The 55,222-nt window shown below is 65.6% G+C and carries 56 protein-coding genes and 1 other RNA gene (2 of these 57 only partly in view); 36 read left to right on the plus strand and 21 right to left on the minus strand.

Annotation, left to right across the window (positions count from 1 at the left end; all coding sequences use genetic code 11):
- The 5 genes from CFB43_RS05190 to ompA form a co-directional block, all read right to left on the minus strand.
- Nucleotides 1-770: the 5' portion of a tyrosine-type recombinase/integrase gene (locus CFB43_RS05190; protein ID WP_089494328.1), read on the minus strand. 472 nt of this gene lie to the left of the window's left edge; only the first 770 of its 1,242 coding nucleotides appear in the window; it begins with the start codon at nt 768-770; the stop codon falls past the left edge of the window.
- Between the two features lie 179 nt (nt 771-949).
- Nucleotides 950-1,319, minus strand: a transfer-messenger RNA (tmRNA) gene (gene ssrA, locus CFB43_RS05195).
- Nucleotides 1,320-1,336: 17 nt separating this feature from the next.
- On the minus strand, nt 1,337-2,053 hold the full coding sequence (gene gph, locus CFB43_RS05200) for a phosphoglycolate phosphatase (protein WP_089494329.1): 717 nt from the start codon (nt 2,051-2,053) through the stop codon (nt 1,337-1,339).
- A gap of 13 nt (nt 2,054-2,066) precedes the next feature.
- Entirely contained in the window at nt 2,067-2,765 is a 699-nt protein-coding gene (gene ubiG / locus CFB43_RS05205) for a bifunctional 2-polyprenyl-6-hydroxyphenol methylase/3-demethylubiquinol 3-O-methyltransferase UbiG (protein ID WP_089424797.1), read from the minus strand.
- Nucleotides 2,766-2,920: 155 nt separating this feature from the next.
- The gene (ompA, locus tag CFB43_RS05210) at nt 2,921-3,592 is read right to left on the minus strand and encodes an outer membrane protein OmpA (protein WP_039343284.1); all 672 of its coding nucleotides are present in this window, start codon (nt 3,590-3,592) and stop codon (nt 2,921-2,923) included.
- Nucleotides 3,593-4,131: 539 nt separating this feature from the next.
- Between ompA and gyrA the strand changes: the two genes are divergently transcribed.
- The 16 genes from gyrA to cysM all read left to right on the plus strand — a co-directional run bounded on the left by gyrA (nt 4,132) and on the right by cysM (nt 21,868).
- Nucleotides 4,132-6,735 carry a DNA gyrase subunit A gene (gene gyrA / locus CFB43_RS05215; RefSeq protein ID WP_089439493.1) on the plus strand — a complete coding sequence of 868 codons (2,604 nt, stop codon included), beginning with the start codon at nt 4,132-4,134 and terminating at the stop codon, nt 6,733-6,735.
- Nucleotides 6,736-6,818: 83 nt separating this feature from the next.
- Nucleotides 6,819-7,418 (plus strand): DUF2059 domain-containing protein, encoded by a 600-nt coding sequence (locus CFB43_RS05220; RefSeq protein WP_011351329.1) that lies wholly within the window; start codon nt 6,819-6,821, stop codon nt 7,416-7,418.
- Between the two features lie 155 nt (nt 7,419-7,573).
- Nucleotides 7,574-8,656, plus strand: a complete 1,083-nt coding sequence (gene serC, locus CFB43_RS05225) for a 3-phosphoserine/phosphohydroxythreonine transaminase (protein WP_089494330.1) — start codon at nt 7,574-7,576, stop codon at nt 8,654-8,656.
- Nucleotides 8,657-8,689: 33 nt separating this feature from the next.
- Nucleotides 8,690-9,772, plus strand: a complete 1,083-nt coding sequence (gene pheA / locus CFB43_RS05230) for a prephenate dehydratase (RefSeq protein WP_069247429.1) — start codon at nt 8,690-8,692, stop codon at nt 9,770-9,772.
- A gap of 186 nt (nt 9,773-9,958) precedes the next feature.
- Nucleotides 9,959-10,885: a prephenate dehydrogenase/arogenate dehydrogenase family protein gene (locus tag CFB43_RS05235; protein ID WP_089494331.1), complete on the plus strand. Its 927-nt coding sequence runs from the start codon at nt 9,959-9,961 to the stop codon at nt 10,883-10,885.
- Between the two features lie 13 nt (nt 10,886-10,898).
- Nucleotides 10,899-12,203, plus strand: a complete 1,305-nt coding sequence (gene aroA, locus CFB43_RS05240) for a 3-phosphoshikimate 1-carboxyvinyltransferase (RefSeq protein WP_089494332.1) — start codon at nt 10,899-10,901, stop codon at nt 12,201-12,203.
- A gap of 13 nt (nt 12,204-12,216) precedes the next feature.
- Entirely contained in the window at nt 12,217-12,903 is a 687-nt protein-coding gene (cmk, locus tag CFB43_RS05245) for a (d)CMP kinase (protein ID WP_039343267.1), read from the plus strand.
- 141 nt (nt 12,904-13,044) lie between these two features.
- A complete protein-coding gene (gene rpsA, locus CFB43_RS05250; RefSeq protein WP_011544885.1) occupies nt 13,045-14,757 on the plus strand; it encodes a 30S ribosomal protein S1 in 1,713 nt (570 codons plus the stop codon).
- A gap of 22 nt (nt 14,758-14,779) precedes the next feature.
- Nucleotides 14,780-15,103: an integration host factor subunit beta gene (locus CFB43_RS05255; protein WP_006486894.1), complete on the plus strand. Its 324-nt coding sequence runs from the start codon at nt 14,780-14,782 to the stop codon at nt 15,101-15,103.
- A 210-nt stretch (nt 15,104-15,313) separates the two neighbouring features.
- Complete coding sequence (locus tag CFB43_RS05260) at nt 15,314-15,607, plus strand: lipopolysaccharide assembly protein LapA domain-containing protein (protein WP_021157458.1); 294 nt, start codon at nt 15,314-15,316, stop codon at nt 15,605-15,607.
- Between the two features lie 53 nt (nt 15,608-15,660).
- Nucleotides 15,661-16,833, plus strand: coding sequence for a lipopolysaccharide assembly protein LapB (gene lapB / locus CFB43_RS05265; RefSeq protein ID WP_089494333.1), 1,173 nt, complete (start codon nt 15,661-15,663; stop codon nt 16,831-16,833).
- A gap of 90 nt (nt 16,834-16,923) precedes the next feature.
- Entirely contained in the window at nt 16,924-18,324 is a 1,401-nt protein-coding gene (locus tag CFB43_RS05270) for a UDP-glucose dehydrogenase family protein (RefSeq protein WP_089494334.1), read from the plus strand.
- A 7-nt stretch (nt 18,325-18,331) separates the two neighbouring features.
- A complete protein-coding gene (gene rfaE1 / locus CFB43_RS05275; RefSeq protein WP_011351339.1) occupies nt 18,332-19,282 on the plus strand; it encodes a D-glycero-beta-D-manno-heptose-7-phosphate kinase in 951 nt (316 codons plus the stop codon).
- A gap of 63 nt (nt 19,283-19,345) precedes the next feature.
- Nucleotides 19,346-20,338, plus strand: a complete 993-nt coding sequence (gene rfaD / locus CFB43_RS05280) for an ADP-glyceromanno-heptose 6-epimerase (protein WP_089472377.1) — start codon at nt 19,346-19,348, stop codon at nt 20,336-20,338.
- Nucleotides 20,339-20,412: 74 nt separating this feature from the next.
- Nucleotides 20,413-20,754, plus strand: coding sequence for a ComEA family DNA-binding protein (locus tag CFB43_RS05285; RefSeq protein ID WP_089494335.1), 342 nt, complete (start codon nt 20,413-20,415; stop codon nt 20,752-20,754).
- 211 nt (nt 20,755-20,965) lie between these two features.
- Nucleotides 20,966-21,868, plus strand: a complete 903-nt coding sequence (gene cysM / locus CFB43_RS05290; RefSeq protein ID WP_089494336.1) for a cysteine synthase CysM — start codon at nt 20,966-20,968, stop codon at nt 21,866-21,868.
- Nucleotides 21,869-21,947: 79 nt separating this feature from the next.
- On the opposite strand, the gene mltB is transcribed toward cysM, so the two are convergent.
- On the minus strand, nt 21,948-23,291 hold the full coding sequence (gene mltB / locus CFB43_RS05295) for a lytic murein transglycosylase B (protein WP_089494337.1): 1,344 nt from the start codon (nt 23,289-23,291) through the stop codon (nt 21,948-21,950).
- Between the two features lie 43 nt (nt 23,292-23,334).
- On the opposite strand from mltB, the gene CFB43_RS05300 reads away from it, so the two are divergent.
- A complete protein-coding gene (locus tag CFB43_RS05300; protein WP_011351344.1) occupies nt 23,335-24,258 on the plus strand; it encodes a histone deacetylase family protein in 924 nt (307 codons plus the stop codon).
- 28 nt (nt 24,259-24,286) lie between these two features.
- Here the strand turns inward: CFB43_RS05300 and CFB43_RS05305 are convergent, their stop codons facing one another.
- Nucleotides 24,287-25,207, minus strand: a complete 921-nt coding sequence (locus tag CFB43_RS05305) for an alpha/beta hydrolase (RefSeq protein ID WP_089494338.1) — start codon at nt 25,205-25,207, stop codon at nt 24,287-24,289.
- Nucleotides 25,208-25,426: 219 nt separating this feature from the next.
- On the opposite strand from CFB43_RS05305, the gene CFB43_RS05310 reads away from it, so the two are divergent.
- From CFB43_RS05310 to CFB43_RS05330, 5 genes are all read left to right on the plus strand, one after another.
- Nucleotides 25,427-26,461 carry a methionine ABC transporter ATP-binding protein gene (locus tag CFB43_RS05310; protein WP_089430771.1) on the plus strand — a complete coding sequence of 345 codons (1,035 nt, stop codon included), beginning with the start codon at nt 25,427-25,429 and terminating at the stop codon, nt 26,459-26,461.
- Nucleotides 26,451-27,104 (plus strand): methionine ABC transporter permease, encoded by a 654-nt coding sequence (locus CFB43_RS05315; protein WP_011351347.1) that lies wholly within the window; start codon nt 26,451-26,453, stop codon nt 27,102-27,104. The genes CFB43_RS05310 and CFB43_RS05315 overlap by 11 nt, the downstream gene beginning before the upstream one ends.
- Before the next feature lie 29 nt (nt 27,105-27,133).
- The gene (locus CFB43_RS05320; RefSeq protein WP_089494339.1) at nt 27,134-27,928 is read left to right on the plus strand and encodes a MetQ/NlpA family ABC transporter substrate-binding protein; all 795 of its coding nucleotides are present in this window, start codon (nt 27,134-27,136) and stop codon (nt 27,926-27,928) included.
- Between the two features lie 228 nt (nt 27,929-28,156).
- Nucleotides 28,157-28,906: an electron transfer flavoprotein subunit beta/FixA family protein gene (locus tag CFB43_RS05325; protein WP_089439507.1), complete on the plus strand. Its 750-nt coding sequence runs from the start codon at nt 28,157-28,159 to the stop codon at nt 28,904-28,906.
- 16 nt (nt 28,907-28,922) lie between these two features.
- On the plus strand, nt 28,923-29,858 hold the full coding sequence (locus CFB43_RS05330; protein ID WP_089494340.1) for an electron transfer flavoprotein subunit alpha/FixB family protein: 936 nt from the start codon (nt 28,923-28,925) through the stop codon (nt 29,856-29,858).
- A gap of 207 nt (nt 29,859-30,065) precedes the next feature.
- Here the strand turns inward: CFB43_RS05330 and CFB43_RS05335 are convergent, their stop codons facing one another.
- Complete coding sequence (locus CFB43_RS05335; protein ID WP_011351352.1) at nt 30,066-31,352, minus strand: D-amino acid dehydrogenase; 1,287 nt, start codon at nt 31,350-31,352, stop codon at nt 30,066-30,068.
- Between the two features lie 145 nt (nt 31,353-31,497).
- Between CFB43_RS05335 and CFB43_RS05340 the strand changes: the two genes are divergently transcribed.
- Nucleotides 31,498-31,986 (plus strand): Lrp/AsnC ligand binding domain-containing protein, encoded by a 489-nt coding sequence (locus CFB43_RS05340; RefSeq protein WP_011351353.1) that lies wholly within the window; start codon nt 31,498-31,500, stop codon nt 31,984-31,986.
- Between the two features lie 90 nt (nt 31,987-32,076).
- Complete coding sequence (locus CFB43_RS05345; protein ID WP_089494341.1) at nt 32,077-33,258, plus strand: PA0069 family radical SAM protein; 1,182 nt, start codon at nt 32,077-32,079, stop codon at nt 33,256-33,258.
- A 49-nt stretch (nt 33,259-33,307) separates the two neighbouring features.
- On the opposite strand, the gene CFB43_RS05350 is transcribed toward CFB43_RS05345, so the two are convergent.
- Both CFB43_RS05350 and CFB43_RS05355 read right to left on the minus strand, forming a co-directional pair.
- A complete protein-coding gene (locus tag CFB43_RS05350) occupies nt 33,308-33,775 on the minus strand; it encodes an NINE protein (RefSeq protein WP_039370986.1) in 468 nt (155 codons plus the stop codon).
- A gap of 109 nt (nt 33,776-33,884) precedes the next feature.
- Nucleotides 33,885-35,024: a PQQ-dependent sugar dehydrogenase gene (locus CFB43_RS05355; protein ID WP_089494342.1), complete on the minus strand. Its 1,140-nt coding sequence runs from the start codon at nt 35,022-35,024 to the stop codon at nt 33,885-33,887.
- Nucleotides 35,025-35,177: 153 nt separating this feature from the next.
- Here CFB43_RS05355 and rpsP point away from each other — a divergent pair, with 153 nt between their 5' ends.
- The 6 genes from rpsP (at nt 35,178) to CFB43_RS05385 (ending at nt 39,310) form a co-directional block, all read left to right on the plus strand.
- A complete protein-coding gene (gene rpsP / locus CFB43_RS05360) occupies nt 35,178-35,432 on the plus strand; it encodes a 30S ribosomal protein S16 (RefSeq protein WP_006476550.1) in 255 nt (84 codons plus the stop codon).
- Nucleotides 35,433-35,474: 42 nt separating this feature from the next.
- The gene (gene rimM / locus CFB43_RS05365; protein ID WP_089424816.1) at nt 35,475-36,155 is read left to right on the plus strand and encodes a ribosome maturation factor RimM; all 681 of its coding nucleotides are present in this window, start codon (nt 35,475-35,477) and stop codon (nt 36,153-36,155) included.
- Nucleotide 36,156: 1 nt separating this feature from the next.
- Entirely contained in the window at nt 36,157-36,951 is a 795-nt protein-coding gene (trmD, locus tag CFB43_RS05370) for a tRNA (guanosine(37)-N1)-methyltransferase TrmD (protein ID WP_089472387.1), read from the plus strand.
- A gap of 133 nt (nt 36,952-37,084) precedes the next feature.
- Nucleotides 37,085-37,477 carry a 50S ribosomal protein L19 gene (gene rplS / locus CFB43_RS05375; protein WP_006753174.1) on the plus strand — a complete coding sequence of 131 codons (393 nt, stop codon included), beginning with the start codon at nt 37,085-37,087 and terminating at the stop codon, nt 37,475-37,477.
- 87 nt (nt 37,478-37,564) lie between these two features.
- Nucleotides 37,565-38,251, plus strand: coding sequence for a CoA pyrophosphatase (locus CFB43_RS05380; RefSeq protein ID WP_069247448.1), 687 nt, complete (start codon nt 37,565-37,567; stop codon nt 38,249-38,251).
- A 120-nt stretch (nt 38,252-38,371) separates the two neighbouring features.
- Nucleotides 38,372-39,310 carry a CobD/CbiB family protein gene (locus tag CFB43_RS05385; protein ID WP_011351361.1) on the plus strand — a complete coding sequence of 313 codons (939 nt, stop codon included), beginning with the start codon at nt 38,372-38,374 and terminating at the stop codon, nt 39,308-39,310.
- Between the two features lie 64 nt (nt 39,311-39,374).
- Here CFB43_RS05385 and CFB43_RS05390 read toward each other — a convergent pair whose 3' ends face one another.
- The 3 genes from CFB43_RS05390 to CFB43_RS05400 form a co-directional block, all read right to left on the minus strand.
- Complete coding sequence (locus CFB43_RS05390; protein ID WP_089424817.1) at nt 39,375-39,695, minus strand: putative signal transducing protein; 321 nt, start codon at nt 39,693-39,695, stop codon at nt 39,375-39,377.
- Between the two features lie 66 nt (nt 39,696-39,761).
- On the minus strand, nt 39,762-40,703 hold the full coding sequence (gene rsgA, locus CFB43_RS05395; RefSeq protein WP_089430775.1) for a ribosome small subunit-dependent GTPase A: 942 nt from the start codon (nt 40,701-40,703) through the stop codon (nt 39,762-39,764).
- The gene (locus CFB43_RS05400; protein ID WP_011351364.1) at nt 40,700-41,959 is read right to left on the minus strand and encodes a M48 family metallopeptidase; all 1,260 of its coding nucleotides are present in this window, start codon (nt 41,957-41,959) and stop codon (nt 40,700-40,702) included. The genes rsgA and CFB43_RS05400 overlap by 4 nt, the downstream gene beginning before the upstream one ends.
- Before the next feature lie 117 nt (nt 41,960-42,076).
- Here CFB43_RS05400 and orn point away from each other — a divergent pair, with 117 nt between their 5' ends.
- Nucleotides 42,077-42,697: an oligoribonuclease gene (orn, locus tag CFB43_RS05405; RefSeq protein ID WP_089494343.1), complete on the plus strand. Its 621-nt coding sequence runs from the start codon at nt 42,077-42,079 to the stop codon at nt 42,695-42,697.
- A 16-nt stretch (nt 42,698-42,713) separates the two neighbouring features.
- Here the strand turns inward: orn and mog are convergent, their stop codons facing one another.
- Both mog and yjgA read right to left on the minus strand, forming a co-directional pair.
- Nucleotides 42,714-43,334, minus strand: a complete 621-nt coding sequence (mog, locus tag CFB43_RS05410) for a molybdopterin adenylyltransferase (protein ID WP_011351366.1) — start codon at nt 43,332-43,334, stop codon at nt 42,714-42,716.
- Nucleotides 43,315-43,908: a ribosome biogenesis factor YjgA gene (yjgA, locus tag CFB43_RS05415; protein WP_306427101.1), complete on the minus strand. Its 594-nt coding sequence runs from the start codon at nt 43,906-43,908 to the stop codon at nt 43,315-43,317. Before yjgA ends, mog begins: the two co-directional genes overlap by 20 nt.
- Nucleotides 43,909-44,035: 127 nt before the next feature.
- Here yjgA and pmbA point away from each other — a divergent pair, with 127 nt between their 5' ends.
- Complete coding sequence (pmbA, locus tag CFB43_RS05420) at nt 44,036-45,406, plus strand: metalloprotease PmbA (protein WP_039370934.1); 1,371 nt, start codon at nt 44,036-44,038, stop codon at nt 45,404-45,406.
- Nucleotides 45,407-45,489: 83 nt separating this feature from the next.
- Here pmbA and CFB43_RS05425 read toward each other — a convergent pair whose 3' ends face one another.
- The 3 genes from CFB43_RS05425 to CFB43_RS05435 all read right to left on the minus strand — a co-directional run bounded on the left by CFB43_RS05425 (nt 45,490) and on the right by CFB43_RS05435 (nt 47,093).
- Nucleotides 45,490-45,990, minus strand: coding sequence for a dihydrofolate reductase (locus CFB43_RS05425; RefSeq protein ID WP_089494345.1), 501 nt, complete (start codon nt 45,988-45,990; stop codon nt 45,490-45,492).
- Nucleotides 45,991-46,263: 273 nt separating this feature from the next.
- Nucleotides 46,264-46,482, minus strand: a complete 219-nt coding sequence (locus tag CFB43_RS05430) for a hypothetical protein (RefSeq protein WP_373452530.1) — start codon at nt 46,480-46,482, stop codon at nt 46,264-46,266.
- A 392-nt stretch (nt 46,483-46,874) separates the two neighbouring features.
- The gene (locus CFB43_RS05435) at nt 46,875-47,093 is read right to left on the minus strand and encodes a hypothetical protein (RefSeq protein WP_089495254.1); all 219 of its coding nucleotides are present in this window, start codon (nt 47,091-47,093) and stop codon (nt 46,875-46,877) included.
- Here CFB43_RS05435 and CFB43_RS05440 point away from each other — a divergent pair, their 5' ends adjacent.
- A complete protein-coding gene (locus CFB43_RS05440; protein WP_089494347.1) occupies nt 47,094-48,491 on the plus strand; it encodes a sigma-54 dependent transcriptional regulator in 1,398 nt (465 codons plus the stop codon).
- Nucleotides 48,492-48,532: 41 nt separating this feature from the next.
- Complete coding sequence (locus CFB43_RS05445; protein ID WP_089494348.1) at nt 48,533-49,504, plus strand: thymidylate synthase; 972 nt, start codon at nt 48,533-48,535, stop codon at nt 49,502-49,504.
- Nucleotides 49,505-49,608: 104 nt separating this feature from the next.
- Here CFB43_RS05445 and CFB43_RS05450 read toward each other — a convergent pair whose 3' ends face one another.
- Together CFB43_RS05450 and CFB43_RS05455 are read right to left on the minus strand one after the other, a co-directional pair.
- The gene (locus tag CFB43_RS05450; protein ID WP_089495255.1) at nt 49,609-52,179 is read right to left on the minus strand and encodes a DUF6600 domain-containing protein; all 2,571 of its coding nucleotides are present in this window, start codon (nt 52,177-52,179) and stop codon (nt 49,609-49,611) included.
- A gap of 162 nt (nt 52,180-52,341) precedes the next feature.
- A complete protein-coding gene (locus tag CFB43_RS05455; protein ID WP_089494349.1) occupies nt 52,342-53,049 on the minus strand; it encodes an ArsR/SmtB family transcription factor in 708 nt (235 codons plus the stop codon).
- 193 nt (nt 53,050-53,242) lie between these two features.
- On the opposite strand from CFB43_RS05455, the gene CFB43_RS38325 reads away from it, so the two are divergent.
- Complete coding sequence (locus tag CFB43_RS38325) at nt 53,243-53,386, plus strand: hypothetical protein (RefSeq protein ID WP_179254789.1); 144 nt, start codon at nt 53,243-53,245, stop codon at nt 53,384-53,386.
- A 129-nt stretch (nt 53,387-53,515) separates the two neighbouring features.
- Nucleotides 53,516-54,028, plus strand: a complete 513-nt coding sequence (locus CFB43_RS05465; RefSeq protein ID WP_039370920.1) for an acyl-CoA thioesterase — start codon at nt 53,516-53,518, stop codon at nt 54,026-54,028.
- Between the two features lie 63 nt (nt 54,029-54,091).
- Here CFB43_RS05465 and fumC read toward each other — a convergent pair whose 3' ends face one another.
- On the minus strand, nt 54,092-55,222 hold the 3' portion of the coding sequence (fumC, locus tag CFB43_RS05470) for a class II fumarate hydratase (RefSeq protein ID WP_089494350.1). 264 nt of this gene lie beyond the right edge of the window; 1,131 of the gene's 1,395 nt are visible here — the last part of the coding sequence; its start codon lies off the right edge, out of view; its stop codon occupies nt 54,092-54,094.

Raw genomic sequence — 55,222 nt, forward strand, 5'->3', positions numbered from 1 at the left:
TCGAGGTTGAACTCGATCCATTCGGCCGCGCGCAGCTCGCCCGGGCGCTGGAACAGCAGCGGGGCGAGGCGGAGGGCGCACTGCACGGGAAAGGTGCCGTGATACCCGTCGATCGCGCGCAGGAGCTCGGCGACCTGCTTCGGGTCGGTGATCGCCGCCATGTGCTCGGTTTGCACCGGCGGCAGGGCGCCACGGAGGTCGGCGGTTACGTCCCGCTTCGCGCGGCCGGTCGCCACGGCGTAGCGGCACACCTGGCTGATGTTGGCCTGCAGTCGATGCGCCGTCTCGAGCGCGCCGCGCTTCTCGACGCGCCGGAGCGCGTCCAGCACGTCAGGCGGCTCGAGGTTGGCGATGGCAGTGCCGCCGATCCACGGGAAGGCGTCCATCTCCAGCCGGCGCAGGATCCGCGCCCCGTGGCTTTCAGACCAGGTCGGCGCGTATTTGGCGTGCCATTCGCGCGCGACGGCCTCGAAAGAGTTCTCGGCGCTGAGGCGTTGCGTGCGCTTCTCGGCCTTCTTTGCTGCGCCCGGATCGATCCCGGCCGCCAGCTTGTCGCGGGCCTCATCGCGGCGTCTCCGCGCCTCGGCCAGCGGGACGGCGGGGTAGGTGCCGAGCGCCAGGCTCTTTTCCTTTCCGCCGAATCGGTACTTGAGCACCCACCGCTTGCCGCCGGTCGGTTTGATGAGCAGGAACAGGCCGCCGCCGTCGAACAGCTTCTGCTGCTTATCGGACGGCTTGGCATTGCGGATTGCTACATCGGTCAGGGGCATGGGGGCTCCGGCGTGTGGGGGTTCTCGATCATGGAGTGCAGCGAAGAACCCCCGATAGAACCCCCATCGCTGTGTGGCTGTGGTTGCGATTCCTTGAGATAGTTTGCAACAAAAAACCCCGCGGAGCCAAGCCCGGCGGGGTTCAATTGCAACGCGTTGATCTGCGTTGAGAGAGTGTTTGGTGGAGGCGGCGGGAATCGAACCCGCGTCCAGAAGCGCTCCACGACTAGTTCTACATGTTTAGTTCAGTCATTTGATTTAACCGCAGCGACGCGGACGAACACGCTGCACTACGGCGATTCGCTAGGTTTTCGACCCTGGCGTCGCGACGCCGACAGGGCTTAACTGACGTAAATGACCTCTGGCGGTATTGCTACCGGTCTTGCGACACTAGCCCGTCAGTGAACTAGGCAGAGGACGGCGGCCCTTAGGCTGCCAGTGCGAACGTATCGTCGTTTGCAGTTACGATTTTCCCATTGATTAACGAGGTGACGGGTCCTCGACATGCCCTAGCCGCTTCACAACCCCTGTCGAAACCAGGTCGCCCCCGCGGATAAGATCGACCATTATAGCCCAACATCGCGCAGCAGTTCGCGCAGTTGCAGCGTCGTGTCGACGAGATGCTGCGCTTGCCAGTCGGCCGGCGCGGCGCCCTCCCCGCAATAGCCGTACGCCGCCGCGACCGTCGCCATGCCGGCGGCGCTGCCGGCTTGAATGTCGCGCAGGTCGTCGCCGACGTAGACGATGCGCGCAGGCGCGAGCGTCAACTGGTCGGCCGCATGCAGTAGCGGGGCCGGGTGCGGCTTCGGGTGCGGCGTTGTGTCGCCCCCGACGACGCAGGCGGCGCGCCGCGCGAGGCCGAGCAGGTCGACGAGCGGCGCCGTGAGCCGCATGGCCTTGTTCGTGACGATGCCCCAGCGCACGCCGCGCGCGTCGAGTTCGTCGAGCACGTCGTCGATGCCGGGGAACAGCGTCGTATGCACGCATAGATCCGTCGCGTAGTTGGCCAGGAACTCGTCGCGCATCGCTTCATAACCGGGCGTGTGCGGATCGATGCCGAACGCGCCGCCGAGCAGGCCGCGCGCGCCGGCCGAGGCTAGCGGCCGCAACACGTCGAGCGGTGTCTCGGGCAGGTCGCGCACGCGTTGCATCTTGTTGACGGCGGCCGCGAGATCGGGAGCCGTGTCGGCGAGCGTGCCGTCCAGGTCGAACAGCACGGCATCGCAGTGCAGCAGGCGCGGTTCGTCGAGTGCCGCCCGCGCGGTCGAGAGGGGAGTCGTCATGCCGGTTGGAAGGTCACGCGCCGCGACGGCACGCGACGAGGTAGTTGATGTCGGCGTCGTTCGACAGCGCGAAGCGCTTGCCGATCGGGTGATACGTGATGCCCTTGATCTCCACGATGTGCAGGTCCGTTGCCCGCACGAAGCTGGCCAGTTCCGACGGACGGATGAAGCGCGCGTAGTCGTGCGTGCCCTTCGGCAGCATTTGTGCGATGTACTCCGCGCCGATCACGGCGAACAGGTATGCCTTCAGGTTGCGGTTCAGCGTCGAGAAGAACACCCAGCCACCCGGCTTCACGAGCGTCGCGCAGGCGGCGACGATATCGCCGGGCGACGGCACGTGCTCGAGCATTTCCATGCACGTGACGACATCGTAGGTGCCCGGTTCGCGCGCGGCAATTGCTTCGGCCGCGATGGCCTCGTAATCGACCGAGATGCCGCTTTCGAGACTGTGCAGGTCGGCGACGCCGAGTGCTTCGGTCGACAGGTCGATGCCTTTCACCTGCGCGCCGAGTCCGGCCATCGATTCGGACAGGATGCCGCCGCCGCAGCCAATGTCGAGTGCGCGCTTGCCGGCGAGGTGCGCATGCGCATCGATCCAGCCGAGCCGGACCGGGTTCAGGTCGTGCAGCGGCTTGAATTCGGCATTCGGATCCCACCACCGATGGGCGAGGTCGCTGAATTTCTGGAGTTCGTGCGGATCGGCGTTGGTCATGTCGGCAAACGGGCTACGGAAGGAGGGCGGTGCTGCGATTCGTCAGCCCCGAGTATATAAGAAGCGGACGAGCGGCGAAGCGGCGAGCGCCTTGGACGGGCGTCAAAGAAAAAGCCCCGCCGGAGCGGGGCTTTGAAGCAGTCGAAAACCGCGGCTTAGTTTGCCGGAACGGTCGTCTTCTGGACTTCTTGCGTACCAACCACTTCGACTTCCACGCGGCGATCCGGTGCGAGGCAGGCGATGAGTTGCTTGCGGTTCTTCTGGTTGCAGCCAGTCGTAACCGGGTTGCGCTTGCCCTTGCCTTCCGTGTAGATCTTGTTGGCCGGCACACCCTTGCTGACCAGGTACGACTTCACGGCTTGCGCACGGCGCAGCGACAGACGGTCGTTGTACTTGTCCGAACCGATGCGGTCCGTGTAGCCCGTTGCGACGACCACTTCCGTGTTCATGCCCTGGATCTTCGACGACAGTTCGTCCAGCTTTTGCTTGCCCAGCGGCTTGAGCGTTGCCTTGTCGAAGTCGAACAGTGCGTCAGCTTGATACGTGATCTTCTGGCTCGTGATGGCCGGAGCGACCGGAGCGACCGGAGCCGGTGCCGGTGCCTGGGCGACCAGTGCGCCATCGCACTTCGCGTTGGCGGTGGCCGGCGTCCAGAACGCATCGCGCCAGCAGAGCTCGTTCGTACCGTTCATCCACACCCATTCGCCCGTGCCGTTGACCCAGTTGTCATTGACGGCTTGGCGCGACGCCGGCACCGACTGTGCCGAAGCGGATGCAGCCATAACTGCGGTAGCTGCAATGAACGCGAGCTTTGAAAGTTTATTCATATTTCTCCTCTCGAAATTGAGATTACCGCAGGTTTACTGCGAGCCTGTTGACGGTGACAAGTCATACATTGCTCGAAGTATAACATTGGTGCGGCACAAAAAACGCGGCGCCGCCTCTGTGTAGACTTCGAGCAGCGTCTAACTTTCAGTGCGTTGGCATTTTGCCATATCGTTCCCTTCCTACGAAAAAAAATCCTCCCCACCCCAAGATCGCTTCAACTTTGTGGTGCATGCGCAACACTGGCCTGCCGTAACTTTTAGAAATTGTCAAGAGTGTGGCGGCGAAATTGCGCCGATGAATGCAGTTGTTTACTCGTGCGCGAAGAACGCGTGACGTGGCAATCGTCTGTGATGCCGAGTCGGGGAGGATTGCGATGTGCAATTGCGGCCGATTCGCCGACGCCGCGATTTTTGCTATTCATATATAGAGGGGGCGAATTGGCGGCTGATGGGCGCATGTTAGAATCTCGCGTTGCGTTGCGCATGCAGCGCCCACGCGAAAGGCGTTCGCCGTCTTCGCTCCGAAACGATACGGATACATGGATCAATTCGCCAAAGAGACCCTGCCCACCTCCCTAGAAGAGGAAATGCGCCGTTCGTATCTCGATTACGCGATGAGCGTGATCGTCGGACGTGCCCTCCCGGATGTCCGCGATGGCCTGAAACCCGTGCACCGGCGCGTGTTGTTCGCGATGCACGAACTGAACAACGACTGGAACCGCGCGTACAAGAAGTCGGCGCGTATCGTCGGTGACGTGATCGGTAAGTACCACCCTCACGGCGATACCGCGGTCTACGACACGATCGTGCGGATGGCGCAGGACTTTTCGCTGCGCTACATGCTGATCGACGGGCAGGGCAACTTCGGCTCGATCGACGGCGACAATGCCGCGGCGATGCGTTACACCGAAATTCGCATGGCGAAGATCGGTCACGAGCTGCTCGCCGACATCGACAAGGAAACGGTCGATTTCGAGCCGAACTACGACGGCAACGAAATGCAGCCGTCGGTCCTGCCGTCGCGCATCCCGAACCTGCTGATCAACGGCTCGTCGGGTATTGCGGTCGGCATGGCGACCAACATCCCCCCGCACAACCTGAACGAGGTCGTCGACGCGTGCCAGCACCTGCTGGGCAACCCGGAAGCGACGATCGACGAGCTGATCGAGATCATCCCGGCGCCGGATTTCCCGACGGCCGGCATCATCTATGGCGTCGCCGGCGTGCGCGACGGCTATCGCACCGGGCGCGGCCGCGTCGTGATGCGAGCGGCCACGCACTTCGAGGAGATCGACCGCGGCCAGCGGATGGCGATCATCGTCGACGAACTGCCGTACCAGGTGAACAAGCGTTCGCTGCTCGAGCGGATCGCCGAGCTCGTCAACGAGAAGAAGCTCGAGGGCATCTCCGACATCCGCGACGAGTCCGACAAGAGCGGCATGCGCGTCGTGATCGAGCTCAAGCGCGGTGAAGTGCCGGAAGTGGTGCTGAACAACCTGTACAAGGCGACGCAGCTCCAGGATACGTTCGGCATGAACATGGTCGCGCTCGTCGACGGCCAGCCGAAGCTGCTGAACCTGAAGGAAATCCTGCAGTGCTTCCTGTCGCATCGACGCGAAGTGCTGACGCGCCGCACGATCTACGAACTGCGCAAGGCCCGCGAACGCGGCCACGTGCTCGAAGGTCTCGCGGTCGCGCTCGCGAATATCGACGAGTTCATCGCGATCATCAAGGCCGCGCCGACGCCGCCGATCGCGAAGGCGGAGTTGATGGCGAAGCCGTGGGATTCGTCGCTCGTGCGCGAGATGCTCACGCGTGCCGAGAGCGAGAACGCGGCGGCCGGCGGCCGCTCCGCGTACCGCCCGGAAGGCCTGAACCCGGCGTTCGGCATGCAGGCCGACGGGCTGTACCGCCTGTCCGACACGCAGGCCCAGGAAATCCTGCAGATGCGTCTGCAGCGCCTGACCGGCCTCGAGCAGGACAAGATCATCGGCGAGTACCGCGAAGTGATGGCCCAGATTGCCGACCTGCTGGACATCCTCGCGCGCCCCGAGCGGATCACGACGATGATCGGCGAGGAGCTGACCTCGGTGAAGGCCGAGTTCGGCGACGCGCGCCGCTCGAAGATCGAGCTGAACGCGACCGAGCTGAACACCGAAGACCTGATCACGCCGCAGGACATGGTCGTCACGATGTCGCATGCGGGCTACGTGAAGTCGCAGCCGCTGTCCGAGTACCGTGCGCAGAAGCGCGGCGGTCGCGGCAAGCAGGCGACGCAGATGAAGGAAGACGACTGGATCGAGACGCTGTTCATCGCGAACACGCACGATTACATCCTGTGCTTCTCGAACCGCGGCCGCGTGTACTGGGTCAAGGTCTACGAAGTGCCGCAGGGCTCGCGCAACTCGCGCGGCCGCCCGATCGTCAATATGTTCCCGCTGCAGGAAGGCGAGAAGATCAACGTCGTGCTGCCGGTCAAGGAATTCTCGGCCGACAAGTTCATCTTCATGGCAACGTCGCTCGGCACCGTGAAGAAGACGCCGCTCGAGGCGTTCAGCCGTCCGATGAAGAAGGGCATCATCGCGGTCGGCCTCGACGAAGGCGATTTCCTGATCGGTGCGTCGATCACCGACGGCGCGCACGACGTGATGCTGTTCTCCGACTCCGGCAAGGCCGTGCGCTTCGACGAGAACGACGTGCGTCCGATGGGGCGCGAGGCGCGCGGCGTGCGCGGCATGCAGCTCGAGGATGGCCAGCAGGTCATCGCGATGCTGGTTGCCGGCAGCGAGGAGCAGACGGTGCTCACCGCGACCGAGAACGGCTACGGCAAGCGCACGCCGATCACCGAGTACACGCGTCACGGCCGCGGCACGAAGGGTATGATCGCGATCCAGACGTCCGAGCGTAACGGCAAGGTCGTGGCTGCAACGCTCGTCGATGCCGAAGATCAGATCATGCTGATCACGACGGCCGGCGTGTTGATTCGCACCCGTGTCTCGGAGATTCGCGAGATGGGGCGCGCCACGCAAGGTGTTACACTCATCAGTCTCGATGAGGGTACCAAGCTCTCTGGCCTGCAGCAGATCGCGGAGGCCGAAGAGGGAGAGGGCGAAGCCGACGAGGCGTCGGACGGCGAAGCCTGAAGAACGGATGAGACTCTAGCCGCCGCAGGCGCGAAGCGCCGCGGCCGGCGAGCAACCATTCATATTTCCAAAAGGGAGTGATGATGCAAAAGCAATTCAAGCAACTGGTTCTGCTGGCTGCACTGGTGCCGACGTTCGCGATGGCGCAAGCGCTGTCGAATTCCGCACCGGCAGCTCCGGCAGCAGCTGCGCCGATCGACGCCGACAAGAAGGCAGCGATCAAGGATCTGCTCGACGCGATCGACGCGCCGAAGCTCGTGTCGGCAATCGGCAACAGCGCCGAAATGCAGGCCAAGCAACTCGTTCCGGCGATCCTGTCGGACGCGCTGTCGGAAAACAAGACGCTGAACGACAAGCAGAAGCAGGCTGCCGTTCCGACGCTGCAGAAGAACGCGGTGCCGAAGCTGGTCGACGGCGCAGGCAAGGTGTTCGGTACGCAGCAGTTCCAGAACGACGCGATGTCGGCTCAGTACGACGCATACGCGAAGTACTACAGCACGTCGGAGATCAAGGATCTGACGACGTTCTACAAGAGCCCGACGGGCCGCAAGTTCATCCAGGTTCAGGATCAGGTCGGTCGCGACGTGGTCAACGGCCTGATGCAGAAGTACATGCCGCAAGCTATCCAGGCAACGCGCACGCAGGCTGACAAGGAAGTCGCAGCAGTCAAGCCGGGCAAGTAAAGCCGTCCGGGCACGCCCCCGGCCGGTCGGCCGGGTTTGGCGGGAGCCTGACGACAGTGCGATAATGGCCGTTTGCGCGCGAGCGCAAGCGGCCATTTCTTTTCTGGCGCGTTCTGCCGGCGGCGAGCCGGTCGCGTCCCTCCGAGGTTTTCACGATGCGCGTCTTTAATTTCTCCGCCGGCCCTGCGGCGATGCCCGAGGAAGTGCTGCGGCAAGCTGCCGACGAAATGCTCGACTGGCATGGTAGCGGCATGAGCGTGATGGAGATGAGCCATCGCGGCAAGGAATTCATGTCGATCCACGAGGCCGCGCTGGCCGACCTGCGCGACCTGCTCGGCGTGCCGGCCAGCCACCGGATCCTGTTCCTGCAGGGCGGCGGTATCGCGGAAAACGCGATCGTGCCGATGAACCTGCTCGGGTCGCGCAAGACGGCCGACTTCGTCGTCACGGGCTCGTGGTCGCAGAAATCGTTCACCGAAGCGAAGAAATACGGCACGCCGCATCTCGCCGCGACCGGCAAGACGGAAGACGGCTTCACGCGCGCACCCGCGCGCGCCGAATGGCAGCTGTCGGATGATCCGGCCTACGTGCATCTGTGTACCAACGAGACGATCGACGGCGTCGAGACGTTCGAGATTCCCGATCTCGGCGACGTGCCGCTGGTCGCGGATGTCTCGTCGCACATCCTGTCGCGTCCGATGGACGTCGCGAAGTACGGCGTGCTGTTCGGCGGCGCGCAGAAGAACATCGGGATGGCCGGCGTGACGCTCGTGATCGTACGCGAGGATCTGCTCGACCGTGCGCTGTCGATCTGCCCGTCCGCGTTCGAATGGAAGACCATCGCCGCGAACAACTCGCTGTACAACACGCCGCCCACCTACGCGATCTACATCGCGGGCCTGGTGTTCCAGTGGCTGAAGCGGCAGGGTGGCCTCGAAGCGATCGAGGCCCGCAATATCGAAAAGGCGAAGCTACTCTACGACACGATCGATGCGAGCAGTTTCTATCTGAACAAGGTCGAGCCGGCAGCACGTTCGCGGATGAACGTGCCGTTTTTCCTGGCCGACGAAACGCGCAACGAAGACTTCCTTGCCGGCGCAAAGGCGCGCGGGCTGCTGCAGCTGAAGGGCCACAAGTCCGTCGGCGGCATGCGGGCGTCGATCTACAACGCGGTGCCGCTCGAGGGCGTGAAAGCGCTCGTCGAGTACATGAAGGACTTCGAGCAGCGCGGCGCCTGACGGCGGCGCTGTTCAAACAGCACGGCAAAACGCATGGACGACGAACTGAATTCCCGCCTGAAACCGCTGCGCGATCGCATCGATGCGATCGACGCGCAGCTGATCGCGCTCCTGAACCAGCGCGCCGCGGTGGCGCTGGAGGTGGGCGAGGTCAAGAAGCATTTCAACGCGCCGGTGTTCCGGCCGGAGCGCGAGCTGCAAGTGATCGCCCGGCTGCAGGACATGAGCGCGGGGCCGCTCGCGAGCGAGCATATCAGCGCCATCTGGCGCGAGATCATGGCCGCGAGCCGCGCGCTCGAGCAGACGATCCACGTCGCGTTCCTCGGGCCGGTCGGCACGTATAGCGAGCAGGCGATGCTCGAGTATTTCGGCCAGTCGATCGAAGGGCTGCCGTGCCCGTCGATCGACGAGGTGTTCCGCTCGGTCGAGGCCGGTGCGTCCGCGTTCGGTATCGCGCCGGTCGAAAATTCGACCGAAGGCGCCGTGTCGCGCACGCTCGACCTGCTGCTGCAGACGCAACTGCTGATCAGCGGCGAACTCGCGCTGCCGATCCATCACAACCTGCTGACGCAGAGCGGCACGCTCGACGGCGTGAAGCGCGTCTGTGCACACGCGCAGGCGCTTGCGCAATGCCAGCAGTGGCTCGCGGCGAATGCGCCGCAGCTCGAGCGGCAGGCGGTGGCGAGCAACGCGGAGGCTGCGCGTCTCGCGGCGGCCGATCCGACCGTCGCGGCGATCGCGGGCGACCGCGCGGCCGCACACTACGGCTTGCAGATCGCGTTCTCGCTGATCCAGGACGATCCGCACAACCGCACGCGCTTCGTGATCATCGGCAAGCAGCCGGCCGGGCAGAGCGGTCACGACCAGACGTCGCTGATCGTGTCGGTGAAGAACGAGCCGGGCGCCGTGTTCAAGCTGCTCGAGCCGCTCGCGCGGCACGGCGTGTCGATGACGCGCTTCGAGTCGCGTCCGGCGCGCGTCGGCACGTGGGAGTACTACTTCTACATCGACATCGAAGGGCACCGGGACGATGCGTCGGTTGCGGCCGCGCTCGCGGAACTCGGCCAGAAGGCCGCGTTCCTGAAGATACTCGGTTCGTATCCGCGCGCACGCTGATGCGTGGCGGCCCGTCGCCTGTTCGCGCAGGCGTTGGGTCCACGCGGGCAGGGCAGGCCGATCGGCGCTGCCGAAGGCGGGTTCGGGCGGCATCCGGCGCAGGTTGCGCCGGATGCGGGCCCGTGGCCCGGAATCTGGAATTCCGCGTGCGGGGTGTCGTCCTGTGCGCGTAACTTGGCTCTTGTCGTGTCAGGCTTTGCATTCAACAAACTGGTCATCTTCGGCGTCGGCCTGATCGGCGGATCGCTGGCCCGCGCGCTGCGCGAGCGCGCGCCGGGCGGCGCGGGCGAGGTTGTCGGCGTGGGCCGTTCGCGTGCTTCGGTCGAGCGTGCGCTCGCACTCGGCGTGATCGACCGTGCGGCAGCGCTCGACGACGACGCGCAATTGCGCGACGCGCTGACTGGCGCCGATCTGGTGCTGCTGGCGGCGCCTGTCGCGCAGACGGGCCCGTTGCTCGCGCGCATTGCGCCGTGGCTTGGAGCGGCGACGATCGTCACCGACGCGGGCAGCACCAAGTCCGATGTCGTCGCTGCCGCGCGCGAAGCGCTCGGCGCGCGGATCGCGCAGTTCGTGCCGGGGCATCCGATCGCCGGTCGAGAGTCGAGCGGCGTCGAGGCCGCATTGCCGGATCTGTACGTCGGCCGCAACGTCGTGCTGTGCCCGCTGCCGGAGAACGCCCCCGAATCGGTCGCGCGGATCGACGCGATGTGGCGTGCGACCGGCGCCGACGTGCGCACGATGAGCACGGAGCAGCACGATCGCGTGTTCGCGTCGATCAGCCATCTGCCGCACGTGCTGTCGTTCGCGCTCGTCGAGCAGATCCTCGGCGAGGCCGATGCGGAACTGAAATTTTCATACGCGGCGGGCGGCTTCCGCGATTTCACGCGCATCGCGGCGTCGAGCCCGGAGATGTGGCGCGACGTGTGCGTCGCGAACCGCGCGGCGCTGCTCGATGAGCTCGATGGCTACACGCGTGTGCTCACGCGGCTGCGCGCGGCGATCGACGCCGGCGACGGCGCCGCGCTCGAAGCGGTGTTCACGCGCTCGCGCGCTGCGCGCAAGGCATGGCAGGAGCGTGGCGGTACGCCCGCTGCCGAACCGGTCAAGAAATAACAGGACGATTCCCATGGACTATCTCGATCTCGGCCCGTACTCCAGCGCATCGGGCACCGTGCGCCTGCCCGGCTCGAAAAGCATTTCGAACCGCGTGCTGCTGCTCGCGGCGCTTGCCGAAGGCGAAACCACGATCACCAACCTGCTCGACTCCGACGACACGCGCGTGATGCTCGACGCACTCGGCAAGCTCGGCGTGAAGCTAGCGCGCGATGGCGACACCTGCGTCGTGATGGGCACGCGGGGCGCATTCACCGCGAAGACGGCCGACCTGTTCCTCGGCAACGCGGGCACGGCCGTGCGGCCGCTGACCGCCGCGCTCGCGGTGAACGGCGGCGACTATCGCGTGCACGGCGTGCCGCGCATGCACGAGCGGCCGATCGGCGATCTCGTCGACGGCCTGAGGCAAATTGGCGCGCAGATCGACTACGAGCTGAACGAAGGCTACCCGCCGCTGCGGATCAAGCCGGCGAACATTTCCGTCGACGCGCCGATCCGCGTGCGCGGTGACGTGTCGAGCCAGTTCCTCACGGCGTTGCTGATGACGCTGCCGCTCGTGAAGGCGAAGGACGGCAAGATCGTCGTCGAGGTCGATGGCGAGCTGATCTCGAAGCCGTACATCGACATCACGATCCGGCTGATGGAGCGCTTCGGCGTGACCGTCGAGCGCGACGGCTGGCAGCGCTTCGTCGTGCCGGCCGGCGTCCGCTACCGCTCGCCGGGGCGGATCATGGTCGAGGGCGATGCGTCGTCCGCGTCGTACTTCCTCGCGGCCGGCGCGCTCGGCGGCGGCCCGCTGCGCGTCGAAGGCGTGGGGCGGGCGAGCATCCAGGGCGATGTCGGCTTCGCGAACGCGCTGATGCAGATGGGCGCGAACGTGACGATGGGCGACGACTGGATCGACGTGCGCGGCATCGGCCACGACCACGGCAAGCTCGAGCCAATCGACATGGACTTCAACCTGATCCCCGATGCGGCGATGACCATCGCGGTCGCGGCGCTGTTCGCGAACGGCACGAGCACGCTGCGCAACATCGCGAGCTGGCGCGTGAAGGAAACCGACCGCATCGCCGCGATGGCGACCGAGCTGCGCAAGGTCGGCGCGATCGTCGAGGAAGGCCCGGACTACCTCGTCGTCACGCCGCCGGAAAAGCTCACGCCGAACGCGGCGATCGACACGTACGACGATCACCGGATGGCGATGTGCTTCTCGCTCGTCAGCCTGGGCGGCGTGCCCGTGCGGATCAACGATCCGAAGTGCGTCGGCAAGACATTCCCCGACTATTTCGACCGCTTCGCCGCGCTCGCCAAAGCCTGACCCCACTGTTCTGATGAAATCGACCCGACCCTTTCACCCGACTCCCGTCATCACGATCGACGGCCCGACTGCTTCCGGCAAGGGCACCGTCGCCGCGCTCGTCGCCGCGCATCTTGGCTTCCACTTGCTCGACAGCGGCGCGCTGTACCGGCTCGCCGCGCTCGCGAGCGTGCGCTACGGCATCGAGGCTGAGGACATCGACGCGCTGGTGAAGCTGATCGACGATCTCCACATCACGTTCCGCGAAGGCTGCGCGCAGCTCGACGGCGTCGATGTGTCGAACGACATCCGCGCCGAAGCGGTCGGCAACCGCGCATCGGCGATCGCCGTGCACGGGCCGGTGCGCACCGCGCTCGTCGCGCGCCAGCGCGCGTTCCGCAAGACGCCGGGCCTCGTTGCGGACGGGCGCGACATGGGTACCGTGATCTTCCCGGACGCCGTGCTGAAGGTGTTCCTGACGGCCAGCGCCGAGGCGCGCGCGACCAGACGGCATAAGCAATTGATGCAAAAAGGTTTTTCTGCTAATATAGATGACTTGCTCCGGGATCTTCGTGAACGTGATGCGCGCGACAGCAATCGCGCGGCCGCGCCGCTCAAGCCCGCAGCAGATGCCAAGCTGCTCGATACGTCGGCGCTGTCGGTCGATGAAGCGGTCGACCAGGTGCTGCAGTGGTACCGGGCGCTCGGCCAGCCGGCCTGAGAAGGCGGGCAGCGGTAGGTGCTCCGTGCGTAAGTGCGGAGCGTGTTTCGAACCCTTAACCCCGTGTGGACCTCGATCTGGCCCTTTCAGTCTGCCATTCCGGCCGGCGTGGCACAGCGATCCATGCACAATCAGATTTTTATGTCCGACCTGCAAACCTCTACCCCGAATACTGAATCTTTCGCGGCTCTGTTCGAAGAGTCGCTGACCCGCCAAGACATGCGCGCCGGCGAAGTGATTTCCGCCGAAGTCGTGCGCGTCGACCACAACTTCGTGGTCGTCAATGCAGGCCTGAAGTCCGAGGCTTACATTCCGATCGAGGAATTCCTGAACGATCAGGGCGAGGTTGAGGTGCAGTCGGGCGATTTCGTGTCCGTCGCGATCGACGCACTCGAAAACGGCTACGGCGACACGATCCTGTCGCGCGACAAGGCGAAGCGCCTTGCATCGTGGCTGTCGCTGGAAAAGGCGCTCGACAACAACGAACTCGTCACCGGCACGATCACCGGCAAGGTGAAGGGCGGCATGACCGTGATGGTCAACGGCATCCGCGCGTTCCTGCCGGGTTCGCTGGTCGACACGCGTCCGGTCAAGGACACGACCCCGTACGAAGGCAAGACGCTCGAATTCCGCGTGATCAAGCTCGATCGCAAGCGTAACAACGTCGTGCTGTCGCGTCGTGCAGTGATCGAAGCAACCCAAGGCGAAGAGCGCGCGAAGCTGCTCGAGACGCTGAAGGAAGGCGCGATCGTCAACGGCGTGGTCAAGAACATCACCGACTACGGCGCGTTCGTCGACCTCGGCGGCATCGACGGCCTGCTGCACATCACCGACATCGCATGGCGTCGTGTGCGTCACCCGAGCGAAGTCCTGTCGGTTGGCCAGGAAGTCACCGCGAAGATCCTCAAGTTCGACCAAGAGAAGAACCGCGTCTCGCTGGGCATCAAGCAACTGGGCGACGATCCGTGGGAAGGCATCTCGCGCCGTTACCCGTCGGGCACGCGCCTGTTCGGCAAGGTCACGAACATCACCGACTACGGCGCATTCGTCGAAGTGGAATCGGGCATCGAAGGCCTCGTCCACGTGTCGGAAATGGACTGGACCAACAAGAACGTTGCTCCGTCGAAGGTTGTCCAGCTGGGCGACGAAGTCGAAGTCATGGTCCTCGAGATCGACGAAGACCGTCGTCGTATCAGCCTCGGCATGAAGCAGTGCAAGCCGAATCCGTGGGATGACTTCAGCCGCAACTTCAAGAAGGGCGACAAGATCACGGGCGCAATCAAGTCGATCACCGACTTCGGCGTGTTCATCGGTCTGCCGGGCGGCATCGACGGCCTGGTCCACCTGTCGGACCTGTCGTGGAGCGAAGCTGGCGAAGAAGCGGTTCGCAAGTACAAGAAGGGCGACGAAGTCGAAGCAATCGTCCTCGGTATCGACGTCGAGAAGGAACGTATTTCGCTCGGCATCAAGCAGCTCGAAGGCGACCCGTTCAGCAACTACGTTGCAATGAACGACAAGGGCTCGATCGTCGACGGCGTCGTGAAGACGGTCGATGCGAAGGGTGCGGTCGTTACGCTGACGGGTGACATCGAAGGCTACCTGCGCGCGTCGGAAATCTCGCAGGATCGCGTCGAAGACGCACGCAACGTGCTGAAGGAAGGCGACAAGGTCAACGCGATGGTGATCAACATCGATCGCAAGTCGCGCGGCATCAACCTGTCGATCAAGGCGAAGGATTCGGCTGAACAACAGGAAGCGATCCGCGGCCTGCAGTCGGACTCCAGCGCTGCTGCGACCGGTACGACCAACCTCGGCGCGCTGCTGAAGGCGAAGCTCGACGGCCAGAACCAGTAAGCCTCACGAGGTCTGCTGAAGTATGACCAAATCCGAGTTGGTCGCGCAGCTGGCATCGCGATTTCCGCAACTTGTCCTCAAGGATGCGGATTTCGCGGTGAAAACGATGCTCGATGCGATGTCTGATGCCCTGGCGAAAGGGCATCGCATTGAAATTCGGGGTTTCGGCAGCTTTGGCCTCAACCGTCGCCCGGCGCGCGTCGGACGCAACCCGAAGTCAGGGGAGAAAGTGCAGGTGCCCGAGAAGTTCGTGCCGCACTTCAAGCCTGGCAAGGAATTGCGCGAACGCGTCGACGGCCGTGCCGGTGAACCGCTGAAGGCTGATGATCCGGACGACGAGCGTTAAGCGTCATCCGGTTTGCCCGGAACCCATCCGGCGAAGGCTGAAAAGAAAAGCGCCCCTTGCGGGCGCTTTTTTCATTTCCGGCGATCGCCGCGCAACGGGGGCGCGCAGGATCTGCGCAGCCGCGGAAACGCATCCTTTACAATACGGGTCGATTCGGCGCGACGAAGGGGAGTCGCGCGCCGCGGCAAACCTCAACAAAGAGAGGGCTTCATGAAGTTTATCGTCTGGCTGATCCGGGTATTGGTGTTCGTACTGCTGCTGGTGCTTGCGCTGGCCAATACGCAAACCGCGACGCTGAATTTCGTTGCCGGCTATTCATGGCAAGCGCCGCTGATCCTGATCGGCCTGGCGTTCTTCGCCGTGGGGCTGCTGGCCGGCTTGCTGTCCGCGCTGCCTTCGATCTTCCGCCTGCGTCTCGAGAACGGGCGCCTGAAGCGCGATCTGCGCGCGGCGCGCGAAACGCCGGCCGTCATCGACCAGCCGCCGATGCCGCCCGTCATTTAACACGGACGCCGCGCGATCATCGCGCGGTTTTCGTCTCTGCTTCGATATTTCGCATGGATCTGGATTTCTGGTGGTTGCTCGCGATTCCGGTCGCGTTCGCGCTGGGTTGGGCGGCGTCACGCTATGACCTGAAGAATCTCCTGTCGGAGAGTGCCAACCTGCCGCGATCGTATTTTCGCGGCCTGAATTTTCTGTTGAACGAACAACCTGACAAGGCGATCGATGCGTTCATCGAGGTCGCCAAGCTCGATCCCGAGACGGTCGAGCTGCACTTCGCACTCGGCAACCTGTTTCGCCGCCGCGGCGAGACCGATCGCGCGATCCGCGTTCACCAGAACCTGCTGAGCCGCACGGACCTGCCGGTCAACGAGCGCGACCACGCGCTGTACGAACTCGGCCAGGATTTTCTGAAGGCCGGGCTGCTCGATCGTGCCGAAGAGGCGTTTCACAAGCTCGCCGACGGCGATTACGCGCTCGGCGCGCAGCGGGCGCTGCTGACGATCTACGAGATCGAGAAGGACTGGAACAAGTCGATCGATACGGCAAAGCGCATCGAGTCGATGAGCGACAAGCCGCTTGGCGTCGAAATTGCCCAGTTCCACTGCGAACTCGCGCAGGACGCGCTGCAGCGCAAGAACGCGGCAGCGGCCGCCGAACAGCTGCGCCTGGCGCTGGCCGTGAACCCGCAAAACGTGCGCGCGACGGTGCTGTCCGGCGACGCGGCGGAAGCGGAGGGCAACCACGCGGCCGCGATCGCGCACTGGAAGCGCGTCGAGGCGCAGAATCCAGCGTATCTGCCGCTCGTCGCCGACAAGCTGATGAAGGCGTATGTCGCGCTCGGCAAGCATGCCGAAGGCGCCGAGCTGCTGATGGGGTATATCGACCGCTATCCGTCGAACGACCTGCTCGACATCGCGTACCAGCACATCGCGGGGTTGCGCGGCCAGGATGCGGCGCACACGCTCGCGCGCACGCAGATGGAGAAGTCGCCGAACCTGTCGGGGATGCTGCATCTGCTCGATGCGCAAATCGCGGCGGCCGACGAACCGCGCCGTAAGGAACTTGAAATGATGCGTGCGCTGATCAAGCAGCGCACGAAGAATCTGCCACGGTATACGTGCCAGAATTGCGGTTTCCGGGCACGGCTCTTCTATTGGCAGTGCCCCGGATGCAGCGGCTGGGAAACCTATGCGCCGCGCCGCGTCGAACCTGCGATGCCGGGCTGATCCCGGCACGCGGAGCCAACGCGCTGCGGTTGTCGCCGGGCTCGTCCCGGCGGCCAAGTTAGTCAATTACCGGGAAGTACCGGAACATCTATGAAAATCACCATCATCGGCACCGGCTATGTCGGTCTCGTCACGGGCGCCTGTCTCGCGGAGATCGGTCACGACGTATTCTGTCTCGACGTCGATCAACGCAAGATCGACATCCTGAACAACGGCGGGATGCCGATTCACGAACCGGGGCTGCTGGACATCATCGCGCGCAACCGCGCGGCGGGGCGCCTGCGCTTCTCGACCGATATCGAGGCGAGCGTCGCGCATGGCGAGATCCAGTTCATCGCCGTCGGCACGCCGCCCGACGAGGACGGCTCGGCCGACCTGCAGTACGTGCTCGAAGCCGCACGCAACATCGGCCGCCACATGACGGGCTTCAAGGTGATCGTCGACAAGTCGACGGTGCCGGTCGGCACCGCGCAGCGCGTGCGCGGCGTGGTCGACGAGGCGCTTGCCGCCCGCGGTCTGGCAGGCAGCGTCGCGCATCGGTTCTCGGTCGTGTCGAACCCCGAGTTCCTGAAGGAAGGCGCCGCGGTCGAAGACTTCATGCGTCCGGACCGGATCATCATCGGCGTCGACGACGACGAGACGGGCACGATCGCGCGCGAGAAGATGAAGAAGCTTTACGCGCCGTTCAATCGCAATCATGAGCGCACGATCTACATGGACGTGCGTTCGGCCGAATTCGCGAAATATGCGGCGAACGCGATGCTCGCCACGCGCATCTCGTTCATGAACGAGATGTCGAATCTGGCCGACAAGGTCGGCGCCGACATCGAGGCCGTGCGCCGCGGGATCGGCTCCGATCCGCGCATCGGCTATCACTTCCTGTACGCCGGCGTCGGCTACGGCGGCTCGTGCTTCCCGAAGGACGTCCAGGCGCTGATTCGCACGGCCGGTGAGAACGGCCAGCCGCTGCGCATCCTGGAGGCCGTCGAGGCGGCCAACTATGCGCAGAAGGACGTGCTGATCAGCAAGATCGAGCAGCGCTTCGGCGCCGACCTGACCGGCCGCGAGTTCGCGGTCTGGGGCCTGGCGTTCAAGCCGAACACCGACGACATGCGCGAGGCGCCGAGCCGTCGCCTGATCGCCGCGCTGCTCGAACGCGGCGCGACCGTGCGTGCGTATGATCCGGTCGCGGTCGACGAGGCGCGGCGCGTGTTTGCGCTCGATTTCGGCGCCGATCCGGACGCGCTGGCGCGGCTGCATCTCGTCGAGACGCAGGACATCGCCGTGACGGGGGCGGACGCGCTCGTGATCGTGACCGAGTGGAAGGAATTCCGGAGCCCCGACTTCACGCGCCTGAAGGCCGAACTGAAGGCGCCGGTGATCTTCGACGGTCGCAACCTCTATGAGCCGGATGCGATGGCCGAACTGGGCATCGACTACTACGCGATCGGCCGGCCGTATGTCGATCCCCAGTCGTTCACCCGTGGCTGACCACACGATGAATACTCTCCGCGAAGTCGTTCCGGTGCCGCGCGAGCAGCTCGCGCGCTCGCGCGTGCTTGTCGTCGGCGACGTGATGCTCGACCGTTACTGGTTCGGCAACGTCGATCGTATTTCGCCTGAAGCGCCGGTGCCGGTCGTGCACGTGCAGCGTCAGGAAGAGCGCCTCGGCGGTGCGGCCAACGTCGCGCGCAACGCCGTGACGCTCGGTGGCCAGGCCGGGTTGCTGTGCGTCGTCGGTTGCGACGAACCCGGCGAGCGGATCGTCGAGCTGCTCGGCAGCAGCGGCGTGACGCCGCATCTCGAGCGCGACCCGGCGCTGCCGACCACGATCAAGCTGCGCGTGCTTGCGCGCCAGCAGCAACTGCTGCGCGTCGACTTCGAGGCCATGCCGACGCACGAGGTGCTGCTCGCGGGGCTCGCGCGCTTCGATGCGTTGCTGCCGCAGCACGACGTCGTGCTGATGTCGGATTACGCGAAAGGCGGCCTGACGCACGTCACGACGATGATCGAGAAGGCGCGTGCGGCTGGCAAGTCCGTCCTCGTCGACCCGAAGGGCGACGACTGGGCACGCTATCGCGGCGCGTCGCTGATCACGCCGAATCGCGCTGAACTGCGCGAAGTGGTCGGGCAGTGGAAGTCGGAAGACGATCTGCGCGCGCGCGTCGCGAAGCTGCGCGCGGAACTCGGCATCGACGCGCTGCTGCTCACGCGTTCGGAAGAAGGGATGACGCTGTTTTCCGCCACCGGCGAACTGCACGCACCGGCGCTCGCGCGGGAGGTGTTCGACGTGTCGGGCGCGGGCGATACCGTGATTGCAACGGTCGCGACGATGCTCGGCGCGGGCGTGCCGCTCGTCGATGCCGTCGTGCTCGCGAATCGCGCGGCAGGCATCGTGGTCGGCAAGCTCGGCACGGCCACGGTGGACTACGACGAACTGTTTCACTGAGCGCATGCGGTGGCGCGACGAGCGCGCCGCACGCATGGCTCGCACTTTTCAGGCAGGACGATCATGACCCTCATCGTCACCGGCGCAGCCGGTTTTATCGGCGCGAACCTCGTCAAGGCGCTCAACGAGCGCGGCGAAACGCGCATCATCGCAGTCGACAACCTGACGCGTGCGGACAAGTTCCGGAATCTCGTCGATTGCGAGATCGACGACTATCTGGACAAGACGGAATTCGTCGAACGTTTCGCGCGCGGTGATTTCGGCAAGGTACGCGCGATTTTCCACGAAGGCGCCTGTTCGGACACGATGGAAACCGACGGCCGCTACATGATGGACAACAACTTCCGCTACAGCCGCGCGGTGCTCGACGCCTGCCTCGCGCAGGGCACGCAGTTCCTGTACGCATCGTCGGCCGCGACCTACGGCGGATCGACGCGCTTCGTCGAGGAGCGCGAGGTCGAGGCGCCGCTGAACATCTACGGCTATTCGAAGTTCCTGTTCGACCAGGTGATCCGTCGCGTGCTGCCGACCGCGAAGAGCCAGATCGCCGGCTTCCGCTATTTCAACGTGTACGGCCCGCGCGAGACGCACAAGGGGCGCATGGCGTCGGTCGCGTTCCACAACTTCAACCAGTTCCGTGCGGAGGGCAAGGTGAAGCTGTTCGGCGAGTACAACGGCTATGCGCCGGGCGAGCAGACGCGCGACTTCGTGTCGGTCGAGGACGTGACGAAGGTGAACCTGTTCTTCTTCGATCATCCGGAGAAGTCGGGCATCTTCAACCTCGGCACGGGCCGTGCGCAGCCGTTCAACGATATCGCGTCGACGGTCGTGAACACGCTGCGTGCACTCGACAACCAGCCGCCGCTGACGCTTGCGCAGCAGGTCGAGCAAGGGCTGATCGAATACGTGCCGTTCCCCGATGCACTGCGCGGCAAGTACCAGTGCTTCACGCAGGCCGATCAGACGAAGCTGCGCGCGGCCGGTTACGACGCACCGTTCCTGACCGTGCAGGAAGGCGTCGACCGCTATGTGCGTTGGCTATCTGGCCAGGTTTAAGCGGAAGCGTTGCATCGATAGACTGGGTCTCACGGTCGGCAGCCGCCGGCCGTTTTTCATCGGAGATCCAGTACATGATCAGGAAATGGTTGGCCGCAGCGGCAATGCTCGGCACGATCGCGTCGGCCTGGGCGGCCGTTGACGTCAACACCGCGAACGAGGATGCGCTCGTCGGCATCAAAGGCATCGGCCCGGCACGGGCGAAGGCGATTCTCGACGAACGCGGCGCACGCGGTCCGTTCAAGAATGCGGAAGATCTCGCGTCGCGCGTGAAAGGCATGGGCGGCCATACCGTCGAGCGGCTTCAGCAGGAAGGCCTGACGGTCGGCGCGGCCGGCACGGGTGCCACGCCGCCGGCACCGGGCAAGCCGCCCGGCAAGCCCGCGGCACCACCTGCCCGCACCGCACAGAAGTAACGCGTCGCGCGCGACCGACAACGAGCTCCTTCAGTCGCCGTCATTGCGACGGCTTCCCGCGGCATGCCGCGGGTTTTTTGCGTGGGCGCGGTGTAGGCGGCGGCGGGTTGCACGGCACGCGTATTCCATCGTCGCAATGGGGTTGCCGGCGTGAGCAGCGGTGCTGGTTTACAATCGATCGATTGATCGGCCTCGTACTCACGGTATATCCATGGCTTACAAAACTATCGAAGACACGATCGGCAATACGCCGCTCGTCCAACTGGTCCGCTTGCCGGACGATGAAATTCGCGCGCGCAACAACGTGGTGCTCGCGAAGCTCGAAGGCAACAATCCGGCGGGTTCCGTGAAGGATCGTCCGGCACTGTCGATGATCAGCAAGGCCGAGGCGCGCGGGCGCATCAAGCCGGGCGATACGCTGATCGAGGCGACGAGCGGCAATACGGGTATCGCACTGGCAATGGCAGCAGCGATCCGCGGCTACAAGATGGTGCTGATCATGCCGGAGGACCTGTCGGTCGAGCGCCGCCAGAGCATGGCTGCCTACGGCGCCGAAATCATCCTGACGCCGGTGAAGGGCGGCATGGAGCTCGCACGCGATCTCGCGGACCAGATGCAGCGCGAAGGCAAGGGCGTGATCCTCGACCAGTTCGCGAACCCCGACAATCCGATTGCGCACTACGAAGCGACGGGCCCGGAAATCTGGCGCGATACCGAAGGGCGCATCACGCACTTCGTGTCGGCCATGGGCACGACGGGTACGATCATGGGCACGTCGCACTATCTGAAGGAACAGAATCCGGCGATCGAGATCGTCGGTGCGCAGCCGGAAGACGGTTCGCGCATTCCGGGCATCCGCAAGTGGCCGGAAGCGTACATGCCGACCATCTTCGATCGCAGCCGGGTCGACCGCGTCGAGAACGTGAGCCAGGCCGCGGCGGAAACGATGGCGCGCCGGCTCGCGTCGGTCGAAGGCATCTTCGCGGGCATTTCGTCGGGCGGCGCATGTGAAGTCGCGATGCGCATCGCGCGTCAGGTCGAGAATGCGACGATCGTGTTCATCATCTGCGATCGCGGCGACCGCTACCTGTCCACGGGCGTGTTCCCTGCCTGAACGCAGGCAGGTGCGCGCAACGCGCGTGCGATAAAAAAAGCGCCGCTTGTGCGGCGCTTTTTCTTTGAGCGGTTGGTGCTTATTGCGACTCGGTGTCGACGGTGGCCGGCTGAAGTGCGCCGCTCGCTTCCATCTGCGCCTTCACCGCCTCGCCAAGCTGGTACACGGTGAGCGCGTAGAAGAAGCTGCGGTTGTAGCGCGTCAGCACGTAGAAATTCTTGAGACCGAGCATGTACTCGGTCGCCCGCCCCGGCGACGGCAGGTCGACCACCGTCACAGGGGTACCGCCTTCGGTCGTGATGTTGACCGTCGGCTCGTTCAGCGTCATGCCCGCGCGCAGCAGTTGCGACAGCGCCCAGTGCGGTTCGGGCTGGCCGTCGGCGGCGGCCTGGGCGATCCCCAGGCTGCCCGTGTCGGGCGTGATCTGCCAGACCACCGGGCGGTCGGTTTCCCAGCCGTGCTGCTTCAGGTAGTTCGCGACGCTGCCGATCGCATCGACAGGACTGCTGCGCAGGTCGACATGGCCGGTGCCGTCGAAGTCGACCGCATACTCGCGGATGCTGCTCGGCAGGAACTGCGGAATCCCGATCGCGCCTGTATACGAGCCGAGCACGGTGGTCGGGTCGAGCTGGTTGTCGCGCGTCCAGACCAGGAAATCCTCGAGGTTCTTGCGGAACGTCGCCTGGCGGCTGTCGCGATTCGGCGTGTCCGGATAGTCGAACGTGAGTGTCGTCAGCGCGTCGAGCACGCGGAAATTGCCCATGTAGCGGCCGTAGATCGTCTCGACGCCGATGATGCCGACGATCACCTCGGGCGGCACGCCGAATTGCTCGGACGCGCGCTGCAGCGTTGCCTGGTTCGCCTTCCAGAATTTCACGCCCGCGTTGATGCGGATCGGCTCGATGAAGCGCGAGCGATAGACGCGCCAGTTCTTGACCGTCGGCGACGGGGCCGGCTTCACGAGCTTGACGGCCGTCGCCGAATAGCTGATGCGCGAGAACAGCGCATGCAGGCTCGCGGAGTCGAAGCCGTTGCGGCTGACCATCTCGTCGATGAACGCATCGACCTTCGCGTTGTTCGCGTAACGCTGCGGAACAATTTCCTCTTCGAAGGTCTGGCCTTGCGGCGTCGGCTGCTGCGGCTGGGCCTGCGCGACGAGCTTGCCCGTGGACTTCGCGGGTTGCGTCTGCGCGCCGGCAGGGGCGGTGCCGAGGGCCGCGACCACAGCGGCCGCGACGAGCGGCACGCGAACACGGAACAGCGCGGGGAGAAGGGCGGCAGGCTTGCTGGAATTCATGTCGAAGCGGGCGGACAAGGCGATTGGGTTCGGCGCAGTATACCCGACGGATCCGGCGCGCCGGGGCGTGGCGGGCCCCCGTTGTGGTAAGTTAGCGGCGAATTCGCGGCAGACGATGGACATCATTGATGGAGACCTGCGGCGCACCGTGCGCCGCGGATGACAGCTTATGGCAACCGCTTTCTATACGCACCCCGACTGCATGCTGCACGAGATGGGGGAATGGCATCCGGAATGCCCGGCCCGCCTGTCGGCGATCCAGGATCAACTGATCGCGAGCCGCATCGACGACCTGATCGTGCACGAAACCGCGCCGTTCGCGAGCGAGGTGGCGCTGGGCCGGGTGCATACGCAGGCGCACATCGACTACATCCGGAGCATGACGCCGGTCGACGGCTACGTCGAGATCGATCCCGATACGCTGATGAACCGCGATACGTGGCGTGCGGCGCTGCGTGCGGCCGGTGCCGCGATCGCGGCGACCGACGCGGTGATCGAAGGCCGCTATGCGAATGCGTTCTGCGGCGTGCGCCCGCCTGGCCACCATGCGGAGCCGGCGCGTGCGATGGGTTTCTGCTTCTTCAACAACGTCGCGATCGCCGCGCGGCACGCGCTCGACGTACACGGTCTGGAGCGTGTGGCGATCATCGATTTCGACGTGCATCACGGCAACGGCACCGAGGCCGCATTCGCGAATGACGAGCGCGTGCTGATGTGCAGCTTCTTCCAGCATCCGCTGTACCCGTTCTCGGGCGTCGATCACCAGGCGCCGAACATGGTCAACCTGCCGATGCCAGCGCGCAGCAACGGGATGGCGATCCGCGAAGCCGTCGACATGTTCTGGCTGCCGCGCCTTGATGCGTTCAAGCCGCAGATGCTGTTCGTGTCGGCGGGTTTCGATGCGCATCGCGAGGACGATATCGGCAACCTCGGCCTCGTCGAAGCCGACTTCGAATGGCTGACCGCGCAGATCGTCGACGTGGCGCGCCGGCATGCGCAGGGCCGCATCGTGAGCTGCCTCGAAGGCGGCTACAACCTGTCCGCGCTCGGGCGCAGCGTCGTCGCGCATCTGCGCGTGCTGGCCGGTATCTGACAATCGATTGACCGGCCGTGCCGGGCGCTCAGCGCGCCGGCACGCGCGCGTGAATCCACGCGATCAGCGCGTCGATCACGCGATCGCGTTCGAGATCGTTCATCGTTTCGTGAAAGCCACCTTCGTATAGCGTCAGCGTGCGATCGGGCGAGCCGACGCGTGCGCCGAACGCCCGGCTGCCGTCGGGCTCGGTCAGCTTGTCCTCGGTCCCGTGATAGACGAGCACCGGAACGCGCAGCCCACCGCGGCCGCTTTCGATGCGCGCCATCGCGTCGAGAATCTCCGCGCCGGTGCGCGCGGGCACCGCGCCGTGATGCACGAGCGGATCGGCACGATTGGCCGCGACGATGGCCGGATCGCGCGACAGCAGTGCTGCATCGATCTTGATGGCAGGGAAGGTCGGCCATACGCGGCTGATGACGCGGCTCACCGCGAGCATCCAGCGCGGCACGTCGCGTCCCGGCGCGAGCGCCGGGCTCGACAGCACGAGGCCCGTCAGCACGTGGCCGCGCGTCGGCGCGCGTTCGATCGCGTACAGCGCCGCGACCGCGCCGCCCATGCTGTGCCCCATCAGGAACAGCGGCGAATTGCCGCGCGCGGCTTCGGCGACAAGCGCATCCGCATCGTTCAGGTAGCCGTCGAAGCGCTCGACCCACGCGCGCTTGCCGGGTGACTGGCCGTGCCCGCGCAGGTCGATCGCGAGCACGTCGATGCCGGCCGCATTCAGCCGGCCGGCGAGCGCGGCATAGCGGCCCGCGTGTTCGGCAAGACCGTGAACGAGCGCGATCGTCGCGCGCGGCGGCGTGGAGCCGTCGCCGGCGGGCCACCGGTACGACGCCAGTTCGAGCCCGTCAGCGGTACGCAGCCGGCCCATGGTCGGCGCGGGCGGCGACGAAGGCGCCGGTCCGGCGGTGGCGAGTGCGGCGGCCGGCGTAGTGGTGGCGGTCATCTGGCGTGTCCCCTGTCGGTTGGCATGTGTGTTCCGGATCATAGTCGCGGCGCCGTCGCGGCGCGCCAGCGGAGCTCCTCTAATTTCGTGCGGTTATGAAAAGATCGAAATCGATTATTAAGGGGAATGAGGGGTTTGCGGTAAAATCGACGGCTATTCCAGATGCATCGGCGGCCGACTGGCGGGCCAACTCGCCAGCCGGGCCGCCGTTTTGTTTACATGATCGAATTACGCAATCTTTCGCAGCGATTTCCCGGGCCGGGTGGCTGGGTCGAGGCGCTGCGCAACATCAACCTGACGATTCCGCAGGGTGAGGTGTTCGGCATCATCGGCCGAAGCGGCGCCGGCAAGAGCACGCTCGTGCGCACCATCAACCTGCTCACGCGGCCGACCGAAGGCAATGTCGTCGTCGGCGGGCGCGATCTCACGCTGCTGCCGGCTGGCGCGCTGCGCGAGGCGCGCCGCGAGATCGGCATGATCTTCCAGCACTTCAACCTGCTGTCGTCGCGCACGGTGTTCGACAACGTCGCGCTGCCGCTCGAACTGGCCGGCGCAAGCCGTGCCGAGATCGAGGCCGCCGTGCTGCCGCTGCTCGACCTCGTCGGATTGTCCGCGCAGAAGGATCGCTATCCGTCGCAGATCAGCGGCGGGCAGAAGCAGCGCGTCGGCATCGCCCGCGCGCTCGCGAGCCGGCCGAAGGTACTGCTGTCGGACGAAGCGACGTCCGCACTCGATCCCGAGACCACGCGTTCGATTCTCGATCTGCTGAAGCGCATCAACCGTGAGCTCGGCCTGACGATCGTGCTGATCACGCACCAGATGGAAGTGATCAAGCAGGTGTGCGATCGCGTCGCGGTACTCGATGCGGGGCGCGTGGTCGAGGAAGGCCGCGTGATCGACGTGTTCCTGCAGCCGCATCACGAAGTGACGCGCGCGCTGATCGGCGACGTGATCGCGCAGGAATTGCCGCCCGCGCTGAAGGTGCGCGTGGCCGAGCGGCTGAAGACGGGCAGCGGGCATTTGCTGCGGCTCGCGTTCACGGGCTCGGGTGTCGACCAGCCGATCCTGTCGGAGACGATCCGCCGGTACGAACTCGATTTCAACATCCTGCACGGCCAGATCGACGAGATCCAGGGGCAGGCCTTCGGTTCGCTCGCTGTGCTCGCGGGCGGCGAGCCGGGCAAGGTCGGGCAGGCGCTCGCGTTCCTGCGCGAGCAAGGTGTGGTGGTAGAGGAGCTTTCGTATGTTGAGTGAGATGTTCGATATGTTCGTGCAGTCGTTCTGGGAGACGCTGATCATGGTCGGCATCTCCGGGGTGGTCGGCGCGCTCGTCGGCCTGCCGCTCGGCGTGCTGCTCTACCTGACCGACCGCCAGGGCGTGCTGCAGAACCTCGCGGTGAATCGCGTGCTCGGCGGCATCGTGAATGCCGTCCGCTCGACGCCGTTCATCATCCTGCTGGTCGCGGTGATTCCGTTTACGCGGCTCGTCACGGGTTCGTCGATCGGCACGGCCGCGGCGGTCGTGCCGCTGACGCTCGCGGCCGCGCCGTTCATCGCGCGTCTCGTCGAGACGGCGTTGCGCGAAGTCGACCGCGGGCTGATCGAGGCTGCGCAATCGATGGGCGCGACCACGTCGCAGATCGTCTTCAAGGTGCTGCTGCCCGAATCGCTGCCGGGCGTCGTCGCGGGCCTGACGATCACGTTCGTGTCGCTGGTCGGCTATTCGGCGATGGCGGGCGCGATCGGCGGTGGCGGCCTCGGCGATCTCGGGATCCGCTACGGCTACCAGCGCTATCTGCCCGAAGTGATGTGGACGGTGGTCGCGATCCTGATCGTGTTCGTGCAGATCGTGCAGTCGTTCGGCGACTGGCTCGTCCGCCGGCTGAGCCACAAGTAAAACAAGATTGATCCGTCAGGGGACACTCGATGCAACGACGCTTCATGCTGAAATTCGCGACGGCACTGGGCGCGGCCGCGCTGTTCGCGGGCGCACACGCGCAGGCCGAAACCATCAAGGTGGGCGTGACGGGCGGGCCGCACGCGCAGATCATGGAAGTGGTGAAGAAGGTCGCGGCGAAGAGCGGCCTCGACATCCGCATCGTCGAATTCTCCGATTACGTGCAGCCGAACGCCGCGCTTGCGTCGGGCGACCTCGATGCGAACAGCTACCAGCACGATCCGTATCTGCAGGCGCAGGTGAAGGACCGCGGCTACAAGCTGGTCAAGGTCGCGGATACCGTCACGTTCCCGATGGGCATCTATTCGAAGCGCGTGAAGTCGCTGGCCGAATTGAAGCCGGGCGCGCGCATCGCGGTCCCGAACGATCCGACCAACGGCGGCCGTGCGCTGCTGTTGCTGCAGAAGCAGGGCCTGCTGAAGCTGCGCGCGGACGCGGGGCTGAAGGCGACGCCGCTCGATATCGTCGACAATCCGCGCAAGCTGAAGATCGTCGAACTCGATGCGGCGCAGATTCCGCGCTCGCTCGGTGACGTCGACGCGGCTGCGATCAATACCAACTACGCGATGGAAGCGGGGTTGAAACCGAAACAGGACGCGATCGCGATCGAGGGCCCGAACGGCCCGTACGCGAACATCCTCGCGATCCGCGAGGCGGACCGGAACAAGCCGTGGGTCGCGAAACTGGTCGCGGCCTATCATTCGGCCGACGTGAAGCAGTTCATCGAAGGCAAGTTCGGCGGCGCGGTCATTGCCGCCTGGTAACAGGTGAAGCACGCGGCGCCCGGCGAGATTAGAGTCGATGATCGAAAACCCGGGCTTTGCGTCCGGGTTTTTTCTCTTTTAAAATAGAACGACCGTTCGCTATCATTGGCGCGTCGCCAAGAAGCGGTATCCTCGACAACCACGAAGGTTGGGTCCGCTTGGCCGCGCAGTCATGAGGCCTCGCTATAGAATGGCCTCTGGTCGTATTCGTAACTTTGGAGCGTGTGCATGAAAATCCTGGTGCCAGTGAAAAGAGTGGTCGATTACAACGTGAAGGTCCGCGTGAAGTCGGACAACACGGGTGTCGACATCGCGAACGTGAAGATGTCGATGAACCCGTTCGACGAAATCGCGGTTGAAGAAGCCGTGCGCCTGAAGGAAGCGGGCGTGGCGACCGAAGTGATCGCCGTGTCGGTCGGCGTCGCGCAAGCGCAGGAAACGCTGCGTACGGCGCTGGCGATCGGCGCGGATCGCGCGATCCTCGTCGAATCGAACGATGGCGTCGAGCCGCTGGGCGTCGCAAAGATCCTGAAGGCGCTGGTCGACAAGGAACAGCCGCAACTGGTGATCCTCGGCAAGCAGGCGATCGACGACGATTCGAACCAGACCGGCCAGATGCTGGCTGCGCTGGCTGGCCTGCCGCAAGCGACGTTCGCATCGAAGGTCACGGTGGCCGACGGTAAGGCAACGGTCGCCCGCGAAGTGGACGGCGGCGCGGAAACGCTGTCGCTGTCGCTGCCGGCCGTCATCACGACCGACCTGCGCCTGAACGAGCCGCGTTACGTGACGCTGCCGAACATCATGAAGGCGAAGAAGAAGCCGCTGGAAACCGTGAAGCCGGAAGACCTGGGCGTCGACGTTACGCCGCGTCTGAAGACGCTGAAAGTGGTCGAGCCGCCGAAGCGCGCCGCCGGCGTGAAGGTGCCGGACGTGAAGACGCTGGTCGAGAAGCTGAAGACCGAAGCCAAGGTGCTGTAAGAGGGAGCGGAAAGAAATGACGATTCTGGTGATTGCAGAACACGACAACGCGTCGATCAAGGCCGCGACGTTGAACACGGTGGCGGCGGCAGCGAAGATCGGCGGTGACATTCACGTGCTGGTCGCGGGCCACAACGCGCAAGCGGCTGCGGACGCAGCGGCGAAGATCGCAGGTGTGTCGAAGGTCCTCCTGGCCGACGCGCCGCAACTCGAAGCGGGCCTCGCGGAAAACGTCGAAGCGACCGCACTGAACATCGCGAAGGACTACTCGCACATCCTCGCGCCGGCGACGGCCTACGGCAAGAACATCGCGCCGCGCATCGCCGCGAAGCTGGACGTCGCGCAGATCTCGGACATCACGGCAGTCGATTCGGCCGACACGTTCGAGCGCCCGATCTACGCAGGCAACGCGATCGCGACGGTGCAGTCGAGCGATCCGATCAAGGTCATCACGGTGCGTGCGACGGGTTTCGATCCGGTGGCAGCGGAAGGCGGCAGCGGGTCGGTCGAGAAGATCGACGCGGCAGCCGATGCCGGCAAGTCGCAGTTCGTGAGCCGTGAAGTGACGAAGCTGGACCGTCCGGAACTGACGAGCGCAAGCATCATCGTGTCGGGCGGCCGCGGTCTGGGCAGCGGCGAGAACTACACGAAGGTGCTGGAGCCGCTGGCGGACAAGCTGTCGGCAGCACTGGGTGCTTCGCGCGCGGCAGTCGACGCAGGCTACGTGCCGAACGACTATCAGGTCGGCCAGACCGGCAAGATCGTCGCACCGCAGCTGTACATCGCGGTCGGCATCTCGGGTGCGATCCAGCATCTGGCCGGCATGAAGGATTCGAAGGTGATCGTCGCGATCAACAAGGATCCGGAAGCACCGATCTTCAGCGTGGCCGACTATGGCCTCGTCGGTGATCTGTTCGCGCTCGTGCCGGAGCTCGTAGCCGAGCTAGGCTAAAGCCGCTTCAGCGGTAAGCACACGAGAAGAGGGGCGCGACGAGCGCCCCTTTTTTCGCCATCGACAGCGGGGAAAGAGGGTGACACCTCATGAACCATCACGCCGCTGCCCGGCATGACAACGCGATTCGATGAAATGAAAAAGGCGCCCCGAAGGGCGCCGTTCTTTTTGATGCCGGCCGTTTGCACGGCCGCGGGCTGTGTCGGCTTATGCGTATGCCGGGCGCGTCTGGCCGGCCACGTCCTTCAGGTAACGATGCACCGACAGGTCGTCGGCCTGGATCGCAGGCATCTTGCCCGAGATCAGGTCCGCGAGCAGCTGGCCCGAGCCGCACGACATCGTCCAGCCGAGCGTGCCGTGGCCGGTGTTCAGGAACAGGTTCGACACCGGCGTACGGCCGACGATCGGCGTGCCGTCCGGCGTCATCGGGCGCAGGCCCGTCCAGAACGTTGCCTTCGACGTGTCGCCGCCGCCCGGGAACAGGTCGTTCACGCACATTTCGAGCGTTTCGCGGCGTGCGGCACGCAGCTTCTTGTCGAAGCCGACGATTTCCGCCATGCCGCCGACGCGGATGCGCTGGTCGAAACGCGTGATCGCGATCTTGTAGGTCTCGTCGAGCACGGTCGACACGGGCGCGGCCGCTTCGTTGACGATCGGCGCGGTGATCGAATAGCCCTTCAGCGGATAGACGGGGATCTTCATCAGGTTCGAGATGAAGCTCGTCGAGTACGAGCCGAGCGCGACGACGTACGCGTCCGCGCGCACCGTTTCGCTGCCGCACTGCACACCGGCGATCTTGCCGCCCGCGATCGCGAGCGCATCGATCGGCGTGTTGTAGCGGAACTTCACGCCAAGCGATTCGGCGAGCGCGGCAAGGCGCGTCGTGAACAGCTGGCAGTCGCCCGTTTCGTCACCCGGCAGGCGCAGGCCGCCCGTCAGCTTGTGCGAGACGGCGGCAAGCGCCGGCTCGGCTTTCTTCAGGTCGGCCGGGGAAAGCAGTTCGAACGGCACGTTCGCTTCCTGCAGGACGGCGATGTCCTTCGCCGCGCCGTCGAGTTGCTGCTGCGTGCGGAACAGTTGCAGCGTGCCGCCCGTGCGGCCTTCGTACTGGATGCCGGTATCGGCGCGCAGTGCCTGCAGGCAGTCGCGGCTGTATTCGGCGAGGCGGACCATGCGGCCCTTGTTGACCGCGTAGCGCTCGGCCGTGCAGTTGCGCAGCATCTGATACATCCATTGGAGCTGGAAGCGCGTGCCGTCGAGGCGGATCGCGAGCGGCGCGTGCTTTTCGAACATCCACTTGACGGCCTTCAGCGGTACGCCGGGTGCGGCCCACGGCGCGGCATAGCCGGGGGAGATCTGGCCTGCGTTCGCGAAGCTCGTCTCGAGCGCCGGGCCGGCTTCCCGGTCGATCACCGTGACTTCATGGCCGGCGCGCGCGAGGTAATACGCGCTTGCCACGCCCACCACACCGCTGCCCAGAATGACGACTCGCATAGCTGCTCCAGATGGAAGGGACCAGATCGAGGCCGGGCGCACCTGCGTCTCCGTGTAACCTCTAGCTGATCTAGTTTTTTTCGCTATGGTATTGTCGAATGTGTAGGTTTTGTTATCGTATTTTTCAGGTTTTCAGCATAAACAAATGAGAACGCAACGTCAGCCCGTACGCTCGCTCGACAAGCTCGACCGACGCATCCTGAAACTGCTGCAGGACGACGGCCGGATGGCGATGAAAGACCTTGCGGAACAGGTTGGACTGACCGTGACGCCGTGTATCGAGCGTGTGCGGCGTATGGAGCGCGATGGCGTGATCACCGGCTATCACGCGCGGGTCGACCCGCACCAACTGGATGCCGCGCTGCTGGTGTTTGTCGAGATCACGCTCGGCCACAAGGGCGGCAACATGTTCGAGCAGTTCCGCCGCGAAGTGATGAAGATCGACGAGGTGCTCGAGTGTCACCTCGTGTCCGGTGATTTCGACTACCTGATCAAGGCGCGGATCGGCGAGATGGCCGACTACCGGAAGCTGCTCGGCGACATCCTGCTGCAGCTGCCCGGCGCCGTGCAGTCGAAGAGCTATGTCGTGATGGAAGAAATCAAGGAGACGCTGACGATCGCGGTGGGCGACTGACGCGCCCGCGGCGGCCCGTCGGGCCCTTTATCCCGCCCTTGGCAGCCTGCACCCAATACTGTATAAATATACAGTATTGGGTGCAGGCGAATGGGTGGGCACATGGACGATCGATCCGACAACGAATTTCCGATAGCGCCGCCCGTGCCCCGCAAGGGGCGCGGTGCGGTCGACAACTTGCAGGGGCGCTACGAGATCGCGCAGCGCGAAGCGGTCGACGACGGCTGGACACACGAGTCGGACGATACCGATTTCCCCGCGCCGCTGCGCACGCAGGTCTTCGAGGAGCGTGCGAAGAGCATCCTGACGCGCAACCAGTCGCCCGACATTCCATTCAGCGTATCGCTCAATCCGTATCGCGGCTGCGAGCACGGTTGCATCTATTGTTTTGCACGGCCGACGCACAGTTATCTCGGCCTGTCGCCGGGGCTCGATTTCGAAAGCCGCATCTATGCGAAGGTCAATGCGGCCGAACTGCTCGAGCGCGAGATTTCACGCAAGCGCTACGTGCCGGAGCCGATCGCGCTCGGCGTCAACACCGACGCCTACCAGCCGGTCGAGCGCGACCTGCGCATCACGCGCAGCGTGATCCAGGTGATGCACGATCGCGGGTTGCCGTTCGCCGCGATCACGAAGTCGTCGCTGATCGAGCGTGATCTCGACCTGCTCGCGCCGATGGCCGAACGCGGGCAGGTGATGGCGGCGGTCACGATCACGACACTCGATGCCGATCTCGCGCGCACGCTCGAGCCGCGCGCGGCAACACCGGCGCGCAGGTTGCGTACGATTCGTGCGCTGAGCGAGGCGGGCGTGCCGGTCGGCGTGAGCATTGCCCCGATGATTCCGTTCGTCACCGAGCCCGACATGGAGCGCGTGCTCGAGGCGTGCGCGCAAGCCGGCGCGACGCATGCGAGCTACATCATCTTGAGGCTGCCGTGGGAAGTCGCGCCGCTGTTCAAGAACTGGCTTGCCGCGCATTTTCCGGATCGCGCGGAGCGCGTGATGAACCGCGTGCGCGACATGCGCGGCGGGAAGGACTACGACTCGGATTTCTCGAAACGGATGAAGGGCGAGGGGATCTGGGCCGACCTGCTGCGGCAGCGTTTCCGCCAGGCCGTCAAGCGGCTCGGGTTGAACGAGCGCACGAATGGGATTCTCGATCTGTCGCAGTTTCGCGGTGCGCCGGCCGCCGCGGCGCCGCGCGTTGCTGTTCGTTCAGCCGCAACGCGGTCGATGCAGTCGCGTGACGACTCGCAATTGAACCTGTTCTGACCGGCGTGCCAAACCGAAGCAGGGCGCCTGTGCGTAGCGGCCGTTACGCTTACTGCGAAATCTGCTTCGCCGCTTCGACCTGTGACTCGAAGTACGTCTGGAACGACAGCGCGAGCGCGGTCATCAGCAGGAAGGCACCGATCAGCAGCGAGAAGATCACCACGAAGATCACGGTCCAGCCCGACTTGCTGTGCTTGCCTGTCTCCGCGTTGAATTGCGCGTCCCATTTTTCATCGGGGCGCAGCCCGTAGACGAGCGCGGCAAGGAACGCCGCCAGCAGCGAGATCGCGCCGGGAACGGCAAGCCACCAGCCGAGGCCCGCGCTGCGCTGGGTTGCGGCGAGCAGGAGGAAGCCCGGAATGCCGACGATCGTCGCGAGCAGGTGCGCCCAGCCGAACACGTCGCGAAAGCCATACAGATAGAAGCGGTGCGCGCCGAGCGATCCGAACAGGAACGCGAGGGCGGCGGTGAGCGTCTTGGAGCGAAAGCGGCGGGACGGTGCGGTGCTGCTGGACATGGATGGCGGCGTATTGTCGTTGGCATGGGCGGCCGGCGGGCCGGCGCGGGCGCGCGGCCCGGCACGCATTCTACGATGCCCGGTCGGGCCCGGTCATCCCTGTCCTGCGTCAAGGTGCCGCATAGGTCACGCGGTAGATCGCACCCGCGTAGTCGTCGCTGACAAGCAGCGAGCCGTCCGGCAGCGGCAGTACGTCGGCGGGGCGCCCCCATACCGTGCCGTCGGGTCGTAGCCAGCCCGTGACGAACGGGGTCTGGCGCGACTGGCTGCCATCCGCCGAGACGACGACGCGCATCACGCGGTATCCGACCTTCGTGCTGCGATTCCACGAGCCGTGTTCGGCGATGAAGACGTTATTGCGATACGACGCCGGAAACATCGACCCTGTATAGAAGCGCATGCCGAGTGCTGCGACGTGAGCCCCGAGTTTCAATACGGGCGGCACATAACGGCGGCATACGTTGGCGCCGCCGAATTCGGGGTCGGGCGTGTCGCCGCCATGGCAGTATGGGAAGCCGAAGTCGAGGCCGGCGCGCGGTGCGCGGTTCAGCTTGTCGTCGGGCTCGTCGTCGCCCATCATGTCGCGCCCGTTGTCGGTAAACCAAAGCTCGCCCGAATCGGGGTGCCACGCGAAGCCGACCGTATTGCGTACGCCGCGGGCGACCACCTCGTTCCCGCTGCCGTCCGCCTTCATGCGTGCGATGATCGCGTAGCGGTTGCGATCGGCGAGACAGACGTTGCACGGTGCGCCGGTCGGGACATACAGCTTGCCGTCGGGGCCGAACGCGATGAATTTCCAGCCGTGATGGTGTTCGGTCGGCAGCGCGTCGGTGACGACGGCAGGTGCGGGCGGCGTGGCCAGCCGGTCGTCGATACGATCCAGACGCAGAATGCGTGAGACGGCGGATATATAGAGTGCGCCGCCACGGTAGGCGACGCCGACGGGCATGTCGAGCCCGGACGCTACAACATAGCGCGCACTGATCCGGCCCTCGTGCATGACGAATGCGTGAACGCGGCCTTCCCGGGTGCCGACATACAGGATGCCGCGCGGCGACCACGCCATTTCGCGCGCGGTCGGTACCGCGTCGACCAGCACTTCGACGTGGAAGCCGGGCGGCACGACGAGTTCGCCCACCGGCAACGGCGCGGCAAACGCCAGTGCGGACACGAGGCAGGCAAGGCCGGCAAGCAGCGCCGCGAAATGGTGCTGCGCGCGGCGCATCGAGGCGGCGCGAAGGGGCGGCATGACGGTGTGGAACCTCCCGGACACGACGATTGTATGCCCGGCGGACAGGCCGCCTCCGGATTTTTTCCGCGTAAGTGTTTGTTGTACCTCTGGTTTCCGGCTATAATCGCGTGTTTCAGTAGTTTCGAACCCGGTTTTCCCGAAGGACATCATATGGTTATCATCCGTCTGGCTCGTGGCGGCTCGAAGAAGCGCCCGTTCTACAACATCGTTGCTACCGATTCGCGCAACCGTCGTGACGGCCGCTTCATCGAGCGCGTCGGCTTCTACAACCCGGTCGCTACGAAGGGCGAATCGCTGCGTATCGCTCAGGATCGCCTGACGTACTGGCAAGGTGTTGGCGCGCAACTGTCGCCGACCGTCCAGCGTCTCGTGAAGGAAGCGCAAAAGGCGCAACCGGCTGCCTAACATGGCACGGTGTGCCGGTCGTGCCGGCTGTGAGGTGCATTGATGGCGGGTCACGATTCCGGTAATGCAAGGCGCGGGCGTGCGTCGTTTGGCGCATTCGTCCGCAAGCCGGTCGAGCGCGACGCTGTCGCGAACGCCGGTCAGGCTGCCGAGCAGCAGGGCAGTCTCGAAGTGGCGCAAGCCTGGCCCGACGATGCCGTCGAGGTCGGAGCGGTGGTCGACGCCTATGGCCTGAAGGGTTGGGTCAAGGTGGCGACGCATGCCGACGCCGGCCGCGGTGGCGATGCGCTGCTCAAGGCGCGCCACTGGTGGCTGGAACGCGGTGCGGAGCGGCTTTCCGTCCGCATCGTGCAGTCGAAGGCGCACAGCGACACCGTCGTTGCGCAACCCGCGGGCGTCAGCGACCGCGATGCCGCGTACGCGATGCGCGGCTTTCGCGTGTTCGTGCGCCGGGAAGATTTCCCGGCATTGGCCGCGGACGAATTCTATTGGGTCGACCTGATCGGTCTCGACGTCGTCAACGAGCAATCGGTGGCGCTCGGGAAGGTGAGCGGGATGATCGACAATGGCGTGCATTCGATCATGCGTGTCGAGTATCCGGCGACCGGCAAAGACGGTCAGCCGACTACCGACGAGCGGTTGATTCCGTTCGTCGGCGTATACGTCAAAACGGTGGATCAGGCGGCGCGTCGCATCGTCGTCGACTGGGAAGCCGATTACTGAAATGAACCAGGTTACCGAGAGCGCGGTGCAGTTCGACGTCGTCACGCTCTTTCCCGAGATGTTCCGTGCACTGACCGACTGGGGGATCACCAGCCGGGCCGTCAAGCAAGGGCGCTTCGGGCTGCGCACCTGGAATCCGCGTGATTTCACGACGGACAACTACCGCACGGTCGACGATCGTCCGTACGGGGGTGGTCCGGGCATGGTGATGCTGGCCAGGCCGCTCGAAGCCGCAATCGATGCCGCGAAAGCGGCGCAGGCGGAGCAGGGCATCGCGAGCACGCGTGTCGTGATGATGTCGCCGCAGGGCGCGCCGCTCACGCACGAGCGTGCGGTGCGGATGGCGCAGGAACCCGGTGTCGTCGTGCTGTGCGGCCGCTACGAAGCGATCGATCAGCGCCTGCTCGATCGTTGCGTCGACGAGGAAATCAGCCTCGGCGATTTCGTCCTGTCCGGCGGAGAATTGCCGGCGATGGCGATGATGGATGCTGTCGTACGGTTGCTGCCTGGTGTGCTGAACGATTCGCTGTCGGCCGTGCAGGACAGTTTCGCTGACGGCCTGCTCGATTGTCCGCACTACACGCGCCCCGAGGAATACGACGGCGTGCGCGTACCGGACGTGCTGCTCGGCGGGCATCATGCCGAGATCGAGAAGTGGCGGCGCCAGGAAGCATTGAGAAATACGTTGCGGAAGCGGCCGGACCTGATCGTCCGGGCGCGCCGCGAGAAGTTGTTGAGCCGTGCCGACGAGGCGTGGCTCGCGAACCTCGCACGCGAAGCGAAGGACGCCTCTTGAGGCGGCTGCGCGAGCGGGAATTGGCGGTGCCGTACATGCGTGTGCGGCGCCTGATGTGAATCCATCCTCTATCGGGGCCAGGCCTGGAAGCAGGCGGGTGTGAACGCCGACACGATGGCATAAGGAGTCAGTAATGAATCTGATCGCAAAACTTGAGCAGGAAGAAATCGAGCGCGCGCTCGCCGGCAAGACGATCCCCGAATTCGCCCCGGGCGACACGGTGATCGTGAACGTGAACGTGGTTGAAGGTAACCGCAAGCGCGTTCAGGCTTACGAAGGCGTCGTGATCGCAATTCGCAACCGTGGTCTGAACTCGAACTTCATCGTCCGCAAGATCTCGTCGGGCGAAGGCGTCGAGCGTACGTTCCAGACGTACTCGCCGCTGCTGGCAAGCATCGTCGTGAAGCGCCGCGGTGATGTGCGTCGTGCGAAGCTGTACTACCTGCGCGAGCGTTCGGGCAAGTCGGCTCGTATCAAGGAAAAGCTGGTGTCGAAGGATCGCGCCGCAGCAGCTTCCCAAGAGTAAGAGCTGTAAGGAAAAAGCACCCAACCGGGTGCTTTTTTCATTCTGGCGCGAGAATATGCTCGATACGACTCGAACCCGAGAGCCCCATTGAATCGCCGCCCCATCATCGATCCCGAAGTCCTGCCGGTCGAAGGCACCGGCGCCGGCCTGCCGGCCATCGATTCCCGCCTGATGACGCCGTCCGGCCTGCGCGACCGTTTCGCGCGCACGCTCGAATGGAGCGTCGAGCCCGGCGAGGCGAGGCTGCAGGAGGGCGTCGATCCACGCAGCGCGGCCGTCCTCGTGCCGCTCGTCGTCCGCGAGTCCGGTCTCACCATGCTGCTGACCCAGCGCGCCGACCACCTGAACGACCACGCCGGACAAATCAGCTTCCCCGGCGGTCGTCGCGAGCCGTTCGATCGCGATGCAACCGCCACCGCGTTGCGCGAGGCGAAGGAAGAGATCGGTCTGGCAGACGAGCGTGTCGAGATCCTCGGCGCGCTGCCCGACTACCTGACCGGTACGGGCTTTTGCGTGACACCGGTGGTCGGCCTCGTGCATCCGCCGTTCACCGTGCAGGCCGACACGTTCGAAGTGGCCGAGATTTTCGAGGTCCCGCTCGCGTTCCTGATGAATCCCGCGAACCATCAGGTTCGTGTGTTCCGCTGGGAAGGCGGCGAGCGTCGTTTTTTTGCGATGCCCTATCCGAATGGCGAACCCGGCGGGCATTACTTCATCTGGGGCGCAACTGCCGGCATGTTGCGCAATCTGTACCGCTTCTTGGCCGCCGGCTAGGCGTGCACGATTATCGGCGTGCGTGGCCGGCTGGCGGGCGACTGCACCGGCAGCCATCCGGTGCTTACGCTGTGCTATCGTTATGCAAAAAATGACATAACTCCGAAGACGGCGCCACGCATGACTTTCTTTTCGGTTCTCCTCGCTCTCATCATCGAACAGGTCCGCGCGTTGTCGCCGAACAATCCGGTGTTCGCGCTGTTCCAGTTTCATGCGGAAACCGTCGCGCATGGTCTCGACGCGGGCAAGCAGAAGCACGGCATCCTCGCCTGGCTCGCGGTCGTGCTGCCGTGGGTGCTGATCGTCGCGCTGATCTATTTCCTGCTGTTCAAGGTGAGCTTCGTGCTCGCATTCATCTGGAACGTCGTCGTCGTGTATTTCACGCTCGGTTTCCGTCAGTTCAGCCATTACTTCACCGACATCCACCTCGCGCTCAATAACGACGACGTGCCGCGTGCGCGCGAAATCCTGCACGAGTGGACAGGCATCGACACGGTCGACATGCCGGTCGGCGAAATCGTCCGCCATACGCTGATTCACGCCGTGGTCGCATCGCATCGCCACGTGTTCGGCGTGTTCTTCTGGTACGTGCTGCCGATCGGGCCGGCCGGTGCCGTGCTGTACCGGATTTCCGAATACCTCGCGCGCAGCTGGTCGACGCCGGGCGACGACCGCACGGCGGCGTTCTCGACGTTCGCGCAGCGTGCGTTCTTCGTGATCGACTGGATTCCCGCGCGATTGACCGCGCTCGGCTTCGCTATCGTCGGCAATTTCGAAGACGCGATCTATGCGTGGCGCAACCACACGCGCCAATGGCCCGATCCGAACGATGGCGTCCTGCTGGCAGCCGGCAGCGGTGCGCTCGGCGCACGCCTCGCGGGGCCGCTCGCGGAACCGTCGAGCCTCGATGCGCTGGCCGTCGGCGACAGCGGCCCGTTGACGGTCGGTGACGATTGCACGCCGCGGACGCTGCAATCCGCGGTGGGCCTCGTCTGGCGTGCGGTGATCCTGTGGATGATTCTGCTGCTGATGCTGACGCTCGCCGTCTGGGTGTCGTGACGGGGCAGTGCGGTATCCGATGAAAGGCAGAAGGCCGGCTTGAAGCCGGCCTTTTTGCTGTGGTTCAATCGTCCTCCAGCGGATCGCGCACGGCGCCGCATTGCCAGCACGCGGTGAACTGGGCTTCGAGCGCCTCACCGCACTGCCGGCAGCGCCACGGCGCGGCGCCGGCCGACGGGCCGTGCGACGCGGCATCGAGGAGCCGGCGTGCGAGTGCGTCGTCGCGTTCGTCGTCGAGCCACAGTTCGGGCGTGCAGGCGTCGGCGGGCAGGCCGCCGAGCGCGCCGGTCGCGTAGCAGTTATGCAGCTCGCAACCGATGCCGGCTACCTGAAGCACGTTGGCCCAGTGCTGTGCCGTCGCGAGATCGGGTGCCTTGAAACGCATCGCGGCTCCTGTTGGTGAACGCCGGCCCGCATGGCGCCGGCTGGCTGCCGCGCGCGTGCCGCGCGGTCAGCGGACGATCTGGCTCGCCTCGTGCACGAGCTGCGCATACAGCGCATGCCGCGACGGTGCGATGCGGCCGTCGGCGACAGCGTCGAGAATCGCGCAGCCGGGTTCGTGCAGATGATGGCAATTATAGAAACGGCAGTCGGCCAGCAGCGGCCGGAACTCCGGGAAGGCGCGCTCGAGACGGCCTTCCGTCAGGTGGTAGAGGCCGAATTCCTGGAAGCCCGGCGAATCGATCAGCGCGCCGCCGCCCGCCAACGGGTAGAGGCGCGTGAACGTCGTCGTGTGACGGCCGCTGTTGAGCGCGGCCGAAATCTCGCGCGTGGCGGCTTCGGCATCGGGAACGAGCAGGTTCACGAGCGTCGACTTGCCCATCCCGGACTGGCCGAGCAGGATCGTCGAATGCCCGGCGAGGTGCGGCATCAGTTGTGCGCGCGCGTCGTCGGGCGAGCCCTTCACGGATAGCTCGAGCACGTCGTAGCCAAGGGCGCGGTAGGGCGCGAGGCGCTCGCGCGCGACCGGCAGCGCGGCTTCGACGTCGATCTTGTTCAGCACGACGAGCGGCTTCAGCTCGTTCGCCTCGGCGGCGATCAGCGCGCGGCCGAGCAGGTCCTCGCTGAAGTAGGGCTCGGTCGCGAGCACGATCAGCAATTGATCGAGGTTGGCCGCGAACAGCTTCGACTTGAACTGGTCGGAACGGTACAGCAGGTTGCGCCGCTCGCCGATCTCGACGATGACGCCCTGGTCGGCCGATGCGAGTTCGTACACGACACGGTCGCCGACCGCGATGTCGCTCTTCTTGCCGCGCGGGAAGCACTGCAGCATCGGGCCGCCGTCGTCGGGCGCGACGATGTAGTGGCGCCCGTGTGCCGCGATCACGCGGCCTTCGACCCGTTGCGCATTCGACGCGCGCGGGGCCGGCTTGCGGGAGGTCGGCCGGCTCATGCGTGCTGCATCAGGCGGTCGATCCGCTGCGATGCAGGCGGATGCGAGTAGTAGAAGGCCGTGTAGACGGGGTCGGGCGTCAGCGTCGACGCGTTGTCCTCATAGAGCTTCACGAGCGCGCTGACGAGATCCTGCGCGTCGGTCTGGCTGGCGGCGAATGCGTCGGCCTCGAATTCGTGCTTGCGCGACGTGAGGCTGCCGAACGGCGTTGCGAAGAACAGGAACACGGGAATCGCGAGGAAGAACAGCACGAGCGCGGCGCCCGCGTTGCTCGTGTCGAGCGATGGCGTGACGCCGAGCCCCGTGTAGAACCACGTGCGTTGCGCCAGCCAGCCGAGCAGCGCGAGCAGCACGAGGCTCAGCACGAACGACACGAGCATCCGCTTCATCACGTGGCGACGCTTGAAGTGGCCGAGTTCGTGCGCGAGCACGGCTTCGATTTCCTGGCCGGACAGGCGCGCGAGCAGCGTGTCGAAGAACACGATCCGCTTCGACGCGCCGAAGCCCGTGAAGTATGCGTTGCCGTGCGCGGAGCGGCGGCTGCCGTCCATCACGAACAGCCCCTTCGCCGCAAAGCCGCAGCGCTTCATCAGCGACTCGATGCGCGCGCGCAGCGCGTCGTCCTTCAGCGGTTCGAACTTGTTGAAGATCGGTGCGATGAAGGTCGGGTAGATCAGCAGCACGAGCATCTGGAACGCGACCCAGACGATCCAGGTCCACAGCCACCACAGGCTGCCGGCCTGGTTCATCAGCCACAGCACGACGAACAGCAGCGGCAGGCCGAGCGCGGCGCCGAGCAGCGAGTTTTTCAGCATGTCGGTGAAGAACAGCCGCTTGGTCATCCGGTTGAAGCCGAAACGCTGTTCGATCCCGAACTGGCGGTAATACTCGAACGGGACGTCGATGACGCTCGTGATCACGAGCACGGCGGCGACGAGTGCGACCTGCTGCCCGTAGCCGCGGCCGATCCAGCCGGTGAGCAGCGTGTCGAGTGCGCCGACGCCGCCGAGCAGCGTGAGGCCGACCAGCACGGCCGCGCTGACGACGATTTCGAGCATCGTCAACCGGGTGCGCTCGACCGTATAGTCGGCCGCGCGCTGGTGGGCGGTCAGCGGGATGGTTGCGCTGAACTGCGCGGGGACGCCGTTGCGGTGCGCCGCGACGAAGCGGATCTGCCGCGACGCGAGCCACAGCTTGGTGACGACCATCGCGAGCACGGCGAGCGCGAACAGCAGGGTGAACGAAAAGGGTGACATCGAAGGCGCCAAAGGGTTCTATGCGAGAATTATATGTTCTAGCGGACCGGCCCCGCTGATGCGATGCCGGCCGCCCGGGCGGCGCCGCGCGCCGTCCGCCATTTTCCAGGATGACTCATGACCGATACCGCCGCTTCCGCCAGCCAGCCCGCGCTCGTGCGCAACGAGTTGAACCTCGTCTGGCTCGACATGGAGATGACGGGCCTCGACCCGGATAACGACCGCATCATCGAGATCGCGGTCGTCGTGACCAATTCCACGCTCGACATCGCCGTCGAAGGCCCCGTGTTCGCGATCCACCAGAGCGACGAAACGCTCGCGAAGATGGACGACTGGAACAAGTCGACGCACGGCCGCTCGGGCCTGATCGACCGCGTGCGCGCGTCGACCGTGACCGAGGCGGAAGCCGCCGCGCAATTGCAGGCCTTCCTCGCGCAGTACGTGTCGCCCGGCAAGTCGCCGATGTGCGGCAACTCGATCTGCCAGGACCGCCGCTTCATGGCGCGCTGGATGCCCGAATTCGAGCGGTTCTTTCACTACCGCAACCTCGACGTCAGCACGCTCAAGGAGCTGTGCCGTCGCTGGCAGCCCGCGATCTACAAGGGTTTCCAGAAGCGGGCAATGCACACGGCGCTCGCGGACATCCACGAGTCGATCGACGAGCTGAAGTACTACCGCGAGCATTTCCTGATTCCGGCCGCATCGGCTTCGGCAGGCGAGTCCGCGCCGGCCGCCTGAGCGATCCGGCACGCGCCTAGCGCGGTGCGCGCTGAGCGCTTTTCGGCCGGAACGCCGCGACCACCGCGGCGTCGGTCTCGATGTAAGGGCCGCCGATCAGGTCGATGCAGTAGGGCACCGCGGCGAAGATGCCGGGCACGGTCGACTTGCCGTCGGCGTCGCGGAGCCCTTCGAGCGTTTCCCGGATCGACTTCGGCTGGCCGGGCAGGTTGACGATCAGCGCCGCATGGTCGGCCGTCTCGCGGATCACCGCGACCTGCCGCGACAGGATCGCGGTCGGCACGAAATTCAGGCTGATCTGCCGCATCTGTTCGCCGAATCCCGGCATTTCCTTCGTCGCCACGGCCAGCGTGGCCTCGGGCGTCACGTCGCGGCGCGCCGGGCCCGTGCCGCCCGTCGTCAGCACGAGGTCGCACCCCGCGACGTCGACGAGTTCGGCGAGCGTGGCGGAGATCGTCGGCGCGTCGTCCTGGATCAGGCGCGTTTCGGCGCGCCACGGCGACACCAGCGCGCCGGCGAGCCACTCCTGCAGCGCGGGAATGCCTTTGTCCTCGTAGACACCGGTGCTCGCGCGGTCGCTGATCGACACGAGGCCGACGACGAGCTCGTCCGGATGGTTACGCTTCGTCGTCGTCATGGTCGTCTCCGGCATCGTCGTCCGCATGGGACGTGCCGCCGGCGGTCTTGATCCACTGGAACAGCTCGCGGAAATAGCGCGGCGGCTTGCCTTGCTGCGCTTCCTTGCGTGCGTTGCGAATCAGCGTGCGGCCTTCCTGGATGTCGGCTTCCGGATGCTGGCGCAGGAATTCGGTCAGCGCGTCGTCGCTCGCGAGCAACTGTTCGCGGGTGCGTTCGATCCAGTGCAGGCGGGCCGTCGCGGCCTTGTTCACGCCGCGCTGCGCGTCGAGCGCGGTGCGCAGCGCGGCCGTCTCGTCGTCGGTCAGCGAGCGCATCACGCGGCCGACGTACTGGAGCTGGCGGCGCTTGCCTTCGTGATCGGTGATCCGGCGCGCCTCGCGCACGGCGTCGCCGAGGCTTTCGGGCATCGGCATGCGTTTCAGCGCGTCCTTCGGCAGATCGACGAGTGCCTGGCCGAGCACCTGCAGCTCGTGCATCTCGCGCTTCAACTGGGATTTGCTGGGGCGATCGTAGCCATTGTCGTCGTCTTCGGCGGCATGCTCGATCGGCTGGATTCGGGTTTTGCGTGTCATGGACGGCATTGTATCGCGCCGCGGACACCCCAAGCTTGTCGGTGTCCGGCCCCGGACCTTGCTATGATCGCGGGATACGCAACATTTTGAACATGCGGGCGCCCGCCCGCCACCGGATACCAAGACGATGGCAGCCAATCTCGACGTACAAGCGCGCTATTTCCCGCACACGCAGGACCAGCTCAAGGAAATCGCCTCGGACATCCTTCGCCATGCGAAGGCGCTCGGCGCGACGGACGCCGCGACCGAAATCTCCGAGGGCGATGGCCTGTCGGTGTCGGTGCGCCGCGGCGAAGTCGAAACGATCGAGCACAACCGCGACAAGATGGTCGGCGTGACCGTGTTCATCGGCAAGAAGCGCGGCAACGCGAGCACGTCGGATTTCTCGCCGGGCGCGATCAAGGATACCGTCGCCGCGGCGTACAACATCGCGCGCTTCACGGCCGAGGACGAGGCGGCCGGCCTGGCCGAAGCCGAGCTGCTCGAAACCGACCCGCGTGACCTCGACCTCTACCACCCGTGGGCGCTGTCGGCCGACGAGGCCGTCGAGCTCGCCCGCCGCGCGGAAGACGCCGCATTCGCGGTCAGCCCGCAGATCCGCAACTCGGAAGGCGCGAGCGTGTCGGCCCAGCATTCGCAGTTCGTGCTGGCCACGTCGCGCGGCTTCCTGTCCGGCTACCCGTACTCGCGTCATTACATCGCATGCGCGCCGATCGCGGGCAGCGGCCGTCACATGCAGCGCGACGACTGGTATTCGTCGAAGCGCAGCGCGATCGATCTCGCGGCGCCCGAAGCGGTGGGCCGTTACGCGGCCGAGCGTGCGCTTGCCCGGATGGGCGCGCGCCGCCTCGATACCCGCAAGGTGCCCGTGCTGTTCGAGGCGCCGCTCGCGGCCGGCCTGCTCGGCGCATTCGTGCAGGCGGTGAGCGGCGGCGCGCTCTACCGCAAGACGTCGTTCCTCGTCGACAGCCTCGGCAAGCCGGTGTTCGCGCCGCACATCCAGGTCGTCGAGGATCCGCACGTGCCGCGCGCGATGGGCAGCGCGCCGTTCGACGAGGAGGGCGTGCGCACGCGTGCGCGCAGCGTCGTCAAGGACGGCGTCGTCGAAGGCTACTTCCTGTCGACCTATTCGGCGCGCAAGCTCGGCACGCAGACCACCGGCAACGCAGGCGGCTCGCACAACCTCGCACTGCGCAGCTCGAACACGCAGGCGGGCGACGATTTCGACGCGATGCTGAAGAAGCTCGGCACGGGCCTGTTGCTGACCGAGCTGATGGGGCAGGGCGTGAACTACGTGACGGGTGACTATTCGCGCGGTGCGGCGGGCTTCTGGGTCGAGAACGGCGTGATCCAGTATCCGGTCGAGGAAATCACCGTCGCGAGCACGCTGCAGGAAATGTTCCGGCATATCGTCGCGATCGGTGCCGATTCGATCGTGCGCGGCACGAAGGAAACGGGCTCGGTGCTGATCGAGCAGATGACGATCGCCGGGCAGTAAGCGGCGCGCGGCATCGGCCGCCATCAAACGAAAAAGCCCGACCGGCATGAACCGGTCGGGCTTTTTTCATGGCGCGTGACGCGTCAGCCGCGCTTGCGTTCGTAGACGACGAACGCATAGCCGAACGTATTCGGCGCGGCCGCCTGGTGCGCATCGCGCGACACTTCCTGCCACTGCGCGGCGTCGGGTGCCGGGAACGAGGCGTCACCGTCGAAGTCGGCATCGATCTCGGTGACGACCAGTTTGTCGGCGAGTGCGAGACCTTCGGTGTAGAGCTGCGCGCCGCCGATCAGGAACGCCTCGGGCACGCCGTCGCGTGCGGCGAGCGTCAGCGCATCGGCGAGCGACGTGACCGTGTCGCAGCCGTCGAAGCGACGCGTTGCGTCGCGCGTGACCACGATATTGCGGCGGCCCGGCAGCGGCCGGCCGATCGACTCGTGGGTCTTGCGGCCCATCACGATCGGTGCGCCCATCGTCGTGCGCTTGAAGAAGGCGAGATCCTCGGGAAGTTTCCAGGGCAACTGGTTGTCGCGGCCGATGATGCCGTTGCGGGCACGCGCGACGATCAGGGTCAACGTCGTCATGAAGGTCGGGGAAAGGAAAACCGGAATGGCGCCGATTCTACCGGAACGGCGGCACGCGCCGGTTCCGGGTGCGCGCGTCCGCCTCTCCGCACTGCGCGCCGCGACGCTCGAGGCAAGGCGTCGCGGCGACGGAATGAATAAAAAGAGTGCCCGCCGGGGGACGGAGCACAAGAACCGTTTCGTGTTGCGAGCACGACGATGCCGGCATCGGGTCGAGGCTGGCGGCTCGCTCAAATCAATACGTCATCCTGATCAAATGGATCGGCTCGTGCATCACTGGTGGGTACTGCCTTGCGTGGTGCCTTCCATCGCGTGCTGAAAATCGCCCTGCTGCGGTGCCGGAAGTGGCGTCGGCAATTGAGGCGGTGGCGGGATCTCGTCCCACAGGGTCACCGACGTCCTGCCGGCCGGCAACGGTTGCGGTGACGACACGGTCACGATGCCGAACCCGTTGCCGTGCTGCATGCTCGGCGTGTTTGCCGCAAGCAGCATGGCGCGATCCGGATTCGTGCTTTCGTCTGCGCGTGCGGGCGCGGGCGGGCCGGCGGCCGCGACCGCAATGGCCATCGGCACGAAAGAAAGTAAAAGATGTTTTCGCATGGTCGCTGTCTCCGACGGTTTCCATGTTCAGCGAAATGCATGCCATCGCGCCGGGACCGTTGTCGAGACTGCGATTCGTGCTCAAGCGTTGCGAATTGTCTCGAAAAACCGCTGAAAATGTTTCAGGCGTGAAACGAGGGGGCTCGGGAATACTGCTGATTCAATCGATACGCTTCAAGGATGAAAATCGTCGCAAGTGTTGATGACAGAGCGTATCGCTGCGCCGGGGGCTATGTGCAGACGATTGACATGCATCGACCTCCTGAGCGATACGGCCGCATCGCTCACCGCGCTGAAATCGGATTGTCGTATTCAGTGCCTATAACTAAGCTGTCTTGATCAAAATAACTGGACGCGAGATAAGCGCCATCATGCGAGGCTTTGTCGTCGCCACGCATCGGCATGGCGAATCGAGCCGCCTTCGGCTGACCCGATTCGATCCTTTTCGCACGTGACCTGGCGTGCACGGCAATCGTTAGACGGTTGATGAACGGGGTGAGCATATGGGCGCCGATCTGCGGCACGTGATCTACTATTCGCGCGAACCGAACGATGCGTTGCGCGGCCATTTCGACGAATGCGGTTGGCGTGTCGATCTCGCGGAGACCGTGCGAGACGTACGGCGCGTCGTGCAGCATGGTGTCGCAACGGCCGGGCTGCTCGATTTTTCGCCGGGCTTCAAGCCTTCCGACCTGCGCGAACTCGAATCATGTCTGAGCATTCAGCACATCGGCTGGATCGCGGCGACGCGACGCGGCCAGTTGCAGGACGCTACGCTGCGCCATCTCATTCGCGACTACTGTTTCGACTACGTGACGATGCCGTACGAGACGGCGCGGATCGTCGAGACCGTCGGCCATGCACACGGGATGATCGCGCTGACCGAAACCGTTGCACCGCCCGTCGGCGCCGGACGCAGCGAAGGCGAAATGGTCGGGACCTGCGATGCGATGCTCGGGCTCTTCAGGACGATACGCCGCGTCGCGGCGACCGACGCGCCGGTATTCATCTCCGGCGAATCGGGTACGGGCAAGGAACTGACCGCGGTCGCGATTCACGAACGTTCGTCGCGCGCGCAGGCGCCTTTCATCGCGATCAATTGCGGTGCGATTCCGTCGACGCTGCTGCAGGCCGAACTGTTCGGCTATGAGCGCGGCGCGTTCACCGGCGCGAACCAGCGCAAGATCGGCCGCGTCGAGGCCGCCAATGGCGGCACGCTGTTTCTCGACGAAATCGGCGACTTGCCGCTCGAAAGCCAGGCGAGCCTGCTGCGCTTCCTGCAGGAAGGCAAGATCGAGCGGTTGGGTGCCCATGTGTCGGTGCCCGTCGACGTGCGCGTGATCTGCGCGACGCACGTGGACATGGAAGCGGCGCTGCGCGAAGGGCGGTTCCGCGAGGATCTGTTCCATCGCCTGTGCGTGCTGAAGATCGAGGAGCCGCCGCTGCGCGCGCGCGGCAAGGACATCGAGGTGCTCGCGCGCCACATGCTCGAGCGTTTCAAGGGCGACGCGCATCGTCGCTTGCGCGGCTTTTCCCCTGATGCGGTCGCGTCGCTGTACGGCTATTCGTGGCCGGGCAACGTGCGCGAGCTGATCAATCGCGTGCGCCGTGCGATCGTCATGTCGGAAGGCCGGATGATCACCGCGGCCGATCTCGAGCTGAACGACTTCGCGACGCTCGCGCCCGTATCGCTGCTGGAGGCACGCGAGGCGGCCGAACGGCAGGCGATCGAGCAGGCGCTGTTGCGTCATCGCGGCCGTTTCGCGGATGCCGCACGCGAACTCGGTGTGTCGCGCGTCACGCTCTACCGGCTGATGTGCGCACACGGCATGCGCGATCGCGGCGACACGCTGGCAGGATTTTCGGCGCCGTTGCCGGAGCTTCCTCACCACGCTTGCTAAAATTGGCGGGTACGGTCGCCCTCGCGGCCGAAGGAACCCGCATGAAACAGTATCTCGATCTCGTTCGTACCATTCTCGATACCGGCACCTGGCAGGAGAACCGCACGGGGATCCGCACCATCAGCATGCCGGGCGCGATGCTGCGCTTCGACCTGCAGCAAGGCTTCCCGGCCGTGACGACCAAGAAGCTGGCATTCAAGTCCGCGATCGGCGAACTGGTCGGCTTCCTGCGCGCGACGCGCAGCGCGGCCGATTTCCGCGCGCTCGGTTGCAAGGTGTGGGATGCGAACGCGAACGAGAACGCTCAATGGCTCGCGAACCCGTATCGCCAGGGCGTCGACGATCTCGGTGACGTGTACGGCGTGCAATGGCGCCAGTGGCCGGGCTACAAGGTGCTCGACGCGGGCGCCGACGCGCAGATCGCCGATGCGACGCGCCGCGGCTTCCGGATCGTCACGCGTTTCGACGAAGACGGCGCGCCGAAGGTGCTGCTGTACAAGGCGATCGACCAGTTGCGCCAGTGCCTGGACACGATCATGGAGAATCCGTCCGACCGCCGCATCCTGTTTCACGCGTGGAATCCGGCCGTGCTCGACCAGATCGCGCTACCCGCGTGCCACCTGCTGTACCAGTTCCTGCCGAATGCGACGAAGCGCGAAATCTCGCTGTGCCTGTACATCCGCAGCAACGACGTCGGCCTCGGTACGCCGTTCAACCTGACGGAAGGGGCCGCGCTGCTGGAACTCGTTGGCCGCCTGACGGGCTACACGCCGCGCTGGTTCACGTATTTCATCGGCGACGCGCACATCTACGAGAACCAGCTCGACATGCTGCAGCGCCAGCTCACGCGCGAGCCTTACGAGAGCCCGCGGCTCGAGATTGCCGCGCGCGTGCCGGAATACGCGAAGACGGGCGTCTACGCGCCCGAGTGGCTGGAACAGATCGAGCCGTCCGATTTCTCGCTCGTCGGCTACCGCCACCATGAGCCGCTGACCGCACCGATGGCGGTCTGATCGAGCAACCCGGGCCGCGCGGATGCATCGCGCCGCGCCCCGTGGAAAAATGGCCCGACCGGCTGATCCCGGTCGGGCCTTTTTGTTTCACGTTTGCGGCGCTTTTACTGGCGATGCCGCTCTTCGTGACCGCCTTGCGGCGGCGGGTTGCTCGGGTGAGGCGCCTCGACGTGCGGCGCCGGTTGCGGCCGCGGTTCCATGCGCGGAGCGGGCATCGACGGACGCGGTTCCATGCGCGGCGCCGGCTGCGGTCGCGGCTCCATACGCGGTGCAGGTTGCGGCCGAGGCTCCATGCGCGGCGCCTGCGGTTGCGGGCGCGGCATGTCGTGCACGGCGGGGGCCGGCGGACGGTACTCGTTCACACGGGGTGGCGCGACTTCGCGATGCGGCTCCGGTTGTGCGAAATCGGCGTGCGGTTGCGATTGCCCATGCTGGGCTGGCGACTGGAAATCGGGGCGCGGACGCGGCTGCGGAATCTGCGCGGTGTTGTCGAGCCGCGGTTGCGGCAGGGCGCGCGGCGCTTCGTTCCGGCTGCCGGGCTGCGCGCCCTGCGGCGTCGGCACACCTTCCGGATGTGGTACCGCCGCGCTTCGCACGGGCGGCAGCGCATTCTGGCCCGCCGCGTGAAGCGCGGTCGGCGGCGCAGGGCGTTGACGCTCCATCGGCGTGTGCGGCTGCATCCACGCGGGTGACGGCGTTTCGGCCGCGTGTGCATTGCCGATGCCCGCCGGACCGTTGTTCGCGACCGGCGGATGCGGGACGCCGTTGCCGGGGCCGAATGCCTGATGCGGCACCGGGTTGCCGGGCGCCTGCGGCATGCCGCCGTTGGCGAAATGCGCTGCGTTGGGGGGGGCGCCGTTCGCCGGCCGCGCGACATTCGGCATGCCCGGCATCGGCATGCCCGGCATCGGTGTGCCAGGCCGCCCGGCCTGCACGGCGGCCGGCTGGCCTTCGCGAGGCGCGCGAGCCGGTTGCACGACGGGGCCGTGCGGATTCACGAGCTGCACGTTGCGCATCGCCCATGCGCCGCCGTCCGGCTTGCCCGGAATGCGGACCGGGCGAGCCGTATAGTCGGCCGGCACGTTCGTCTTCACGACAGGTGCGCCGGCACCCGGTACGCGCCCGCCTTGCTGCGCGAGGTGGGCCGCCGCATGGTCGCGATACGCGGCCGGCACGGCGGGATTGCGCGTCGCGACGTACGGGTGCTGGGCAATCGCGGCAGGCGGACGGTAGCTCGCATTGCGCAACCCGCCCGTGAAGCTCTGGCGCACTGGTGCAATGCCCGGTGTCCCCGGCGTGACGTGCGCGTTGCGCCATTGTTGCGGATCGATGTGCTGCGAGAAGTGCGCGACCGGCTGGCCGTGCACGAACGCGGAGGCCGGTACGGCCGTGATCGCGTGCGGCGCGCGGAAGTTCACGTACGTCTTGTTGATGTTGGTGATATTGGTGACATTGGTGATGTTCGTCACGTTCACGGTCTTGTTCACGTTGACGTTGTTCACCACGACGTTGCGGTTCACGCGGTCGTAGTAGTGCGGGCTCCAGCCGCCCCAGCCCGGATGCCACGGTTCGCCCGGGCCGAGCGCGAACCACGCGCAGCCGGCCGCGGCGACGCCGCCCACCGTGAGCGCGACACTCCAATCGGGGCCGCCGCCACCGCCGACGAACGCGACCAGTGCCGGCGCATAGACCGGCGGCTGGCTGACGACCATCGGGCCCGGCACCCAGGCCCAGCTATCGTCAACGTATGCCCAGCGGCCGTAGTGATACGGTGCGAAACCCCACGGCGCGTCGTCGACCCACGTCCAGCCCCACGGTGCCTGCCAGATCCAGTGGCCGTCGTGATACGGCGCCCAGTCGGCCGGCGTGTCGTTCGGCACCCAGACCTGGCCGTAGTTCGGGGTTTCGCGCCACGTGCCGTTCGCGTCGAGATCCTGGTAGCCGGGGATGTCGCGGGACACATAGCGGGCCGATACCGAGCGCTCCTCGGCCGCGTCGCGGCTGGCGGCCCACTGGTCGAGCGGATCGGGGCCCGGGGCGGCGGATTGCTGCGCGACCTGCAGGTCGGTGCCCGTGAACACGACCTGCTGCCCGGGCGACAGCGGGTACTGGCCGTTGCTGCCGTAGACGGTCGCACTGCCGCTGCGCACCGTGACCGTCGTGCTCGCACCGTTCGGCGCGACGTCGACGCGATAGTCGCCGGGGCCCGTGATGCCGAGCGCGAGATTAGGCGTGTCGATTTCGTACGATCCACCGGCCGGCAGATCGCGCACGTGCGTCGATACGGTGCCGAGCCCCACTTTCAACTGGGTCGTCGTGTCGTCCAGGTTCAGCACCGACAAACTCGTCGATTCACCGAGCCGCACCGCGGTCGAGCCGATGTGCAGTTCCGAGCGCGCACCGGCATCGTTCCAGAGCTGGTCGCCGGTCGTCAGCGGCCGGTTCACGGCAGCATACGACCACGTATCGGTGCCGGCCGGTTCGGTCGTCACGGCGCCCGACAGGTAATTGAGCCGCGCGACACGGCTGGGTGGATCGCCGCCCGGTTGCCGTGCCGCGGCCGCATAGGGCGGCGCGCCGGCCGATTGCGCGAATGCGGGGGGCAGTGCCGCAAGCGCGACGAACGCGACCAGCGTGCAGCGGGCGGTTCGCTTGAGCGTGAACAGGGTGGCCATGGTGAGCGTCTTCGTCATTGTCGCGGCGCGTCGATTCGTGCCGCTGAGTTCACAATATCCGTTCGGCCTGTTTCAATGCTCGGTGTTTTGTAAGTCGAATGGCACGCGATGTAACAAAACCTGTCCATCGCGCGCCGTTGTCGTGCAGACGCAATCCGGGCGTCAAGCGGACGTAAGCCACTCGTCGAAAACCTGCTGTCCGGGCACTGTGACGCGCAGCACGCGCGGCCGTGCGGCGCGTTCGATCCAGCCGTGCGCGCAGAAGCGCTCGAGCAGCGCCGCACCGAGTGCGCCGCCGAGATGCGAGCGCCGTTCGCTCCAGTCGAGGCAGCCGCATGCGAAGCGGCGCCGGCGCGTGCGCTGCTGAGCGACGTCGATGCCCCATTGCGCGAGCGCCTGGGTGCCGAGCTCGGTAATCTCGATCGCATCGCCGTCGGCAAGCAGCCAGCCGCGCGCGGTGAGCCCGTCGAAGATGCGCACCGCGAGTTCGCCGGCCATGTGGTCGTAGCAGGTGCGCGCATAGCGCAACTCGGCCGGAACCGTGCGGGACGGCGCCGGAACCGGGCGATGCGGCGCGGCTGCGCGGGCGACGTTCGCGAGCGCCTCGAGCGATGCCGCGATGTCGGCCGATGCGATGCGGTAGTAGCGGTGCCGGCCGCGCACGTCGAGCGCGAGCAGGCCGCCCTCGGTCAAGCGCGCGAGATGGGCGCTTGCGGCGGACGGCGACAGCCCCGCGATCATCGTCAACTCGCCTGCCGGTCGCGCGCTGCCGTCCATCAGCACCCACAGCATCGCGGCGCGCCCCGGGTCGGCGATCAGCGAGCCGATGCGGCTCAGGCCCGGAAAGTGGTGGTCGTCTTGGTCGGTCATCGTCGTGTCTCGTCAGGCGGGATGAGCTTCAGTGTAGTGGGCGCGCGCATGCGATGTTTCGCTTTTGGCTGAAATGTCGGATGCACTGGCGCGGGCGTCGGCGATGCGGCGGACCCCGGCTGCGGCCGCTTGCGGCGCGCGCGTAGAATGGCCGAAAGCGGCCGCAGCGGGCGGCCGCACGGGACACGATGCAATGATGAAGACGATTTTCTGTTTGCTGGCGGCCGCGCTCGTCTGCGCGGCCTGTGTGCAAGGCGGTGCGGGCGCGTCCGGCGAGCGCGGCGGCAGCATCGAGATGTACGGAACGATCGATCAGGGCATCACGGTGCGTCGCTGACCGAGGCGGCCGTGCGCGCGCTGGGCATATCGCCGGAAGCCGCGCCACACGGGGCGCCCCGCGACGCGTTGCCGCAGTGCAACGTATAATGGCCCGATTACAGCGCCCCTGCCGCCTGGAGCCAACAAGATGTCCCAACCGTCCCCCGTACCGGCCGCCCTCGACCGCACCGAAACCGTCTTCCGCTTCCTCGCCGAGCCGTCGTCCGTGAACTTCGGCGGCAAGGTGCACGGCGGCGCGCTGATGAAGTGGATCGACGAGGTTGCGTATGCGTGCGCGGCCGTCTGGTCGAGCCGCTATTGCGTGACGGTCAGCGTCGGCAACATCCGTTTCCAGCGTCCGATCATGGTCGGCAATCTGGTCGAGCTGAAGGCGCGCGTCGTCGCGACGGGCCGCACCAGCATGCACATCCATGTGTCCGTGCATGCCGGCGATCCGAAGGGCGGCATGCTGCGCCAGACGACCGATTGCCTCGTCGTGTTCGTCGCGGTCGACGAGAACGGCAACCCGGTGCCGGTGCCGCCGTTCGTGCCCGAGACCGACGAGCAGAAGGTGCTCGCGAAATATGCGGCCGACGTGCGGGCCGCGCTCGACAAGATCGTCGAGATGAAGCCGGAAGAGGTCGCGAAGGGCGCGGTCTGACCGCTGCGGGCGCCGCGCATCGCGCCGCGCCCGTCATCCTGCCTCTTCCTGCCGTAACTGCCGTTACTGCGTCCCGATCATCTGCTCGGGACGTACCCACGCATCGAATTCCGCCTCGGTCAGGTAGCCGAGCGCGAGCGCGGCCGCCTTCAGCGTCGTGCCTTCCTTGTGCGCCTTCTTCGCGATCTGCGCCGACTTGTCGTAGCCGATGTGCGGATTGAGCGCCGTCACCAGCATCAGCGATTCGTTCAGCAGCAGGTCGATCCGCGAGCGGTTCGGCTCGATGCCCACCGCGCAATGGTCGTTGAAGCTCTGCGCGCCGTCGGCGAGCAGCCGCACCGACTGCAGCACGTTGTGCGCGATCATCGGCCGGAACACGTTCAGCTCGAAATTGCCGCTCGCGCCGCCGACGTTGACCGCGACGTCGTTGCCGAACACCTGACAGCAGAGCATCGTTACGGCTTCGGACTGCGTCGGGTTCACCTTGCCCGGCATGATCGAGCTGCCCGGCTCGTTTTCAGGAATCGACAGTTCCCCGAGCCCGCAGCGCGGCCCGCTCGCGAGCCAGCGGACATCGTTCGCGATCTTCATCAGGCCGGCCGCGACCGTCTTCAGCGCGCCGTGTGCGAACACCAGCGCATCGGCCGCTGCCATCACCTCGAACTTGCTCGGCGCCGTCACGAACGGCAGCTTCGCGAGCCGGCCGATTTCATCGGCGACGCGCACCGCGAACTCCGGATGCGCGTTCAGCCCCGTGCCGACCGCGGTGCCGCCGAGCGCGAGTTCGTACAGGTGCGGCAATGCCGATTCGACGTGACGGATGCCCTGGTCGAGCTGCGCGACGTAACCGGAAAACTCCTGGCCGAGCGTGAGCGGCGTCGCGTCCTGCAGGTGCGTGCGGCCGATCTTCACGATGTCGGCGAACGCCTTCGACTTCGCGTCGAGCGTCGTGCGCAGCGTGCGCAGCGCCGGCAGCAGGTGGTTGACGATCGCGTACGCGGCCGCGATGTGCATCGCGGTCGGAAAGACGTCGTTCGACGACTGGCCGCGGTTCACGTCGTCGTTCGGATGAACCTTGCGCGCTTCGCCGCGCTCGCCGCCCATCAGTTCGCTCGCGCGATTCGCGATCACCTCGTTGAGGTTCATGTTGGTCTGCGTGCCGGAGCCCGTCTGCCACACGGCGAGCGGGAATTC

The sequence above is a fragment of the Burkholderia sp. AU15512 genome, assembly GCF_002223325.1.
GTDB lineage: Bacteria > Pseudomonadota > Gammaproteobacteria > Burkholderiales > Burkholderiaceae > Burkholderia.

Excerpts from the sequence above, each read along its gene's own strand:
- mltB (WP_089494337.1), bottom strand. The coding sequence starts at position 23,291 with ATGATGTCCATCGTCTGCCGCGAATTCGCCGCTAACTTACCACAACGG.
- pheA (WP_069247429.1), top strand. The coding sequence starts at position 8,690 with ATGGACGACGAACTGAATTCCCGCCTGAAACCGCTGCGCGATCGCATC.
- CFB43_RS05450 (WP_089495255.1), bottom strand. The coding sequence starts at position 52,179 with ATGGCCACCCTGTTCACGCTCAAGCGAACCGCCCGCTGCACGCTGGTC.
- CFB43_RS05255 (WP_006486894.1), top strand. The coding sequence starts at position 14,780 with ATGACCAAATCCGAGTTGGTCGCGCAGCTGGCATCGCGATTTCCGCAA.
- rfaE1 (WP_011351339.1), top strand. The coding sequence starts at position 18,332 with ATGAATACTCTCCGCGAAGTCGTTCCGGTGCCGCGCGAGCAGCTCGCG.
- CFB43_RS05445 (WP_089494348.1), top strand. The coding sequence starts at position 48,533 with ATGAAACAGTATCTCGATCTCGTTCGTACCATTCTCGATACCGGCACC.
- CFB43_RS05345 (WP_089494341.1), top strand. The coding sequence starts at position 32,077 with ATGGGTGGGCACATGGACGATCGATCCGACAACGAATTTCCGATAGCG.
- CFB43_RS05455 (WP_089494349.1), bottom strand. The coding sequence starts at position 53,049 with ATGACCGACCAAGACGACCACCACTTTCCGGGCCTGAGCCGCATCGGC.
- rplS (WP_006753174.1), top strand. The coding sequence starts at position 37,085 with ATGAATCTGATCGCAAAACTTGAGCAGGAAGAAATCGAGCGCGCGCTC.
- CFB43_RS05350 (WP_039370986.1), bottom strand. The coding sequence starts at position 33,775 with ATGTCCAGCAGCACCGCACCGTCCCGCCGCTTTCGCTCCAAGACGCTC.
- rpsA (WP_011544885.1), top strand. The coding sequence starts at position 13,045 with ATGTCCGACCTGCAAACCTCTACCCCGAATACTGAATCTTTCGCGGCT.
- rfaD (WP_089472377.1), top strand. The coding sequence starts at position 19,346 with ATGACCCTCATCGTCACCGGCGCAGCCGGTTTTATCGGCGCGAACCTC.
- lapB (WP_089494333.1), top strand. The coding sequence starts at position 15,661 with ATGGATCTGGATTTCTGGTGGTTGCTCGCGATTCCGGTCGCGTTCGCG.
- serC (WP_089494330.1), top strand. The coding sequence starts at position 7,574 with ATGCGCGTCTTTAATTTCTCCGCCGGCCCTGCGGCGATGCCCGAGGAA.
- CFB43_RS05315 (WP_011351347.1), top strand. The coding sequence starts at position 26,451 with ATGTTGAGTGAGATGTTCGATATGTTCGTGCAGTCGTTCTGGGAGACG.
- CFB43_RS05340 (WP_011351353.1), top strand. The coding sequence starts at position 31,498 with ATGAGAACGCAACGTCAGCCCGTACGCTCGCTCGACAAGCTCGACCGA.
- rimM (WP_089424816.1), top strand. The coding sequence starts at position 35,475 with ATGGCGGGTCACGATTCCGGTAATGCAAGGCGCGGGCGTGCGTCGTTT.
- CFB43_RS05390 (WP_089424817.1), bottom strand. The coding sequence starts at position 39,695 with ATGCGTTTCAAGGCACCCGATCTCGCGACGGCACAGCACTGGGCCAAC.
- CFB43_RS05285 (WP_089494335.1), top strand. The coding sequence starts at position 20,413 with ATGATCAGGAAATGGTTGGCCGCAGCGGCAATGCTCGGCACGATCGCG.
- CFB43_RS05435 (WP_089495254.1), bottom strand. The coding sequence starts at position 47,093 with ATGCTCACCCCGTTCATCAACCGTCTAACGATTGCCGTGCACGCCAGG.
- yjgA (WP_306427101.1), bottom strand. The coding sequence starts at position 43,908 with ATGACACGCAAAACCCGAATCCAGCCGATCGAGCATGCCGCCGAAGAC.
- CFB43_RS05355 (WP_089494342.1), bottom strand. The coding sequence starts at position 35,024 with ATGCCGCCCCTTCGCGCCGCCTCGATGCGCCGCGCGCAGCACCATTTC.
- gph (WP_089494329.1), bottom strand. The coding sequence starts at position 2,053 with ATGACGACTCCCCTCTCGACCGCGCGGGCGGCACTCGACGAACCGCGC.
- trmD (WP_089472387.1), top strand. The coding sequence starts at position 36,157 with ATGAACCAGGTTACCGAGAGCGCGGTGCAGTTCGACGTCGTCACGCTC.
- CFB43_RS05425 (WP_089494345.1), bottom strand. The coding sequence starts at position 45,990 with ATGACGACGTTGACCCTGATCGTCGCGCGTGCCCGCAACGGCATCATC.
- gyrA (WP_089439493.1), top strand. The coding sequence starts at position 4,132 with ATGGATCAATTCGCCAAAGAGACCCTGCCCACCTCCCTAGAAGAGGAA.
- CFB43_RS05270 (WP_089494334.1), top strand. The coding sequence starts at position 16,924 with ATGAAAATCACCATCATCGGCACCGGCTATGTCGGTCTCGTCACGGGC.
- CFB43_RS05465 (WP_039370920.1), top strand. The coding sequence starts at position 53,516 with ATGTCCCAACCGTCCCCCGTACCGGCCGCCCTCGACCGCACCGAAACC.
- CFB43_RS05260 (WP_021157458.1), top strand. The coding sequence starts at position 15,314 with ATGAAGTTTATCGTCTGGCTGATCCGGGTATTGGTGTTCGTACTGCTG.
- CFB43_RS05305 (WP_089494338.1), bottom strand. The coding sequence starts at position 25,207 with ATGACCGCCACCACTACGCCGGCCGCCGCACTCGCCACCGCCGGACCG.
- CFB43_RS38325 (WP_179254789.1), top strand. The coding sequence starts at position 53,243 with ATGATGAAGACGATTTTCTGTTTGCTGGCGGCCGCGCTCGTCTGCGCG.
- orn (WP_089494343.1), top strand. The coding sequence starts at position 42,077 with ATGACCGATACCGCCGCTTCCGCCAGCCAGCCCGCGCTCGTGCGCAAC.
- CFB43_RS05400 (WP_011351364.1), bottom strand. The coding sequence starts at position 41,959 with ATGTCACCCTTTTCGTTCACCCTGCTGTTCGCGCTCGCCGTGCTCGCG.
- aroA (WP_089494332.1), top strand. The coding sequence starts at position 10,899 with ATGGACTATCTCGATCTCGGCCCGTACTCCAGCGCATCGGGCACCGTG.
- ubiG (WP_089424797.1), bottom strand. The coding sequence starts at position 2,765 with ATGACCAACGCCGATCCGCACGAACTCCAGAAATTCAGCGACCTCGCC.
- CFB43_RS05335 (WP_011351352.1), bottom strand. The coding sequence starts at position 31,352 with ATGCGAGTCGTCATTCTGGGCAGCGGTGTGGTGGGCGTGGCAAGCGCG.
- mog (WP_011351366.1), bottom strand. The coding sequence starts at position 43,334 with ATGACGACGACGAAGCGTAACCATCCGGACGAGCTCGTCGTCGGCCTC.
- CFB43_RS05385 (WP_011351361.1), top strand. The coding sequence starts at position 38,372 with ATGACTTTCTTTTCGGTTCTCCTCGCTCTCATCATCGAACAGGTCCGC.
- CFB43_RS05310 (WP_089430771.1), top strand. The coding sequence starts at position 25,427 with ATGATCGAATTACGCAATCTTTCGCAGCGATTTCCCGGGCCGGGTGGC.
- ompA (WP_039343284.1), bottom strand. The coding sequence starts at position 3,592 with ATGAATAAACTTTCAAAGCTCGCGTTCATTGCAGCTACCGCAGTTATG.
- rpsP (WP_006476550.1), top strand. The coding sequence starts at position 35,178 with ATGGTTATCATCCGTCTGGCTCGTGGCGGCTCGAAGAAGCGCCCGTTC.
- CFB43_RS05325 (WP_089439507.1), top strand. The coding sequence starts at position 28,157 with ATGAAAATCCTGGTGCCAGTGAAAAGAGTGGTCGATTACAACGTGAAG.
- CFB43_RS05300 (WP_011351344.1), top strand. The coding sequence starts at position 23,335 with ATGGCAACCGCTTTCTATACGCACCCCGACTGCATGCTGCACGAGATG.
- CFB43_RS05440 (WP_089494347.1), top strand. The coding sequence starts at position 47,094 with ATGGGCGCCGATCTGCGGCACGTGATCTACTATTCGCGCGAACCGAAC.
- CFB43_RS05320 (WP_089494339.1), top strand. The coding sequence starts at position 27,134 with ATGCAACGACGCTTCATGCTGAAATTCGCGACGGCACTGGGCGCGGCC.
- rsgA (WP_089430775.1), bottom strand. The coding sequence starts at position 40,703 with ATGAGCCGGCCGACCTCCCGCAAGCCGGCCCCGCGCGCGTCGAATGCG.
- cysM (WP_089494336.1), top strand. The coding sequence starts at position 20,966 with ATGGCTTACAAAACTATCGAAGACACGATCGGCAATACGCCGCTCGTC.
- CFB43_RS05330 (WP_089494340.1), top strand. The coding sequence starts at position 28,923 with ATGACGATTCTGGTGATTGCAGAACACGACAACGCGTCGATCAAGGCC.
- pmbA (WP_039370934.1), top strand. The coding sequence starts at position 44,036 with ATGGCAGCCAATCTCGACGTACAAGCGCGCTATTTCCCGCACACGCAG.
- CFB43_RS05220 (WP_011351329.1), top strand. The coding sequence starts at position 6,819 with ATGCAAAAGCAATTCAAGCAACTGGTTCTGCTGGCTGCACTGGTGCCG.
- cmk (WP_039343267.1), top strand. The coding sequence starts at position 12,217 with ATGAAATCGACCCGACCCTTTCACCCGACTCCCGTCATCACGATCGAC.
- CFB43_RS05430 (WP_373452530.1), bottom strand. The coding sequence starts at position 46,482 with ATGCTGCTTGCGGCAAACACGCCGAGCATGCAGCACGGCAACGGGTTC.